48 protein-coding genes (1 of these 48 running past the window's edge) are annotated in these 57671 nt (G+C 72.5%); 38 read left to right on the top strand and 10 right to left on the bottom strand.

Annotation, left to right across the window (positions count from 1 at the left end):
- From recA to dapF, 5 genes are all read left to right on the top strand, one after another.
- Window positions 1-516: the 3' portion of a recombinase RecA gene (gene recA, locus AVP42_RS11735; RefSeq protein WP_067949300.1), read on the top strand. It extends 555 nt beyond the left edge of the window; the window shows 516 of its 1071 coding nt (coding positions 556-1071); its start codon lies beyond the left edge, outside the window; it ends in the stop codon at window positions 514-516.
- 17 nt (window positions 517-533) lie between these two features.
- Window positions 534-1289: a regulatory protein RecX gene (locus AVP42_RS11730; RefSeq protein WP_067949244.1), complete on the top strand. Its 756-nt coding sequence runs from the start codon at window positions 534-536 to the stop codon at window positions 1287-1289.
- Between the two features lie 22 nt (window positions 1290-1311).
- Complete coding sequence (miaB, locus tag AVP42_RS11725) at window positions 1312-2913, top strand: tRNA (N6-isopentenyl adenosine(37)-C2)-methylthiotransferase MiaB (RefSeq protein ID WP_067949242.1); 1602 nt, start codon at window positions 1312-1314, stop codon at window positions 2911-2913.
- A 1-nt stretch (window position 2914) separates the two neighbouring features.
- Window positions 2915-3835 carry a tRNA (adenosine(37)-N6)-dimethylallyltransferase MiaA gene (gene miaA, locus AVP42_RS11720; protein WP_067949241.1) on the top strand — a complete coding sequence of 307 codons (921 nt, stop codon included), beginning with the start codon at window positions 2915-2917 and terminating at the stop codon, window positions 3833-3835.
- An 83-nt stretch (window positions 3836-3918) separates the two neighbouring features.
- Complete coding sequence (dapF, locus tag AVP42_RS11715) at window positions 3919-4803, top strand: diaminopimelate epimerase (RefSeq protein WP_067949239.1); 885 nt, start codon at window positions 3919-3921, stop codon at window positions 4801-4803.
- Window positions 4804-4852: 49 nt separating this feature from the next.
- Here the strand turns inward: dapF and AVP42_RS11710 are convergent, their stop codons facing one another.
- Complete coding sequence (locus AVP42_RS11710) at window positions 4853-5464, bottom strand: class I SAM-dependent methyltransferase (RefSeq protein ID WP_067949237.1); 612 nt, start codon at window positions 5462-5464, stop codon at window positions 4853-4855.
- 41 nt (window positions 5465-5505) lie between these two features.
- On the opposite strand from AVP42_RS11710, the gene hflX reads away from it, so the two are divergent.
- The 3 genes from hflX (at window position 5506) to metE (ending at window position 10646) form a co-directional block, all read left to right on the top strand.
- Entirely contained in the window at window positions 5506-7035 is a 1530-nt protein-coding gene (hflX, locus tag AVP42_RS11705) for a GTPase HflX (RefSeq protein WP_067949235.1), read from the top strand.
- Window positions 7036-7275: 240 nt separating this feature from the next.
- Window positions 7276-8304 carry a methylenetetrahydrofolate reductase gene (locus AVP42_RS11700; RefSeq protein ID WP_369798144.1) on the top strand — a complete coding sequence of 343 codons (1029 nt, stop codon included), beginning with the start codon at window positions 7276-7278 and terminating at the stop codon, window positions 8302-8304.
- The gene (gene metE, locus AVP42_RS11695) at window positions 8301-10646 is read left to right on the top strand and encodes a 5-methyltetrahydropteroyltriglutamate--homocysteine S-methyltransferase (protein ID WP_067949233.1); all 2346 of its coding nucleotides are present in this window, start codon (window positions 8301-8303) and stop codon (window positions 10644-10646) included. The genes AVP42_RS11700 and metE overlap by 4 nt, the downstream gene beginning before the upstream one ends.
- Before the next feature lie 96 nt (window positions 10647-10742).
- Here the strand turns inward: metE and lexA are convergent, their stop codons facing one another.
- Window positions 10743-11435, bottom strand: coding sequence for a transcriptional repressor LexA (lexA, locus tag AVP42_RS11690; RefSeq protein WP_369798143.1), 693 nt, complete (start codon window positions 11433-11435; stop codon window positions 10743-10745).
- A gap of 255 nt (window positions 11436-11690) precedes the next feature.
- Here lexA and AVP42_RS11685 point away from each other — a divergent pair, with 255 nt between their 5' ends.
- The 6 genes from AVP42_RS11685 to AVP42_RS11660 all read left to right on the top strand — a co-directional run bounded on the left by AVP42_RS11685 (window position 11691) and on the right by AVP42_RS11660 (window position 16167).
- A complete protein-coding gene (locus AVP42_RS11685; protein ID WP_082847207.1) occupies window positions 11691-12068 on the top strand; it encodes a LysM peptidoglycan-binding domain-containing protein in 378 nt (125 codons plus the stop codon).
- 68 nt (window positions 12069-12136) lie between these two features.
- On the top strand, window positions 12137-13234 hold the full coding sequence (locus AVP42_RS11680) for a histidinol-phosphate transaminase (protein WP_067949229.1): 1098 nt from the start codon (window positions 12137-12139) through the stop codon (window positions 13232-13234).
- A 44-nt stretch (window positions 13235-13278) separates the two neighbouring features.
- On the top strand, window positions 13279-13893 hold the full coding sequence (gene hisB / locus AVP42_RS11675; RefSeq protein WP_067949228.1) for an imidazoleglycerol-phosphate dehydratase HisB: 615 nt from the start codon (window positions 13279-13281) through the stop codon (window positions 13891-13893).
- Window positions 13890-14528, top strand: coding sequence for an imidazole glycerol phosphate synthase subunit HisH (gene hisH, locus AVP42_RS11670; protein WP_067949226.1), 639 nt, complete (start codon window positions 13890-13892; stop codon window positions 14526-14528). Before hisB ends, hisH begins: the two co-directional genes overlap by 4 nt.
- Before the next feature lie 102 nt (window positions 14529-14630).
- Entirely contained in the window at window positions 14631-15377 is a 747-nt protein-coding gene (priA, locus tag AVP42_RS11665) for a bifunctional 1-(5-phosphoribosyl)-5-((5-phosphoribosylamino)methylideneamino)imidazole-4-carboxamide isomerase/phosphoribosylanthranilate isomerase PriA (protein ID WP_067949224.1), read from the top strand.
- A complete protein-coding gene (locus tag AVP42_RS11660) occupies window positions 15361-16167 on the top strand; it encodes an SseB family protein (RefSeq protein ID WP_067949222.1) in 807 nt (268 codons plus the stop codon). Before priA ends, AVP42_RS11660 begins: the two co-directional genes overlap by 17 nt.
- 429 nt (window positions 16168-16596) lie before the next feature.
- On the opposite strand, the gene AVP42_RS11655 is transcribed toward AVP42_RS11660, so the two are convergent.
- From AVP42_RS11655 to AVP42_RS11635, 5 genes are all read right to left on the bottom strand, one after another.
- Window positions 16597-18261, bottom strand: a complete 1665-nt coding sequence (locus tag AVP42_RS11655; protein WP_067949221.1) for a dynamin family protein — start codon at window positions 18259-18261, stop codon at window positions 16597-16599.
- Entirely contained in the window at window positions 18258-20126 is a 1869-nt protein-coding gene (locus tag AVP42_RS11650; protein ID WP_067949219.1) for a dynamin family protein, read from the bottom strand. Before AVP42_RS11650 ends, AVP42_RS11655 begins: the two co-directional genes overlap by 4 nt.
- A gap of 104 nt (window positions 20127-20230) precedes the next feature.
- Window positions 20231-21385 (bottom strand): IniB N-terminal domain-containing protein, encoded by a 1155-nt coding sequence (locus tag AVP42_RS16725; RefSeq protein WP_067949218.1) that lies wholly within the window; start codon window positions 21383-21385, stop codon window positions 20231-20233.
- Window positions 21386-21613: 228 nt separating this feature from the next.
- Window positions 21614-24025 (bottom strand): helix-turn-helix transcriptional regulator, encoded by a 2412-nt coding sequence (locus AVP42_RS11640; protein ID WP_197467013.1) that lies wholly within the window; start codon window positions 24023-24025, stop codon window positions 21614-21616.
- Between the two features lie 158 nt (window positions 24026-24183).
- The gene (locus AVP42_RS11635; protein ID WP_082847206.1) at window positions 24184-26052 is read right to left on the bottom strand and encodes an Hsp70 family protein; all 1869 of its coding nucleotides are present in this window, start codon (window positions 26050-26052) and stop codon (window positions 24184-24186) included.
- Window positions 26053-26299: 247 nt separating this feature from the next.
- Here AVP42_RS11635 and AVP42_RS11630 point away from each other — a divergent pair, with 247 nt between their 5' ends.
- From AVP42_RS11630 to AVP42_RS11615, 4 genes are all read left to right on the top strand, one after another.
- Window positions 26300-27844 carry an alpha/beta hydrolase gene (locus tag AVP42_RS11630; RefSeq protein ID WP_067949213.1) on the top strand — a complete coding sequence of 515 codons (1545 nt, stop codon included), beginning with the start codon at window positions 26300-26302 and terminating at the stop codon, window positions 27842-27844.
- Window positions 27845-27926: 82 nt separating this feature from the next.
- Window positions 27927-29381, top strand: a complete 1455-nt coding sequence (locus AVP42_RS11625; protein ID WP_082847205.1) for an aminotransferase class V-fold PLP-dependent enzyme — start codon at window positions 27927-27929, stop codon at window positions 29379-29381.
- A gap of 45 nt (window positions 29382-29426) precedes the next feature.
- The gene (locus AVP42_RS11620) at window positions 29427-34076 is read left to right on the top strand and encodes a DEAD/DEAH box helicase (protein WP_067949211.1); all 4650 of its coding nucleotides are present in this window, start codon (window positions 29427-29429) and stop codon (window positions 34074-34076) included.
- A gap of 1 nt (window position 34077) precedes the next feature.
- Window positions 34078-34854, top strand: a complete 777-nt coding sequence (locus AVP42_RS11615; RefSeq protein ID WP_067949209.1) for a DNA-formamidopyrimidine glycosylase family protein — start codon at window positions 34078-34080, stop codon at window positions 34852-34854.
- 13 nt (window positions 34855-34867) lie between these two features.
- Here AVP42_RS11615 and AVP42_RS11610 read toward each other — a convergent pair whose 3' ends face one another.
- Complete coding sequence (locus AVP42_RS11610) at window positions 34868-35260, bottom strand: DUF1844 domain-containing protein (RefSeq protein ID WP_067949207.1); 393 nt, start codon at window positions 35258-35260, stop codon at window positions 34868-34870.
- Window positions 35261-35526: 266 nt separating this feature from the next.
- Here AVP42_RS11610 and infC point away from each other — a divergent pair, with 266 nt between their 5' ends.
- The 18 genes from infC to AVP42_RS11520 all read left to right on the top strand — a co-directional run bounded on the left by infC (window position 35527) and on the right by AVP42_RS11520 (window position 53102).
- The gene (gene infC, locus AVP42_RS11605; protein ID WP_157356816.1) at window positions 35527-36144 is read left to right on the top strand and encodes a translation initiation factor IF-3; all 618 of its coding nucleotides are present in this window, start codon (window positions 35527-35529) and stop codon (window positions 36142-36144) included.
- A 55-nt stretch (window positions 36145-36199) separates the two neighbouring features.
- Window positions 36200-36394, top strand: a complete 195-nt coding sequence (gene rpmI, locus AVP42_RS11600) for a 50S ribosomal protein L35 (protein WP_067949205.1) — start codon at window positions 36200-36202, stop codon at window positions 36392-36394.
- 32 nt (window positions 36395-36426) lie between these two features.
- Window positions 36427-36813: a 50S ribosomal protein L20 gene (gene rplT / locus AVP42_RS11595; RefSeq protein ID WP_067949203.1), complete on the top strand. Its 387-nt coding sequence runs from the start codon at window positions 36427-36429 to the stop codon at window positions 36811-36813.
- Window positions 36814-36963: 150 nt separating this feature from the next.
- Window positions 36964-37767, top strand: a complete 804-nt coding sequence (locus AVP42_RS11590) for an RNA methyltransferase (RefSeq protein ID WP_067949201.1) — start codon at window positions 36964-36966, stop codon at window positions 37765-37767.
- Window positions 37768-37836: 69 nt separating this feature from the next.
- On the top strand, window positions 37837-38625 hold the full coding sequence (locus AVP42_RS11585; RefSeq protein ID WP_067949200.1) for an amino acid ABC transporter ATP-binding protein: 789 nt from the start codon (window positions 37837-37839) through the stop codon (window positions 38623-38625).
- A 58-nt stretch (window positions 38626-38683) separates the two neighbouring features.
- Window positions 38684-39550: a glutamate ABC transporter substrate-binding protein gene (locus AVP42_RS11580; RefSeq protein ID WP_067949290.1), complete on the top strand. Its 867-nt coding sequence runs from the start codon at window positions 38684-38686 to the stop codon at window positions 39548-39550.
- Window positions 39551-39653: 103 nt separating this feature from the next.
- Window positions 39654-40301: an amino acid ABC transporter permease gene (locus AVP42_RS11575; protein ID WP_067949198.1), complete on the top strand. Its 648-nt coding sequence runs from the start codon at window positions 39654-39656 to the stop codon at window positions 40299-40301.
- A complete protein-coding gene (locus AVP42_RS11570) occupies window positions 40298-41203 on the top strand; it encodes an amino acid ABC transporter permease (RefSeq protein WP_067949196.1) in 906 nt (301 codons plus the stop codon). The genes AVP42_RS11575 and AVP42_RS11570 overlap by 4 nt, the downstream gene beginning before the upstream one ends.
- 67 nt (window positions 41204-41270) lie before the next feature.
- Entirely contained in the window at window positions 41271-42311 is a 1041-nt protein-coding gene (gene pheS / locus AVP42_RS11565) for a phenylalanine--tRNA ligase subunit alpha (RefSeq protein WP_067949193.1), read from the top strand.
- Between the two features lie 4 nt (window positions 42312-42315).
- The gene (pheT, locus tag AVP42_RS11560) at window positions 42316-44841 is read left to right on the top strand and encodes a phenylalanine--tRNA ligase subunit beta (protein WP_067949191.1); all 2526 of its coding nucleotides are present in this window, start codon (window positions 42316-42318) and stop codon (window positions 44839-44841) included.
- Window positions 44842-44955: 114 nt separating this feature from the next.
- A complete protein-coding gene (locus AVP42_RS11555) occupies window positions 44956-45369 on the top strand; it encodes a DUF1801 domain-containing protein (protein ID WP_067949189.1) in 414 nt (137 codons plus the stop codon).
- Window positions 45370-45621: 252 nt separating this feature from the next.
- The gene (argC, locus tag AVP42_RS11550) at window positions 45622-46665 is read left to right on the top strand and encodes an N-acetyl-gamma-glutamyl-phosphate reductase (protein WP_067949187.1); all 1044 of its coding nucleotides are present in this window, start codon (window positions 45622-45624) and stop codon (window positions 46663-46665) included.
- On the top strand, window positions 46662-47819 hold the full coding sequence (gene argJ, locus AVP42_RS11545) for a bifunctional glutamate N-acetyltransferase/amino-acid acetyltransferase ArgJ (RefSeq protein WP_067949185.1): 1158 nt from the start codon (window positions 46662-46664) through the stop codon (window positions 47817-47819). The genes argC and argJ overlap by 4 nt, the downstream gene beginning before the upstream one ends.
- A gap of 17 nt (window positions 47820-47836) precedes the next feature.
- Complete coding sequence (argB, locus tag AVP42_RS11540) at window positions 47837-48799, top strand: acetylglutamate kinase (protein ID WP_157356815.1); 963 nt, start codon at window positions 47837-47839, stop codon at window positions 48797-48799.
- Window positions 48796-50001, top strand: coding sequence for an acetylornithine transaminase (locus AVP42_RS11535; protein WP_369798142.1), 1206 nt, complete (start codon window positions 48796-48798; stop codon window positions 49999-50001). Before argB ends, AVP42_RS11535 begins: the two co-directional genes overlap by 4 nt.
- A 34-nt stretch (window positions 50002-50035) precedes the next feature.
- Window positions 50036-50965, top strand: a complete 930-nt coding sequence (argF, locus tag AVP42_RS11530) for an ornithine carbamoyltransferase (RefSeq protein WP_067949181.1) — start codon at window positions 50036-50038, stop codon at window positions 50963-50965.
- 2 nt (window positions 50966-50967) lie between these two features.
- Window positions 50968-52410 carry an argininosuccinate lyase gene (gene argH, locus AVP42_RS11525; protein WP_067949179.1) on the top strand — a complete coding sequence of 481 codons (1443 nt, stop codon included), beginning with the start codon at window positions 50968-50970 and terminating at the stop codon, window positions 52408-52410.
- A gap of 59 nt (window positions 52411-52469) precedes the next feature.
- Window positions 52470-53102: a DNA-3-methyladenine glycosylase gene (locus tag AVP42_RS11520; RefSeq protein ID WP_067949177.1), complete on the top strand. Its 633-nt coding sequence runs from the start codon at window positions 52470-52472 to the stop codon at window positions 53100-53102.
- A 55-nt stretch (window positions 53103-53157) separates the two neighbouring features.
- Here AVP42_RS11520 and AVP42_RS16920 read toward each other — a convergent pair whose 3' ends face one another.
- Both AVP42_RS16920 and AVP42_RS11510 read right to left on the bottom strand, forming a co-directional pair.
- On the bottom strand, window positions 53158-53754 hold the full coding sequence (locus tag AVP42_RS16920; protein ID WP_067949175.1) for a hypothetical protein: 597 nt from the start codon (window positions 53752-53754) through the stop codon (window positions 53158-53160).
- Between the two features lie 60 nt (window positions 53755-53814).
- A complete protein-coding gene (locus tag AVP42_RS11510; protein WP_067949173.1) occupies window positions 53815-54492 on the bottom strand; it encodes a DNA-binding protein in 678 nt (225 codons plus the stop codon).
- 123 nt (window positions 54493-54615) lie between these two features.
- On the opposite strand from AVP42_RS11510, the gene tyrS reads away from it, so the two are divergent.
- Window positions 54616-55917 (top strand): tyrosine--tRNA ligase, encoded by a 1302-nt coding sequence (gene tyrS / locus AVP42_RS11505; RefSeq protein WP_231878611.1) that lies wholly within the window; start codon window positions 54616-54618, stop codon window positions 55915-55917.
- 6 nt (window positions 55918-55923) lie between these two features.
- The gene (locus AVP42_RS11500; protein WP_082847204.1) at window positions 55924-57300 is read left to right on the top strand and encodes a CoA transferase; all 1377 of its coding nucleotides are present in this window, start codon (window positions 55924-55926) and stop codon (window positions 57298-57300) included.
- Window positions 57301-57671 lie beyond the last annotated feature (371 nt).

Genomic DNA, 57671 nt, shown 5'->3' with positions numbered 1-57671 from the left:
ACCAAGACCACGGCGATCTTCATCAACCAGCTCCGCGAGAAGATCGGCGTGTTCTTCGGCAGCCCCGAGACGACCGCGGGTGGAAAGGCGCTGAAGTTCTACGCGTCCGTGCGACTCGACATCCGTCGTATCGAGACCCTGAAGGACGGCACCGAGGCGGTCGGCAACCGGACCCGCGTGAAGGTCGTGAAGAACAAGATGGCCCCGCCGTTCAAGCAGGCCGAGTTCGACATCCTCTACGGCGTCGGCATCTCCCGTGAGGGCAGCCTGATCGATTACGGCGTCGACCAGGCCATCGTCAAGAAGTCGGGCGCGTGGTACACGTACGACGGCGACCAGCTCGGCCAGGGCAAGGAGAACGCGCGCAACTTCCTCCTCCAGAACCCGGACATCGCGGCCGACATCGAGCGCAAGATCCTCGCCAAGCTCGGCATCGGGCAGGCCGCGGGCGGCGCAGCGCCGGTAGCGCCGGTGGCCAACGTCGAGTCGATCGCGTCCAAGCGCAAGGGCGCCTGAGTCCGAGTCCGGGTCGCATGGGCGAGCAACGGAACGAGGGGCTGGCGCCGGTCACGTACCTGCCGTGGGCCGTGCCGTCGTCGGGTGAATCCGACGGCGGCGCGGCCGCGCCCGATCGCGCCGCCGAGGCGGAGGAGCGAGTCGAGCCGGCGGCGGCCCGCATGAGTCCGCGGCATCCGGCCGGGCGCGGTCGCTCCAGTCGAGCGTCGAACGACGAGTCGCGCCCGGTCGAACGCGGCGGGGGCCGCAAGGCCCGGGGTCTGGCCGTCGTGGGCGACGCCGCGCCACCCGAGACCGGGATCGAGCGCGATGAGCGCATCGATCGACTCATCGTGTCGCGCCTGCGCCGGGCCTCGCTGTCGATCGCCGAGGTCCGTGCCACCCTCGCCGAGCACGGTCTCGACGATCACGAGATCGAGGAGTGGATCGAACGCTACGTGCGGCTCGGGTACCTCGACGACCGACGCCTCGCCGAACAGCTGGTGCACAGCCACGGCGTGCGGCGAGGCCGGGGGAGCGGTGCGCTCCTCCATGAGCTCGGTCGGCGGGGCATCGACGGCGAGCTCGCACGCTCGGCGCTCGAGACGCTCGATCCCGACGTCGAGCTCGAGCACGCCACCCTCATCGCCGAGCGACGCGCCCGCCAGCTCGCCGGACTGGATCCCGCGGTCGCGCACCGGCGGCTCACCGCCTTCCTCCTGCGACGCGGCTACGGAAGCGAGGTCGTCCGCGAGGCCGTGCGCGCGGCCCTCGACGGCGACGACGCGGGGTGACGGCTCGTAGACTGGTGCGATCATGAGCACCATCCACGAGGCGACGCGCGCTGCCCACGGCGTGGTCGCGCCCGCCGCGCCGCGCACCTACGAGGTCCGCACCTACGGGTGCCAGATGAACGTGCACGACTCCGAGCGGTTGAGCGGTTCGCTCGAGGCCGCCGGGTACGTCCGCGCCGAGGGCGTCGAGCCGGATGTCGTGGTGATCAACACCTGCGCGGTGCGCGAGAACGCCGACAACAAGCTGTACGGCAACCTCGGGCACCTGGCCGGCGTGAAGCGCCGGCACGAGGGCATGCAGATCGCGGTCGGCGGATGCCTCGCGCAGAAGGACAAGAACGTCATCCTCGAGAAGGCGCCGTGGGTCGACGTGGTGTTCGGCACGCACAACATGGGTTCCCTGCCGAGCCTCCTCGAGCGAGCACGCCACAACGACGAGGCGCAGCTCGAGATCCTCGACGCGCTCGAGGTGTTCCCGTCGACGCTGCCCACCAAGCGCGACTCGACCTACTCCGGCTGGGTGTCGATCTCGGTCGGCTGCAACAACACGTGCACCTTCTGCATCGTCCCCGCCCTCCGCGGCAAGGAGAAGGACCGCCGCCCCGGCGACATCCTCGCCGAGATCCAGGCGCTCGTCGACGACGGCGCGATCGAGGTCACGCTGCTCGGGCAGAACGTGAACTCCTACGGCGTCGAGTTCGGCGACCGCCAGGCCTTCGGCAAGCTCCTCCGCGCCGCCGGCGGCATCGAGGGCCTCGAGCGCATCCGCTTCACGAGCCCGCACCCGGCCGCCTTCACCGACGACGTCATCGATGCGATGGCCGAGACGCCGAACGTCATGCCGCAGCTGCACATGCCGCTCCAGTCCGGCTCCGACCGCATCCTCAAGGCCATGCGGCGCTCGTACCGGTCGGAGAAGTTCCTCGGAATCCTCGACCGCGTCCGGGCCCGGATCCCGAACGCCGCGATCTCGACCGACATCATCGTCGGCTTCCCCGGCGAGACCGAGGAGGACTTCCAGGAGACGCTCCGGGTCGTCGAGGCGGCCCGGTTCGCCTCCGCCTTCACCTTCCAGTACTCCATCCGCCCGGGAACCCCGGCGGCGACGATGGAGGACCAGGTGCCCAAGGAGGTCGTGCAGGAGCGCTACGACCGCCTCATCGCCCTGCAGGAGCAGATCTCGTGGCAGGAGAACCGCACGCTCGTCGGCACCGCGGTGGAGGTCCTCGTCTCGACCGGCGAGGGCAAGAAGGACGCCGAGACGCACCGCCTGAGCGGTCGTGCCGAAGACAGCCGGCTGGTGCACTTCGAGGTCCCCGCCGGATCCGAGCAGCCGCGACCGGGCGACGTCGTGTCCGTCACGATCACGCAGGCCGCGCCGTTCCACCTGCTCGCCGACTCCGTCGACGGCGCCCCGCTGCGGATCCGGCGCACGCGCGCGGGCGACGCGTGGGATCGCGCCCAGGCCGAGAGCTGCGGCGTCCCCGCCGCGAGCGGCGGCGCGGCATCCGCCCCGGGCCGGGTCTCGCTCGGACTGCCGACGCTCCGCGTCGGCCCCGAGCCGCTGACCGCCCCCGGCGTCGGCACCATGCCGATCTACGACCCGACCGACGGCCAGCGCTGACGTGACCCTCATCGCGATCGTCGGCGCCACCGGCACCGGCAAGTCGCGCTTCGCGCTCGACGTGGCCCACGCCGTGGCCGATCGAGGCGGATTCGCCGAGGTCGTCAACGCCGACGCCATGCAGCTCTACCGCGGCATGGACATCGGCACCGCCAAGCTCGGCATCGACGAGCGCGAGGGCGTCCCGCACCACCTCCTCGACGTGCTCGACGTCACCGACGAGGCCTCCGTCGCCGCCTACCAGCCCTCGGCGCGCGCCGCCGTCGACGACATCATCGCGCGCGGCGGCGTGGCCCTCCTCACTGGCGGCTCGGGGCTCTACGTCTCGAGCGTGATCCACGACCTGCGGTTCCCCGGCACGGATGCCGCGATCCGGGCGCGGCTGGAGCGCGAGCTCGACGAGGTCGGGCCGGGGCTGCTGCACCGGCGGCTCCGCGAGCTCGACGCCGAGACCGCGGCATCCGTGGACCCCCAGAACGGCCGCCGCATCGTGCGCGCCCTCGAGGTCATCGAGCTGACGGGCGAACCCAAGGCCGCGCGGCTCCCCGACGAGCCCGTGCCGTGGCGGCCGCACCGGATCGTGCACCTGCGCGCCGAGCGGGCGCGACTCGTGGAGCGCCTCGACGCGCGCGTGCTCGACATGTGGGCCGCGGGCCTCGTCGACGAGGTGCGGTCGCTGATCCTGCTCGGCCTCGAACGCGGGGTCACCGCGCGCAAGGCCATCGGCTACGCGCAGGCCCTGGCCGGGATCCACGGGCGGATGCCGCAGGCCGACGCGATCGCCGAGACGCAGGCGCTCACGCGCACGTACGCCCGCCGGCAGGTGGGCTGGTTCCGGCGCTACGCCGCGGCATCCGTCGTCGACGCCGACGACCGGGCGGCGGTCGCGGCCGAGGTGGCGCGGCAGGCGGCGGGCGACTGAGCCGCATACGGCCGAGGCGGTGGCGCACCGCACGCCCGGCGCGGTCGTCCGAAGCGATGCCCGGGCGTCCCTAGACTGGTGCGATGGCGTTCGATCTCCGCTTCACCAAGGGCCACGGCACGGGAAACGACTTCGTGCTGTTCAGCGACCCCGAGGGCGAGACGGAACTCACGCCCACCCGCATCGCCGCCGTCTGCGACCGCCACTTCGGCGTCGGCGCCGACGGCATCATCCGCGCCGTGCGATCGGACCGCCTGCCCGACGGCGCGGCCGCCCTCGCCGAGGACCCGGCGGCGACCTGGTTCATGGACTACTGGAACGCCGACGGCAGCCCGTCGGAGATGTGCGGCAACGGCATCCGCGTCTTCACCCGCTACCTCGTCGACCAGGGCCTCGTCGAGCTCGGCCCCGACGAGTGGATCACCATCGGCACCCGCGCCGGCGTGCGCCGGGTTCGGGCGCTCGGCAACGGCGGATTCGAGGCCGATCTCGGCACGTGGCGCCTCGACGGCGGCGAGCCGCTCGTCCGCGCCAAGAACCTGCCGGTGGCCCGCCCGGGCCTCGGCATCGACGTGGGCAACCCGCACGTCGTGGTGGCCCTCGCCGACGACAGCGAGCTCGACGGACTCGACCTGGCGTACCTGCCGATCCTCGAGCCGCAGCCGCAGGCCGGCGCGAACGTCGAGTTCGTCGTCCCCGCCGAGCCCCTCGTCGAGGGCGGTCGCGGCCGCATCCGGATGCGCGTCCACGAGCGCGGGTCGGGCGAGACGCTCTCGTGCGGCACCGGCGCGGTCGCGTCGGCGCTCGCCGTGCGGCACTGGGCCGGGAGCGGTGCCCCCGACGAGTGGGTCGTGCAGGTTGCCGGCGGCGTGGTCGGCGTGCGCATGGCGGCCGAGGCCGACGGCGAGCACGTCCTGCTGGCCGGTCCGGCCGAACTCGTCTTCGACGGCGTGCTGAGCCTCGCCTGAACCGGGCGGATGCCGCGGCGGCTCGCCGCCCGCCCGCCCGACGCGACCGTCAGGCGTCGCGCGTGACCGTCAGGATCCGGAAGCCCTTGGACGAGGCGGCCCGCGCCACGGTCCACCCGTCGCCGAACTCCTCGGCCAGCCAGCGCTGCAACGAGTCCGAGCCGAGGTGCTTCTGCACGACCAGCCACGCGGTCGCGCCGACGTCGAGGCGCGGCAGCCACCGCCGGAGCAGCGCGTGCAGCTCGGCCTTGCCGATCCGGATCGGCGGGTTCGACCAGATCGCCGCGAAGCGGACGTCGTCGGGAACATCGTCGGGCATCACGGCGTTGACATTGACGAGGCCGAGACGCCGGGCGTTCCGACGCACGAGGTCGAGCGCCCGCTCGTTGACGTCGACGGCCCACACCGTGGCATCCGGCGACTCGAACCCGAGGGTGATCGCCACCGGCCCCCATCCCGACCCGAGGTCGAGCAGGTGGCCGGATGCCGGAGGCTCGGGCACCTCGTCGAGCAGCACCTGCGTGCCGGCGTCGACGTGGCCCGGACTGAACACGCCGCCCGCGGTGAGCACCTCGACGTCGCGACCGGCGAGGCGGACGGGGATGGTGCGGAGCGAGCCGTCGTCGGCGGGCTTCGACGAGAAGTACTGCTCCTGCGGCATACACGGGAACCTATCGCACGAACGGAAGTAGGCTGGACCAGATGAACGACGCTGCACACGAGACCTCCGACGACGCCGTCGAGCGCGTGCTGCGCAGCGCCGAGACGCGCGCCGGCATCGCACGCTTCGGCGGCGGCGACGCCACCGCCATCCAGCGCGACGGCCTCGACCGGCCGGGCGACGGCGACGGCTACGACGGCGAGCAGTACGACCGCGAGGAGCGCGCGGCGCTCCGCCGCGTGGGCGGCCTCTCGACCGAGCTCGAGGACGTCACCGAGGTCGAGTACCGGCAGCTGCGGCTCGAGAACGTGGTGCTCATCGGCGTCTACGCCCAGGGCTCCCTCGAGGACGCCGAGAACTCGCTGCGCGAACTCTCGGCGCTCGCCGAGACCGCGGGAGCCCGCGTGCTCGACGGCGTGCTGCAGCGCCGCCCGCACCCCGACCCCTCGACCTACCTCGGGCGCGGCAAGACCGAGGAGCTCCGGCACATCGTGGCCGCGCTGGGCGCCGACACGGTCGTCGCCGACACCGAGCTCGCGCCGAGCCAGCGGCGTGCGCTCGAGGACGCGGTCAAGGTGAAGGTGATCGACCGCACGGCCGTGATCCTCGACATCTTCAGTCAGCACGCCAAGAGCCGCGAGGGCAAGGCCCAGGTCGAGCTCGCGCAGCTCGAGTACCTGCTCCCGCGCCTCCGCGGCTGGGGTGAGTCGATGTCGCGGCAGGCCGGCGGCCAGGTCGGCGGCGCCGGTGCGGGCATGGGCTCCCGTGGTCCCGGTGAGACGAAGATCGAGCTCGACCGCCGCCGCATCCACTCGCGCATGGCGCGACTGCGCAAGCAGATCGCGGGCATGAAGCCGGCGCGCGACGCCAAGCGGGCCAACCGCAAGCGCAACGCGGTGCCGTCGGTCGCGATCGCCGGGTACACCAACGCGGGCAAGTCCAGCCTGCTGAACCGCATCACCGGCGCGGGCGTGCTCGTCGAGAACGCCCTGTTCGCCACGCTCGACGCCACCGTGCGTCGCAACACGACGGCCGACGGCCGCGTCTACACGATCGCCGACACGGTCGGCTTCGTGCGGAACCTGCCGCACCAGCTCGTCGAGGCGTTCCGGTCGACCCTCGAGGAGGTCGCGGACGCCGACCTCGTGGTGCACGTCGTCGACGCCGCCCACCCCGACCCGGCGAGCCAGATCGCGACCGTCCGCGACGTCATCGGCGAGGTCGGTGCGCGCGACATCCCCGAGCTCGTGGTCTTCAACAAGGCCGACCTCATCACGCCCGAGGACCGCCTCGTGCTGCAGGGGCTCGAGCCGAACGCCGTGTTCGCCTCCGCGCGAACGGGCGAGGGCGTCGCCGAGGTGCTCGAGGCGATCAGCCGCATGCTGCCCGATCCGGCCGTCGAGGTCGACCTGCTCGTGCCCTACGACCGGGGCGACATCGTGTCCACGCTCCACGAGACCGGCCGCGTGCTCTCGACCGAGTACGTCGAGGACGGCACGCGCATCCGCGCGCTCGCCTCGCCCGAGCAGGCCGCGCAGCTCGCGGAGTTCCGCATGGGCGCGCTCGCGTAGCATCCGCTCACCCGACGGCCCGGTTCGACCATCGCGTCGACCGGGCCGTCGTCGTGTCGGCGGCGATGCGGGGCCGATCGGTCACGCGTCGTAACAACCCGGGCGGATGCCGCGTGCCGGGCGTATCGTCGCACCAGATCGTGGCGAGCGGCCGGATGCCGCCCGCCTGGAGCGACCGCCGAGCCCGGCACCCGCCCGCGAGACCCACCCGCCGTGACGGCCGGTCGGGCGCGGCGTGCCGTGCTTCGACCGACCGGTGCGGCATCCGTCACCTGGAGCACCATGACCGGAACCGGACCCGACGACGGCGACCGTCGGCCTCGGCCGCCGATCTCGTTCGAGCTGTTCCCGCCGCGGACCGACGCCGCCGCGCTCGCGCTCGGCCGCACCATCGACCGGCTCGCCGAGGTCGACCCGGTGTTCATCTCCGTGACGTTCGGAGCCGGCGGGTCGTCCCGCGACCGGTCGCTCACGGTGCTGCGGTACATGCTCGAGCACACCGACGTCGAGCCGATGGCGCACCTCACGTGCGTCGGCTCGAGCCACGCCGAGGCGAACCGGCTCGTGCGCGAGTTCCTCGATGCCGGGGTGACGAGCTTCCTCGCGCTGCGGGGCGACCCGCCCGCGGGCGCCGGACCGGACACGGGTCTCGGCGACCTGCGGAGCGCGGCCGAGCTCGTGCAGCTCATCCACCGGGTGCAGGAGGAGCGTGAGCCGTTCGGTCAGGTCGGGATCCCCGGGATCCCCGGGGCGACCCGCATCCTCGACCGCCCGCGTCCGGAGCGGGTCGCCGTCGCGGCGTTCCCGACCGGGCACCCGCGATCGCGCGGGATCGGGCAGGACGTCGACGTGCTCCTCGCCAAGGAGGTCGCGGGCGCCAACCTCGCGATCACCCAGCTGTTCTGGCACGCCGACGACTACTTCGGCTTCGTCGAGCGCGCCCGCGCCGGCGGCGTGACCATCCCGATCCTGCCGGGCATCATGCCCGTCACCACGCCGGGACGGCTGTCCCGCCTGCAGGAGCTCACGGGCGTGCCCGCGCCGAGCGAGCTCGCGATCCCGCTCGAGATCGAGCCCGACGCCGACGCGCTGTTCGACCTCGGGGTCGACTTCGCCGCCGACCTCGCCCGCGAGGTCCTCGACGGCGGCGCACCCGGTCTGCACCTGTACACCTTCAACCGCCACGAGGCCGTGCTCGCCGTCCTGGACCGGCTCGGCATCCGAACCCCCGCCCACGCGGGCACCGAGAGGAACACGAGAGAACGATGACCGCACCCGCCTTCCCCGCCGGAACCATCCTCGGCTACCCCCGCATCGGGCGGCGCCGCGAGCTCAAGCACGCCGTCGAGGCGTTCTGGGCCGGCCGCATCGACGCCGACGAGCTCGAGCGCACCGCCGCCGGGCTCCGCGCCGCCACGCGCGAGCGACTCGCCGCGCTCGGCCTCGGCCGCACCGACTCGGCGATCCCCGAGAGCTTCTCGTACTACGACCAGGTGCTCGACGCCGCGGTCGCGGTCGGCGCGATCCCCGCGCGCTTCCACCGGCTGCTCGACGCCGACGGGCGCCTCGACCTCGCCGGCTACTTCACCGTCGCGCGCGGCGAGGGCGCCGACGCGCCACTCGAGATGACGAAGTGGTTCGACTCGAACTACCACTACCTCGTGCCCGAGATCGGCCCCGACACGGCGTTCGCGCCCCACGTGGAGGCGCTCGTGGCGCCGGTCCGCGAGGCCCGCGAGGGCGGCTTCGCGACCCGGCCGGTGCTCGTCGGCCCGGTGACCTTCCTGCTCCTGGCCAAGGCGGCGGATGACGCGCCCGAGGGCTTCCGCCCCATCGATCGCCTGGCCGACCTGGTGCCCGTGTACGAGCGGCTCCTCGACGAGCTCGCCCGCGCGGGTGCCGAGTGGGTGCAGCTCGACGAGCCCGCCCTCGTGAGCGAGAGCCTCGACGAACCGCGCGAACGGGTCCTCGAGGCGGTCGGGATCGCCTACGACGCGCTCGGCGCGCGCGACGACCGCCCGGCGATCCTCGTCGCCGCTCCGTACGGGTCGCTCGACGACGCCCTGCCCGCGCTCGCGTCGACCCCGGTCGAGGCGATCGGGTTCGACCTGGTCCGCGGCGACCTGCCGGACCGGCTCGACGCGGTGACCGAGGAGGCGCTCGCCGGGAAGGCCCTGGTCGCGGGCGTCGTCGACGGCCACAACATCTGGCGCGGCGACCTCGAGCGCGCGTTCGAGCGCGCGGAGGCGCTCCGGTCGCGTTCCGGCTCCGTCGCCGTGTCGACGTCGACGTCGCTGCTGCACGTGCCGCACGACGTGGAGGACGAGTCCGCGCTGGACGCCCGCCTCGTGAGCTGGCTCGCGTTCGCCGACCAGAAGGTCGCCCAGGTCGCGGTGCTCGCGCGCGGCCTCGCCGAGGGCCGCGAGGCGATCGCGGCCGAGCTCGACGCGGCATCCGTCGCCCTCGCCGACCGCGCCGCCGCCCCGGGCGTGCGCGTGCCGGCGGTCCGCGACCGCCTCGCCGCCCTCGACGCCGGAGCCTTCGCCCGCGCCGCCTACGAGGCCCGCGTCGCCGCGCAGGAGGACCTCGACCTGCCCGCGCTGCCGACGACGACGATCGGATCGTTCCCGCAGACGGCCGACATCCGTCGCGCCCGCGCCCGGCTCGTGAAGGGCGAGCTGACGGATGCCGCCTACCGCGAGCTCATGCGCGAGGAGATCGCGCGCGTCATCCGCCTGCAGGAGGACCTCGGCCTCGACGTGCTCGTGCACGGCGAGCCGGAGCGCAACGACATGGTGCAGTACTTCGCCGAGCTGCTCGACGGCTTCGCGGTCACGCAGCACGGTTGGGTGCAGTCGTACGGCTCGCGCTGCACGCGCCCGTCGATCCTCTGGGGCGACGTGTCGCGTCCGGCGCCCATGACGGTCGAGTGGTCGGCGTACGCGCAGTCGCTGTCGGGCAAGCCCGTGAAGGGCATGCTCACGGGTCCCGTGACGATCCTCGCGTGGTCGTTCGTCCGCGACGACCAGCCGCTCGGCGACACCGCGCGTCAGGTGGCCCTCGCGCTGCGCGACGAGATCGCCGACCTCGAGGCCGCCGGCATCCGCGTGATCCAGGTCGACGAGCCGGCCCTGCGGGAGCTGCTCCCGCTGAAGCGCGCCGACCAGCCCGCCTACCTCGACTGGTCGGTCGGCTCGTTCCGGCTGGCCACGGGCGGCGCCGCGCCCGCGACGCAGGTGCACACCCACCTCTGCTACTCCGAGTTCGGCGTGGTCATCGACGCGATCCGCGAGCTGGACGCCGACGTGACCTCGATCGAGGCGGCGCGCAGCCGCATGGAGGTCGTCGACGACCTCGCCGCGAGCGGCTTCGACCACGGCGTCGGCCCGGGCGTCTACGACATCCACTCGCCGCGGGTGCCGAGCGTCGAGGAGGTCCGCTCGCTGCTCGAACGCGCCGTCGACGGCGTGCCGGCCGGTCGCCTGTGGGTGAACCCCGACTGCGGGCTCAAGACCCGCGGGTACGACGAGACGGTGGCGTCGCTCGCGAACATCGTCGAGGCCACGCGCGCGGTGCGCGAGGGGGTCGCGGTCGGCGCGACCGCCGGCTGAGCGGAGCAGCGGGGCGGATGCCGCGGCGCGCGCTGCGGCATCCGCCCCTCGCCATGCCCGGTGCCGGGCCGTGACCGACGTCGGAGGGGTCGGAGCTCAGACCGCCCGCAGGACCGCCACGACCTTGCCGAGCACCTCGGCCTGATCGCCGAGGATCGGCTCGAACGCCGTGTTGCGGGGGAGCAGCCAGGTGTGGCCGTCGCGCTGGCGGAAGACCTTGACGGTCGCCTCGCCGTCGAGCATCGCCGCGACGATCTCGCCGTTCTCGGCCGTCGGCTGCGAGCGCACGACGACCCAGTCGCCGTCGCAGATCGCGGCATCGATCATCGAGTCGCCGACGACCTTGAGGATGAACAGCTCACCCTTGCCGACGAGCTGGCGGGGGAGCGGGAACACCTCTTCGACCTGCTGCTCGGCCGTGATCGGCACGCCCGCGGCGATGCGCCCGACGAGCGGCACCATCGTGGCGTCGCCGACCGACGGCGCCTCGGCGACCGTGGGCTGGCGCGACTCGGTGCCCGGGGCGTCGATGAGGATCTCGAGCGCACGCGGACGGTTGGGGTCGCGGCGCAGGTAGCCGGCGAGCTCGAGCTGGTTGAGCTGGTGCGTGACGCTCGAGAGCGACGACAGGCCGACCGCGTCGCCGATCTCGCGCATGCTCGGCGGATAGCCGCGTTCGGCGACCGACCCGCGGATGACCTCGAGGATGGCCAGCTGCTTGGCGCTCAGCCCCTTGCGCCGCCGCGATCGACCGCTCGCGCCCGGTGCCCGGTCGATGTCGATGCTCACGTCGTGGCCTCTCGTCGGGGCCGCCGTGGCCCGGATGTCGGTGGTCGGTGTTCGACTGTCGTCGGACATTCGAAACTGTATCCGCCTGATGCGCTCGCGACAAACATCCGTTCGAGTGTGTCGCGCGATTCGGGGCCGAAACTCCCACCCACGGTCCTTGCAGGTGCGAATGTTCGAAGATATATTCGGAACACAGCTTCGCATCCGGCCCTCCCGGCCGAGGGCCGGATGCGGGCTCTCCCGAGGAGGTGCGGAATGAGTGCAGTGGTCATGGGCCCCACCGGTGGTCCGTCGGTGCCGGCGTTCGGCGCATGCGGCGTGCGCACGCGGCTCCGGCTGACGCGTCGTGGTCGGGTCGTCCTGACCGGGCTCGCCGCCGTGCCGATCGTCATCGCCGTGCTCGTCGGGGCGCTGTCCTCCGGCGGTGCCGTCGCGGGCATCGACGACGGGGTCGCGCCGGTGGCCTTCGAGACGGTCGTCGTCGGGGCGGGCGACACGCTCTGGGGCATCGCCGAGACGGTCGCCCCGTCGGAGGACCCCCGCGAGGTGATCCTCGAGATCATGCGGCTGAACGGCCTGGCGACCGCGGTGGTCCAGCCCGGTCAGGAACTCGCGCTGCCCGTCGTCGACTGAATCCGGGCGCCGCGTCACCCGCGGTCGCACTCGGCATTCCGGGATCGGCGCGCGGATAGCATTGATCGGTGACGAGTCTCGACGACCTGCCCATCCGCGACGACCTGCGCGGCAAGTCCCCGTATGGTGCGCCGCAGAAGCACGTGCCCGTGGCGCTGAACGTCAACGAGAACACCCACCCGATCCCGGAGGACGTCGCCCACGACATCGTCGCCCGGGTCGCCGCCGCGATCATCGGACTCAACCGCTACCCGGACCGCGAGTTCAGTCGCCTCCGAGTCGCACTCGCCGAGTACCTCGGCCACGGCCTCGCGCCCGAGCAGCTCTGGGCGGCGAACGGGTCGAACGAGGTGTTGCAGCACGTCCTGCAGGCGTTCGGCGGCCCCGGGCGCACGGCGCTCGGCTTCGGCCCCACGTATTCGATGTACGGGCTTCTGGCGTCGGGCACCGGCACCGGGTGGATCACCGCCGACCGCGACGCCGACTTCGAGCTCACCCCCGAGACCGCCGTCGCGGCCATCGAGCGCCACGACCCCGACATCGTCCTCCTCTGCTCGCCGAACAACCCCACGGGCACTCCGCTCACCCTCGAGACGATCGAGGCCGTCGCCGACGCGGCGCGCGGCGTGGTCGTCGTCGACGAGGCCTACCAGGAGTTCGCCGATCCCGGGTCGCCGAGCGCGCTGACCCTGCTGCCCGGTCGGCCGCGACTGCTCGTCTCGCGGACGATGAGCAAGGCCTTCGCGTTCGCCGGGGCCCGCGTCGGCTACCTCGCCGCCGACCCCGCCGTCATCGATGCGCTCCGGCTCGTGCGCCTGCCGTACCACCTGTCGGCCCTCACCCAGGCGGCCGCCCTCGGCGCGCTCGCCCACGCCGACGAGATGCTGGCGATGGTCGACGAGATCCGCGCCCAGCGCGATCGCATCACCCGCGAACTCACGGTGCTCGGCTACCGGCCGTACCGCAGCGGCGCGAACTTCGTGCTGTTCGGCGGCGTGGACGACCCGCACGCCGTGTTCGAGGCGCTGCTCGAGCGCGGCATCCTGATCCGCGAGATCGGGCTGCCCGGCTGCCTGCGAGTCACCGCGGGAACCGAGGCGGAGACGACCGCGTTCCTCGAGGCGATGGCGGCGTTCGCGCCGGCTGCATCCGCTTCGACCCCCTGACCACCGCCCGGGCATCGCACGGGCTGCCTGAATAGGATGACCGCATGACCACCGACCGCCCCGCGCGCACCGCGCGCGTGCAGCGCGAGACCAGCGAGTCGAGCATCGACCTCTCGATCGACCTCGACGGCACCGGCCGCAGCGACATCGAGACCACCGTGCCGTTCTACGACCACCTGCTCACGGCGTTCGCGAAGCACTCGCTGACCGACCTCACCGTGCGCGCGAAGGGCGACATCGAGATCGACGTGCACCACACCGTGGAGGACGTTGCCATCGTCCTCGGCACCGCGATCCGGCAGGCGCTCGGCGACAAGCGGGGCATCTCCCGCTACGGCGACGCGCTCGTCCCGCTCGACGAGGCGCTCGCCCAGGCCGTGGTCGACATCTCGGGGCGGCCGTACCTCGTGCACACGGGCGAGCCGGCCGGGTACGAGTTCCACCTCATCGGCGGGCACTTCACCGGCTCGATGGTGCGGCACGTGTTCGAGGCGATCACGTTCAACGCGGGACTCACGGTGCACGTGACGGTGCTGGGCGGGCGCGACCCGCACCACATCGCCGAAGCCGAGTTCAAGGCGTTCGCACGCGCGTTCCGGCAGGCCAAGGCGCACGATCCGCTCGTGAGCGGCATCCCCTCGACGAAGGGCGCGCTGTGAGCCGCACCCCTCGCGTGGCGGTGCTCGACTACGGCTCGGGCAACGTGCACTCGGCCGCGAAGGCCCTCGAGCGCGCGGGTGCGGAGGTGCAGCTCACCGCCGACCGGCGCGCCGTCATGGAGGCCGACGGGCTGCTCGTGCCCGGCGTGGGCGCGTTCGCGGCCGTGATGGACGGGCTCCGGGCCGTCCGGGGCGACGAGCTCATCGACCGGCGCCTCGCCGGCGGTCGCCCGGTGCTCGGCATCTGCGTGGGCATGCAGGTGATGTTCGAGCACGGCGTCGAGCGCGGCGTCGACACCGAGGGGCTCGGCGAATGGCCGGGCACCGTGCGCGAGCTGCCCTCCGAGGTGCTGCCGCACATGGGGTGGAACACGGTCCGACCCGACGAGGGGTCCGTGCTGTTCCGCGGACTCGAGGGCGAGCGCTTCTACTTCGTGCACTCCTACGCCGCGCAGGAGTGGCACCTCGACGTCATGCCGCCGTTCCCGCAGCCGAGGCTGACCTGGGCCGAGCACGGCGGGCGGTTCCTCGCCGCGGTCGAGAACGGCCCGCTGTCGGCCACGCAGTTCCATCCCGAGAAGTCGTCGGATGCCGGCATCCGACTGCTCGCGAACTGGATCGGCTCGTTCGCCTGACGGCGGTGGGCCTTCGGTTCGTCATGACCGGCACGCAGCGGGCTAGGATGCTGTGACTGTGCCGAAGTCGCGATTCTCGCGGCATCCGATTCGAGGACAGTGATGAGTGAGTTCAGCAAGAGCCCCCGCCTGGTACTGCTTCCCGCAGTCGACGTGGCAGGGGGCAAGGCGGTCCGCCTGACGCAGGGCGAGGCGGGCACCGAGACCAGCTACGGCGACCCCGTGGACGCCGCGGCGGACTGGGCCGACCAGGGCGCCGAGTGGATCCACCTCGTCGACCTCGACGCCGCGTTCGGTCGCGGGTCGAACGCCTCGGTCCTGAAGAAGGTGATCAAGCAGGTCCGCGGCGTGAACGTCGAGCTCTCGGGCGGCATCCGCGACGACCGGTCGCTCGAGCACGCGCTCGCGATCGGTGCCAAGCGCATCAACCTCGGCACGGCCGCCCTCGAGAACCCGGAGTGGGCGGCGTCGGTCATCGCGCAGTACGGCGAGGCCATCGCGATCGGCCTCGACGTTCGCGGGCACACGCTCGCGGCGCGCGGCTGGACCAAGGACGGCGGCGACCTCTGGCACGTCATGGATCGCCTCGAGGAGGCGGGCGCGGCGCGCTACGTCGTGACGGATGTCACCAAGGACGGCACGCTGCAGGGGCCGAACCTCGAGCTGCTCCAGCAGATCATGGAGCGCACGCGCCGGCCCGTCATCGCGTCGGGCGGCGTCTCGAGCCTCGACGACATCGCCGCGCTGCGCCAGCTCGTGCCGCAGGGCCTCGAGGGCGCCATCATCGGCAAGGCCCTCTACGCGGGCGCGTTCACGCTGCCCGAGGCGCTGGATGTCGCATCCCACTGACCCTGCCGCCGACTCGGCCGGGCGCCCGTGGGCCGGCCGGTCGTTCCAGTCGAACCCGCATGCGGGCGATGACGGGCGGATGCCGCCGGAACTCGGGGCCGCGCTCGAGCGCTTCCGCTCGGGCGACGGGGGGCAGGCCGACGTGGTCGCCGCGTTCGGCGGCTCGCGCCTGCTGATCCCGCTGCTCGCCGAGCTCGGCGACGGCGGGACCGAGGTCGGCGCCCACGGCCATGCGGTCGACAAGAGCCAGGAGCTCTCGATCGTCACGGTCGAGGGCCCCGACGGTCGGCGCGTCCTTCCCGTGTTCGGGTCCGTCGAGGCGATGTCGCGCTGGAACCCCGGGGCCCGGCCCGTCCCGGCGGACGGCGTGCGCGTCGCGCTGGCGGCCGCCGACGACGGCACCGAGCTCGTCGTGCTCGATCCCGGAAGCCCCACCGAGTTCGTCCTGCGCCGACCCGCGGTCTGGGCGGTCGCGCAGCAGCAGCCGTGGCGACCGCCGTTCGAATCGGCGGACGTTCGCGAGGCGTTCGAGCGCTCGGTGTCCGGGGAACTCGCCGTGGTCGGGGTCGACCTCCTGGCCGGCGACGCGGACGCGCGGCTGCGTGGCCCCGAGCTGGTCGTCAGACTGCGGCTCGTGGCCGGCCTCACGCGCGCCGAGCTCGACGCCGTCACCACGCGGCTCGCGCGCCGATGGGCGGCGGATGACGCGATCGCCACCGGCGTGGATTCGCTCACCGTGCGACTGACGGGCGACGTGGCGGAGCCCCCGTCGCCGGGGAGCCTGCCGTAGGCTGACGACATGACCGACGCCTCCGGGGGGAACGAGCGTCCACCGCAGACCGACGATGCGCGCGGCAGCGCCGACGAGCCGGCTCCGCCCGAGCGGCCGAGCCTCGTCGACGAGCGGCGTCCGCCGGTCATCAAGGCGGTGCCGCCGCCGCGGTCGGTGAAGACCTCGCGCGTCCTGTGGCTCTTCAGCTTCACCCTGTCCGCCGCGACCATGCTGATCGCGTTCCTGTCGCAGGAGTCGATCTCGACCGAGCTCGAGGAGACGATGCTCCGCCTTTCCCCGGGGTACGACGAGGCGGAGGTGTCCACGCTCGTCGACGTCATCTACTGGGTCTGCCTCGCGGGGATCGGCGTGGTCGTCACGGTGGAGGCGATCCTCCTCGCCATGATCCTCAACCGGCGCGGCGGCGCGCGTTGGGGGCAGCTCGTCCTACTCGTGGTGCACGCCGGCGTGGCGCTCGTCGGGAGCGCCTTCCTCACGGTTGCCGAGTTCGGCATCCTCGTCGAGGTGCTGCTCCTCGGCGGGTTCGCGCTGGCCCTGGCCGGGTGGGTCGCCGGGATGTTCCCCGGTGCCGGGCACTGGTTCCGGACTGCGGGCGAGGTGCAGCCGGCGGCGCTCGACTGACGCCGGACCGGCGGCGACCACCAGCGCCTCGCAGCTGCGGGTCACCACGTCGCAGGCCTCGGCCGCGGAACGATCGAGGAGGGGACTGCCGGCGAGGGCGCGCCAGCGCTGCAGCGCCGCCGTCGCCGCTCGGTGCACGTCTTCGCGCGGGGCATCGGGCGGCAGACCCAACCGGTCCTCGACGCTCGTGCCTCCGGCACCGATCAGCCGCTCCGCCTCGGCGGTCTCCGCACGGCCGAGACCGAGCCCCGCCGTGCGCGCCGCCGACAGCAGGGCGAGTTCCCGTAGCTCGTGCGCGTTCGATTCGAGGCGTTCGACCGACCGTTCGATGAGGGATGCCGCAGCCGGCGGACGTTCCTCGAGCAGCGCGCGCAGCGCCGCCAGCGCCGAGCGGACCTTCAGCGCGTCCGACCGCGCCCGGAACTGCCCGCCGACCAGGTGGATGAGGTCGTCCATGCCGGAGCGCCGGTAGAGCTCGTCCGCCAGCGCGGTCGCGTCGTGGTGTCCCGACCGGATGGAGACCGCGGCCATCCTGATGCCGAACATCCCGAAGCGCTGGAGGAGGTTCCGCCGTTCGTCCACGGCCACGTCGATGGGTGCGTCCTCGCGGACGAACCGGTCCACCGACACGAGGATGCGCTCGCGGTCGGTCCGTCCCAGACGCGCCAACCGGCGGAGGGCGTCGAACTCGTGCTCGCGGAGCGTGCGGGCCGACTGGGCCAGCAGTCCGGCGATCGGCACGACGTCGAGCGCGAGCGAACGCAGCGAGCCGTCCGTCCGGTAGCGCTCGGCGATGGAGCGTGCCGACAGGAGCGCATCGATCCGGCCCGCCCCGATCTCGTCGGCGCGGGAGAGGACGGCGATCGCGTTCACCGTGCCCGATCGCGCGACCGCCGGGTCGTGGAAGGCGGACAGGAAGCCGACGTCCGCCGAGTGCATGTGGCGCGTCAGGTAGATGACCGCGTCGGCCTCGGACGGCGTGGCATCCGGGGTGAGGAACGCCGCAGAGCGGGCGGAGATGTCCGAGGAGAGCGACGCGATGCCGGGCGTGTCGATGAGCGTGACGTCTTCGAGGCGGCCGGACGGCCACTCGACGATCACGCGCTCGACCTCGTCGGGCGTCGACGGCTCCAGGTCGATGACGAGCCGCCCGTCGACCCGGCGGACGGGCAGGCTCCGGGTCCCTCCGTCGCGCAGGTGCACCGTGATGCTCGGCGCGGCGCCATGCCGGTACCAGACGATGACCTTGGTGCACTCGCCCGCGTCGGTCGGTGCAATTTCCTCGCCGATCACGGCATTCAGCAGCGTCGACTTGCCCGCCTTGACCATGCCCGCGATGGCAACGCGCAGCGGCTCGTGGAGACGTGCGCGCTGCTCCCGGATGCGGGCGAGCGCGACGGCGTCTCCCGCGCAGTGCTCCGCCGCGAGTTCGAGGAGGTCGTCCGCCTGGTCGAGGAGGCGCGAGCTCACGCCGGGCCACCCCCGGCCGCCGCGGACGACGCGGCGTGCCGCGCGCGGTTCGAGGCTTCGACGCCCTCGATCGACTTCGCCCTGCTCGACAGCGCATCGACCTGCTTGAGATCGGCGCGCAGCTGCTGGATGCGACGGTCCCGGTCGCTCGCGTACATGTTCGCGGCCTTCTGGGCCGCGAGCACCGAGTCCGCGAGGGACCGGTGGTGCTCCTCGGCGATGGCGGTGAAGTGGTCCCTGGTGATGCGCTGCACGAGCCGGAGGCGGTCGCGGAGCTGCTTGCCCACCTGGAAGATGATCTCGTCGACCTGCCGGCGGATGAGGTTCTTCGCCTCGGCGCGGCGACGCTGCAGCCGGTTCTCGACATCCTCCTTGTAGGCCTTGCGTCCGATCACCGCGCCCGCCGCCAGCGAGAGCGGATTGATCAGCGACATGCCCACGATGCTCGTGATGATGCCCACCATGAGCACGCCGCCGTAGGAGCCGCGGAGTCCGATGTAGAACTTCTGCATCGGCCCGAGGCGGCCCGGATCGAGTTCCGACATGTCGTCGACGGCGTCGAGCACCTCGTGCGTGTCGTCCACGTGGATCTGGGGGAGGGTGACCTCTTCCTCGTTGAAGTGGCGCGCCACCTTCGCCGAGAGCCACTGCGCGCGCTCCTGGGTCCACACGAACGTGTCGGTGACCGCCGACGAGACGCGCTGCTCGAACCAGTCCACGAGTTCGTCCCAGACGGGCCCGGGATCGCCCTCGTCGATGGACTCCTCGGCCTCTCTCTGGATGGTGCGCAGCCGATCACGGAGGTCGTGCTCCATGTCGGCGATGAGGTCGGTGGCGCCATCGTTGAGGGTCGTCTGCCAGCGCGAGGAATTGCGGCGCAGCTCATCGGCCCGCGCTTTCGTCGTCTCGAGCTTCGCGACGATCTCCGGCGTCTTCTCCGGGCTCAGCAGGGCGCTCAACTCCGAGTCGATCGACAGCCGCAGGTGCTCGGTCGTCGACACCAGGTCCGCCGCGGCGGATCGACGCTGGAGCAGTTCGGCCTTGCCGACGACGTCGCGCCGCAGGTACGCGATCAGCTCGGTGAACCCGGACTCCGCATTGAGCTCGGCATCCGACCCCTGCAGCGCCGTAAGTCGCAGGTTCGAGGAGATCGGGAAGATCGGGATGTCCGGGTCGATCGAGGCCAAGTGCCCGCGGTCGAGCTCCTCCACCTGGCGCCACTGCGGATACAGGTCGATCTTCGTGAGCACGCACGCGACGTTCGGCGAGATGCGCATGGCGTGGCGGAGGAACTGGATCTCCGGCTCGGTGAACTCCTGCGAGGCGTCCGAGACGAACAGCATGGCGTGCGCCGAGGGCAGCGTCGCGAGCGTCGTGATCGCGTGGGCCGAGTTGAGCCCGCCGACGCCGGGGGAGTCGATGAGCGTGAGCCCGCTCTTCAGGAGCTTGCGCGGGAGCACGACCTCGGCCGCGGCGACATCCGTCTCGGTGCCCCGGCCCCCGCGCTCGGACACGTACCTCGCCAGCTCGGTGATCGGGATCTCGGTGCGCTGAGAGCGTCCGTCGGCCTCGAGCGTGCCGCCGATCGCGCCGGTCGACAGAACCGAGGCCGACGCGCGCTCGCCGTAGCGGATGGTGGTGGGCACGGCGGTCGCGATGTCGTCGTCGACCGGACAGACCGGGGCGTTCACGAGGGCGTTGATCAACTGGCTCTTGCCCTGCTTGAACTCGCCCACGACCATGACCCGGATGTTCGGGTCGCGGAGTCGTTCGCGGGTCTGCTCCAGACGTCGGCGCAGGTCGGGCCGGTCTCCGGTTCCAGCGAGGGCGATGCCCCGGTCCACGAGTTCGATGAGCTGCTGCACCGTTGCACTTCCCGTTCGACGATCGTTGGTTCAGCTGGCTGACGGGGAATTCGGCCCGGCGCGAAGGTACTCGCGCCGGACCGAATCACCGGTTCAGATATTCGTCACAGAGCGACGTCCTCGACATTGACGTCGACATCGGTCAGGTCGCCGGGGCCGACCTCGAGGTTGTTGTCGTTGAACGAGTCCTCGACCTCGACCTCGACCTCGGTCGAGTTGTCGGTGTTGCCGATCTCGTTGTCGTTGAACGAGTCCTCGACCTCGACCTCGACCGAGTTGTCGGTGTTGCCGATCTCGTTGTCGTTGAACGAGTCCTCGACCTCGACCGAGTTGTCCGTGTTGCCGATCTCGTTGTCGTTGAACGAGTCCTCGATGTCGACCTCGACCGAGTTGTCGATCGAGTTGTCGACCGAGTTGTCCTCGTTGAAGGAGTCCTCGATGTCCACATCGATGTCCGTCGAGTTGTCCTGGAAGGAGTCCTCGATCTCGACCGAGTTGTCGACCGAGTTGTCGGTGTTGAAGGAGTCCTCGATCTCGACGTCGAGCTCGTTCTCGGTGTTGAACGAGTCCACCGCGATGTTGGTCGTCGAGTTGTCGACCGAGTTGTCGGAGTTGTCGTTGAACGAGTCCTCGATCTCGATCTCGGTCTCCTCGTTGAAGGAGTCCTCGATGTCGACGTCGATGTCGGTGTTGTACGCGTCGACGACGGCGTTGCCGCTGGCGGCGATGGCGCCGTCACCGGAAGCGGTGGTCGAGTTGTTCTCCACGTTGTTCTCGACGGCGACCAGGCTGTCGTTCGCCCACACGTTGGTGTTCACCGACTGGTCGTTGATCACGTCGCGGTCGTCGATGTAGGAGTAGTTGTTCACGACGCTCATGATCTTCTGGACGGCCGAGTAGTAGTCGTCGCCGCCGCCGTGGTGGTGGCCGCCGCCGCCGTGGTGGCCACCGCCGCCGCTTCCGCCGCCCCAGCTTCCGCCGCCGCCGCCGCTTCCGCCGCCCCAGCCGCCGCCGCCGCCCCAGGCTCCGCCGGAGGCGCCGCTGTCGATGCTGTTGCCGCCGGTGTTGTACTCCCGGTTGCCGACCGGCGAGAAGTCGAGCGCGACGGGCAGGACTGCGTCGACGTCAGCCGCGCAGATGCCGTTCAGGCCGGCGTTGGTCAGCGCGCTGTCCGGGTCGGCCCGGAACTCCGATGCGGCCTCCGGGTCGCGCAGCAGGCCCATCAGGAAGTCCAGCAGCGCGGTCGTGATGTTCGACATGATCGATCTCCTCCATACGTTGAGATGGCGATGACCGACATCCGCGTCGGCCCCCCGCCAATAAGCTTGGTCGCGGTGCAGTCCGCGGGCATCGGGGGAGATCCCCGCTCTTCCGGTCGGTCCGATGGGGGATTAGGGGATGGGGCCGGGGGGCGTTAGGGGATTCGTGGAAGGTTGCGCCCGGGGAGCCCGGGCCGGGCCCGCGGCACCCGTCCGACCGGCGGGGATTCACCGGGAGTCGTCGCTCTCGAGGGCCGCCCGGAGTTTCGCGATGAGGTCCGAGCGGTTGGTGGCGCCGAGGCGTCGCCGGATGCGGGCGATGTGGTGCTCGGCAGTGCGCGGCGAGATGAAGATGGCCTGGCCGATCTCCGCGTAGGTCTTGCCCTCCAGGACGAGTCGCGCGACCTCGCTCTCGCGGGCGCTCAGGCGGCTGTCGTCACGCGAGACGAACGGCGCCGCACCGGCCTCCGCATCGATGCGATCGACTGACGATGCCAGCCCGGCCGACTTCACCTCATCGGGGTGCAGGCTCCGCGCGAGGGCGAGGAGACGGAGCGAATCCTGGTGTTCGGCCGCGCGACCCGCGGCGTGGCCGGCCATGCGCGAGGCATCCCACGGATAGCCGGCGGCCTCGAGAATCCGCGCCGCACGTTCGACGGTCTCGACGACCACCTGGCCGGCCAGTGCCGCAGCCCACACGCGTGCGGCATGCCCGAGGCGCTGCGCCGTGCGGTCTCCGACCCGTGCCTCGAGCGCATCGGCGTGGCGTCGCACCGCGGCGGGATCGTTCCGCAGCAGGCCCGACTCGATCTCCGTCCAGTGCAGGCCGGTCGTGAGCGGTGCGGCGTCGCCGATGCGGTCGAGCAGTTCCCAGGCCGCGGCGAGATGCGGGGCGACCAGGTGGGGCTCGCCCAGGCGGGCCGCCGCGACGACGAGTTCGGCGAGTGCCGGCAGGGTCATGACATCCGGCTGCATGCCGGCGATGGCGTGGCGCGCGGCCTCCCAGGCGCGCACCAGGTCCGGGATGTCGCCTTGGTGCCGTGCGAGGCCCACCCGGACGGCGCTGGCGAGCAACTCGTCGCGGAGCCCCGTCGGGCGCGTGGTGGCATCCGCCCTCGCGGCGGCGAGGTGCTCGCGCGCGTGGAGCGGTCGATCGGCGCGGAGTGCGACGAGGGAACGCATGAGCTGGAGGCGCGCTGAGAAGGCCGGACCGCCCTGGCCCGCGGCGATCGCCGATGAGAGCACCTCGTCGGCGATGCGGAGCTCGCCGGTGGAGAGCGCGACCTGCGCGGCGAGCACCGCTGGGACCTCCGGCAGCGGGATCGCTGCGCCGGCCTCCGACATGACGCTCGACGCCGTGAGCAGGGTTCCGAGAGCTCGGTCGGCGTCGCCGTCGAGCATCTGGAGGAAGCCGTCCGCCATGAGGTCGACCGCCATGTGCGATGACGTCGGGTACGCGATGCGCCGCCCGTCCGCCCGGAGCGCCCTCGCGCGGGCGGGCTCGCCGGTCGCGGCGAGGGCGAACACCGCGAGCGGCGCCAGGGCGCACTCCTCGCCGGCGAGGCGCTCGTACGCGTCGGCGCTGCGGCGGAGGAGGCCCTGTCGGGCCCAGACGGCGGCGGCCACCGCTACGCCGCGGCAGACGTCGGCAGCGTCAGGACGGGCGAGGAATCGGTCGACGAGTCGCTCGGCGTCGCGGACGTCTCCTGCTGCCCACGCGGCGTGGGCGCGACGGGCCTCCAGGGCGACGCGGTCGGCTCCCGCGTCGACCGCCGCGCGGTAGCGCAGGACAGCGCGGGTCGCGTCGACCGCGAGCAGCTCGTCACCGGCGCGTTCCAGCGCCGATGCGATCCGAGGATCGCGGAACCCCTGTTCGGCCAGCGACATCGCCGGTTCGTCGAGGGGCATCCCCGCCGACTCGAGGGCGTCGACGAGTTCTCGACGCAGGGACCACGCCTCGTCGGGCATCGCGGCACGGACCACGGCCGTACGGACGACGGCCGCGAGTCGCCCGTCGGGGTGCGCCAAGCCTGCGGCGCGGATGGCCTGCATGAGCGAGAGGGTGTCCGTGTCCGCGAAGCGCGGTGCCGTCGCGAGTGCCGGTCCGGATGCCGAGAACCCGACCGCGAGGGCGAGCGCGAACTGACGGGTCCGCCGGTCCAAGGCGTCGAGCTCGTCGGTGATGCGCGTGAGCATGGTCGAGGGAAGTCGGTCGGCGTCGAGGTCCCAGTCGTCGTCGCGAAGGGCGTACAGGGCGAGGTCCACGAGTCGCGGGTTGCCGCCGGTCGACTCGACGATGCAGGAGGCGAGGTCGTCGTCCGGCACGACGCCGAGCACCTCGCCCGCGCGTGCGCTCACTCCGGCGTCCGACAGCGGATGCAGCGTAACGGTCGTGTGCCGACGCCCGGCGCCGTCGAGGGCCTCCACGGCCGGAGCCCCGGGCGACGGGCGGAACGCCACGACGAGGTGCGCGAGATCGTCGGCGATGATCCGCTCGATCGTCATGACCTCGCGCGGCGACAGTTGTTCAGCGTCGTCGACGAGCACGACGACGGGACGGGACGCATCGCCGCCGGACTGCGACGGGACATCGGCATCGCGCACCACCCTCGCCCCGCCGGAAAGCAGCTCCTCCGACATCCGTTCAAGGAGGGTGGACTTGCCGGAGCCCCCGGGCCCGCTGATCCCCGCCAGCACGCGCCCGGAGCCGTGCAGGATGCGCCGGACCAGCGCGTCGCCATCGGACCAACCGATGATGCGCGACGGGTGGGGATCGTGGGAACGGTGCGCGGTAGGACTCATGGGGTCGCCGGAGGCTCCGTGGGCTCGGACGTCACGGTCGGTTCTGGTTCGGGCGCGGGCTCGGGGCTCGGCTCGGGTGACGGGTCCGGCACGGGGTCGGGTTCGGGCGACGGGTCCGGTGCGGGGTCGGGTTCGGGCGACGGGTCCGGTGCGGGGTCGGGTTCCGGTACGGGTGCGGGATCGGGCGATGGTTGGGGATCCGGCGTCGGCGAGGGATCCGTCGTGGGGGACGGCGACGAGTCGGAGCCGGTCGTCGGCGGGGACGACGAGCCACCCGGCGATGATCCCGAAGCGGTCGTGTCGCCGCCAGGCGTCGCCTTGGTTCCGGTCGATCCGGATGGCGCCTCGGATCCGCCGGTCGACGACTTGCCCGGCTTCAGCGGGCCGGTCGACTGCTCGAGCTCCGACTCGTCGGCCCGGGTGAACGGGTCGTCCGCGGGGGGCCGGGCGGTCGATCCGGCCTGCCCCGTCGCGCCGTCGCCCGCCACGTATCGCCCCGCGGCGTAGGTACCGGAGGCCTCGAGTTCGGCCGCGCCGTCGGCGGCCTCGCCCTGCTCCCCGCCCGCACCGAGCGGCGTGATCGGGACGAGGATGCCGAGCAGTGCCGCGGCCGCACCCGCCAGCAGCGTGGTGCGGAGCCCCATGGAGAGCCCAGGAGTGTCCGGCGTCCTCCGCAACCAAGCGGGGAGCGCTCGCCGTCGGTCCTCGGCCGGGTCTGCGGGGACCTCGTCCCCGACGGGCTCGGGCGTGGCAGAGGTCGCCCCGTCGTCAGGCGCGGACTCGAGGTGTCGCGCCGCCGCGATTGCGGCGCCGTGGCTGATGGACGCCTTCGGATCGGCGTCGATGGCGACCGGCAGGCCGAGTTCGGACGAGATGAGCTGGGTCACGGCCGGGATGCGGGACGACCCGCCGATGAGCAGGACGGCGTCGAGGTCGTCGAGCTCGAGCCCGGCTGCGTCGATCGTCTCGCGGAGCGTCTCGACCGTCCGCCGCAGGTCCGGCTCGATCATCTGCTCGAACTCGCTCCGGACGAGCCGTACGCGGGCGTGCCCGCTGGGAAGCGCCACCGGCACGGACGTCTCCGCGTCGAACGAGAGCGCCTCCTTCGCCTCGGTGCACTCCCGGCGCACGCGCGCCAGGGCGACCGCTGCTTCGGCCGAATCCTCCTCGAGGTCGCCGAACGCATCCTCTGCCGACGTCCGGACGTGGTCGAACACGAGCTGGTCGAAGTCCGTTCCGCCGAGCCGGTCGATGCCTCGGGGGGCGCCGACGAGTTCGAGCCCGTCCTCCCCGCTGCGTCGCAGGAGCGCGACGTCGAACGTCCCGCCGCCGAGGTCGTAGACGGCGATCACGCGGCCGTCGTCCAGGTGGTGCTCGGAGAGGTACTTGAGTCCGGCGGCCTCCGGCTCGCTCACCAGGTCGGCGTGGCCGAGGCCCGCGGCCTCGAGCGCGCCGCGGATCGACTCGATGCGGTGCGCGCCCCATGCCGCCGGGTGCGAGATCGTGATGGAGGTGGGCGGCTCGCCCTCCTGCTCCTCGGCGCGCTCGACCACCCATCCGGCCAGCAGCGCGAAGAGTTCCTCGGGTGCGACGGCGAGGTCCCCGACGATCAAGGGCGTCTCGTCGCCGATGCGGCGTTTGAAGCCGCGCACGACCCGGTCGGGCGCATCGATGGCGCGCCGCTCGGCAGGCTCGCCGACGACCACGGCGCCGTCCTGCGCGAGGTACGCGACGGTCGGCATGGCGGCCTTCCGGCTGCCGAGCTCGAGCGCCGTGCCGACGAGCGCACCGCCGGTTCCCCGCCGGGTGATGCCGGCGGCGGTGTAGGTCGTTCCGATGTCGATTCCGAGCGCGTACGAGTTCAAGGACTCTTACCCCCCCTGCGCGACACCGGCGTGGAGCCGTACGAGTCCGTGCCGCGACGGGTCGATTGTCCTCCTCGACCCGAACCGCGGCAACAGGGGTACAGGCCCCGATTCGGGGGACATTCGCGTCGTTCACCGGCCGGATCCGCGTCAGACCGCGGATCCGTCCGGGGGACACCGGGTCGTGGCGCGGATCACCCCAGTACGGGGGTGGGCGGATCGGGGGATTCCGTGGATACTGGCCGCCATGGGTCGGGCACCGAGGGGGGTCGTGCTCGCGGTCGCCGCAGCGGCATCCGTCGGCATCGCCATGAGCGGCACGGGCTGCGGGCTGTCGACGTTCTTCCCGGTCGTCGACGAGTCCACGCCGACCGGCGAGAAGGTGGATGCCGCGCTCGAGCCCTTCTACGGCCAGGTGCTGCGGTGGGAGGACTGCGGCGACTTCCAGTGCGCCACGGCCGTCGCGCCCCTGGACTGGGACGCGCCCACCGCGGGCGAGATCGAGCTCGCGCTCATCCGCCAGCCCGCGCGCGGGGAGCGCATCGGGTCACTGCTGATGAACCCCGGCGGCCCCGGCGTCTCGGGGTACGACGCGGTCGCGACCTCGCTCGACGTGGCCGTCACCGATGCGCTGCAGGACCGCTACGACATCGTCGGGTTCGACCCGCGCGGGGTCGGCCGGTCCACGGCGGTGGACTGCCTTGCGCCGAAGGAACTCGACCAGCTCCTCTACGCGCCGGCTCGCGGCGTCCGCGGCACCAACGACTGGCTCACCTCGCAGAACGAACTCACCCACCGCTTCGGCCAGGCGTGCCTGCGCAACACCGGCGACCTCCTCGCGAACGTCGACACCGCGAGCTCCGCACGAGACCTCGACATGCTTCGCGCCGCGCTCGGGGAGGAGCAGCTCGCCTACCTGGGCTACTCGTACGGGGCGTACCTCGGCACCGTGTACGCCGGCCTGTTCCCCGAGAAGGTGGGCCGCCTCGTACTCGACGGCCCGATCGACCCCTCGCTCACTCGGGCCGCGATCACGCTCGCCCAGGCCGTCGGCTTCGAGACGGCGCTGCGCTCGTACCTCGCGGCGTGCATCCCGGCCGCCTCCTGCCCGTTCCAGGGCACCGCCGACGACGCGCTGCAGGTCGTCCGCGAGATCCTCGACGCGGTCGCGAGGAACCCGATCCCGTCCACCGACGGGCGCGTACTCAGCGTCGACTCGCTGCTCATCGCGATCGCCGCACCGCTGTACCTGAAGGAGACCTGGCCGGTGCTCGACACGGTCTTCACGACGGTCGTCGCAGGGCAGGCGGAGGTCGCGCTCTCCGTCGTCGACGGGTACTACGGCCGGAACCCGGACGGCGACTACTCCGGCAACCTCCCCGAGGCCATCCGCGCCGTGAACTGCCTGGACCACACCGCCCAGAACAACGTCGAGGTGATGAAGGAGGAGGCGCGACAGCTCAGCAAGTCGGCGCCGCACCTGGGCGTGTACTTCGCGTTCGGCGACGTCTCGTGCCTGTCCTGGCCGTTCCAGTCCGACCTCGAACGCGTCGCGATCGCCGCACCGGGCGCCGCGCCGATCCTCGTCCTCGGCACGACCGGCGACCCGTCCACCCCGCACGCCTGGGCGGTCGCCGTGGCGTCGCAGCTCGAGAGCGGCGTCCTGGTCACGCGAACCGGCGAGGGGCACACGGCGTTCAACAAGGGCGACACGTGCGTGGATGCCGCGGTCGAACAGTACCTCGTCGACGGCGTCGTCCCGCCTGCCGACGTCACCTGCCCCGCGGCCTGAGCCCGGCCCGGACCGGCGTTGACTCGCGCGGCGACCGGGAGCATGATCGGGGTGCGCGGTATGCGCGGAATCCAGGTGGACCATGCCCGATCGACTCGACGAGACCTCCGCGACTGCCCGGACGACGCCGTCCGACGGAGCGGGCGGAGCGGCGCACCGGCCGTACGACGAGGCGCTCCTCGCCCGCGCGCACCGACGCGCGGCCGACTGGCTCGACGGGCTCGCCGAGCGGCCGATCCCTCCGCGGGCGACGGTCGACGAGATCGGCGACGCCCTCGGACGCGACCTCCCCGAGCACGGGGAACCGGCCGCGGAGGTCATCGAACGCCTCGCCGATCGGATCGAGCCGGGCCTCATGGCGATGGGCTCGCCGCGATTCTTCGGGTGGGTCATCGGCGGCACGCAGCCCGTGGCGCTCGCGGCGGACTGGCTCGTCTCGACCTGGGACCAGAACAACGGCCTCCGCAACGTCACGCCCGGCACCGCCGCCGTCGAGGAGATCGCCGCGGCCTGGGTCCTCGAGCTGCTCGGCCTCCCCGCGGAGAGCGAGGTCGGCTTCGCGACGGGTGCGACCACGGCGCAGTTCGCGTGCCTCGCCGCGGCGCGCGACGAGGTGCTCCGGCGCGCCGGTTGGGACGTCGCGCGCGACGGGCTCGCGGGAGGTCCGCGCGTCCGCTTCGTGGTCGGCGCCGAACGCCACGGCACGATCGACCTCGCGGGCCGGTACCTCGGTCTCGGCTCGCCGATCGAGGCGGCCGCCGACGAGCAGGGTCGCATCCGGCCGGACGCGCTCCGCGAGGTGCTCGCCTCGGGGGAGGGACCGGCGATCGTGTGCCTCCAGGCGGGCAACATCCACTCCGGCGCGTTCGACCCGTTCGCCGAGGCGTGCCGCGTCGCCCACGAGGCGGGCGCGTGGGTGCACGTCGACGGGGCGTTCGGCCTCTGGGCTGCGGCATCCCCCCGGCTGCGCCCGCTTACCGAGGGGCTCGCCGACGCCGACTCGTGGTCGACCGACGCGCACAAGACGCTCAACGTCCCGTACGACTGCGGCATCGCGATGGTGCGAGACGGCGCCGCGATGCGGCACGCGCTGACCATGCACGCGAGCTACCTGCAGGCCACGACCGAGGGCGCCGACCCGCACGAGAAGGTCGCGGAACTGTCGCGGCGGGCGCGCGGCGTTCCGACGTGGGCGGTGCTGCGCCACCTCGGTCGCGAGGGCGTCGCCGACCTCATCGACCGACTGGCCGGCTCCGCCCGGATCATCGCCGAGGGCGTCGCGCGGCTCCCGGGCGTCTCGGTGCTGAACGAGGTGGCGTTCACCCAGGTCTGCATCGCCCTCGAGGACGACGCGGCGACGCAGGCGCTCAGCGCGCGACTGCTCCTGGACGGCGAGGTCCTCGCGATGACCTCCCGGTGGCACGACCGTGCTGTGGTCCGCTTCTCGGTCAGCAACTGGGGCACGGATGCCGCGCAGGCGCGCCGCACGGTCGCGGCCGTGGAGCGCGCGCTCGCCGAGGTGCGCGCGTCGGGCTGAGCGCAACCCGGCGACGGTGTCGGTGGCATCCGCTTGAATGGTGGGATGACCGGCGCACTCGACGAGTTCGCGCCTGCGACGCGGGCGTGGTTCACCGAGTCGTTCCGCGAGCCCACGGCCGTGCAGGATGCGGCGTGGCGGGCGATCGCCCGCGGCGAGCACGCGCTCGTCGTGGCGCCCACCGGGTCGGGCAAGACGCTCGCGGCGTTCCTCTCGGCCATCGACCGACTCCACCACGCCCCGCTGCCGGCGGTCGACGCGGCGACCGGCGAGGTGACGGATGCCGCGCCCCGCGCCACGCGCGTCGTCTACGTGTCGCCGCTCAAGGCCCTCGGCGTCGACGTCGAGCGCAACCTGCGCGCCCCGCTCGTCGGCATCGCGCGCACCGCCGCCGCGATGGGCGTCGACGTGCCCGAGGTGACCGTGGGGGTCCGGTCGGGCGACACCTCGCCGGCCGATCGGCGGGCCCTCGTGAAGCGTCCGCCCGACATCCTCATCACGACGCCCGAGTCGTTGTTCCTGATGCTCACCTCGCAGGCGCGCGAGACGCTCGCCGGCGTCGATACGGTCATCATCGACGAGATCCACGCGCTCGCCGGCAGCAAGCGCGGCGCCCACCTCGCCCTGTCGCTCGAGCGCCTCGACGAGCTGCTCGCCAGGCCGGTGCAGCGCATCGGCCTGTCGGCGACGGTCCGGCCGCACGACGAGGTGGCGCGCTTCCTCTCGGGCACCAGGCCCGTGTCGATCGTCGCGCCGCCGTCGGGCAAGCGGTTCGACCTGCGCGTGACCGTGCCCGTCGACGACCTCGCCGACCTCTCCGGCGACCAGGGCGGCTCGGTGTGGCCGCACGTCGAGGAGGCGATCCTCGACGAGGTGCTCGCGCATCGCTCGACCATCGTGTTCGCGAACTCCCGCCGACTCGCGGAGCGGCTGACGGCCCGGCTCAACGAACTCTGGGCCGAGCGCACGGCGCCGCCCGAGGGCGAGGGCGACGACGGGGCGGCCGGCGACGGGCTCGTCGGTGCCGAGGTCCCAGTGGCATCCGTCGCCGTGGCCTCGACCGGCGCGGCCGCGTCGCCCGGCCCGGCCGCGGCGACGCCGCGGCGCCCGCCGGCCGAGCTCGTGGGCTCATCCGGGCTCACAGCCGGCGCCGAACCGGTCATCGCCCGTTCGCACCACGGCTCGGTCAGCAAGGAGGAGCGCGCGCTCGTCGAGGCGGATCTCAAGGGCGGTCGCCTGAAGTGCGTGGTGGCCACGTCGAGCCTCGAACTCGGGATCGACATGGGCGCGGTCGACCTGGTGATGCAGGTCGAGTCGCCGCCGTCGGTCGCGAGCGGCCTGCAGCGGATCGGCCGAGCCGGCCACCAGGTGGGCGAGGTCTCCAAGGGACTCATGTTCCCCAAGCACCGGGCCGACCTCCTGCACTCCGCCGTCGTCGCCGAGCGCATGGTCGCGGGCGGCATCGAACCGCTCCGCATCCCGGCGAACCCGCTCGACGTGCTCGCCCAGCAGACCGTCGCCGCGGTGGCCGTCGACGAGTGGGAGGTCGAGCACTGGTTCGACGTGGTCCGACGCGCGGCGCCGTTCCACGCCCTCCCGCGTTCCGTGTTCGACGCGACGCTCGACCTGCTGGCCGGCCGGTACCCGTCCGACCGGTTCGGCGAATTGCGGCCGCGCATCGTCTGGGATCGCGACGCGGGTACCATCACGGGCCGCCGTGGCGCGCAACGTCTGGCCGTCACCTCGGGCGGCACCATCCCCGATCGCGGGCTGTTCGGCGTCTTCATGATCGGCGACGCCGGTCCGGGGCGCCGGGTTGGCGAGCTCGACGAGGAGATGGTCTACGAGTCGCGCGTGGGCGACGTGTTCGCGCTCGGCGCCACGAGCTGGCGCATCCAGGAGATCACGCACGACCGCGTGCTCGTCTCGCCCGCGTTCGGCGAACCGGGCCGCCTGCCGTTCTGGAAGGGCGACGGCATCGGCCGTCCCGCCGAGCTCGGCGAGGCGATCGGCGGGTTCATCGGCGAACTCGCCGGCGCCGACGCGTCCGCGGCGCTCGAGCGGTGCGCCGCCGCGGGTCTCGACGAGCGGGCGGGCGCCAACCTCGTCCGCTTCATCGCCGATCAGCGAGAGGCGACGCGGGTCGTGCCCGACGATCAGAGCCTCGTCGTCGAGCGCTTCCGCGACGAGCTCGGCGACTGGCGCATCGTCCTGCATTCGCCCTATGGCATGCGCGTGCACGCCCCGTGGGCGCTCGCGGTGGATGCGCGGGTGCAGGAGCGGTTCGGCCTCGAGTCGCACGCCGTCGCGAGCGATGACGGCATCGTGCTCCGCCTGCCCGACACGGCCGACGAGCCCCCGGGCAGCGAGCTGTTCGAGTTCGAGCCGGCCGAGCTCGCGCAACTGGCGACCGAACGGGTGGGCGACTCCGCGCTGTTCGCGTCGCGGTTCCGCGAGTGCGCGGCCCGGGCGCTCCTGCTGCCCCGGCAGAACCCCGGCAAGCGGTCGCCGCTCTGGCAGCAGCGGCAGAAGGCGTCGCAGCTGCTCGAGGTCGCGCGCGACTTCCCCGACTTCCCGATCGTCCTCGAGGCGGTGCGGGAGTGCCTGCAGGACGTCTACGACCTGCCCGCGCTCACGGCCATCGCCGAGCGCATCCGGGCGCGCCGCATCCGCTTCGTCGACGTCGCCACCGAGACCGCGAGCCCGTTCGCCGCGAGCCTCCTCTTCGGCTACGTGGGCGCATTCATGTACGAGGGCGACGCGCCGCTCGCCGAGCGGCGCGCCGCGGCGCTGTCCCTCGACCCCGGCCTCCTCGCCGAGCTGCTCGGCACCGTCGAGCTGCGCGAGCTCCTCGACCCGGCCGTGGTCGAAGATACCGAGCGGATGCTGCAGCGGCGGCATCCCGACCGGCTCGCCAAGGGCGAGGAGGGCGTGGCCGACCTGCTTCGCGAGCTCGGGCCCATCACCGTCGCCGAGATCGCCGAGCGCGTCGACGAGCAGACGGATGCCGCGGCATCCGTCGATGCGCTCGTCACCGCCCGGCGCGCCGCGCGGGTCCGCTTCGGCGGCGGCGACTGGGTCGTCGCGGTCGAGGACCTCAGCCGGCTCCGCGACGCCCTCGGCGTGCCGATCCCGCCCGGGCTGCCCGAGGTGTTCGGCGAGGCGGTGCCCGACCCGCTGGGCGACCTCGTCAGCCGCTACGCGCGCACGCACGGGCCGTTCACGACCGCCGCGGTCGCCGAGCGGTTCGGCATCGGCGTCGCGATCGCGCAGGCCGCGCTCGCGCGCCTCGCCGGCGATCGCCGCATCGTCGAGGGCGCCTTCCTGCCCCACGGCTCCGGCACCGAGTGGTGCGACGCCGAGGTGCTCCGACGAGTCCGTCGACGCTCGCTCGCCGCGCTCCGAGAGGAGGTCGAGCCCGTCGCGCCGCGGGAGTTCGCGCGGTTCCTGCCCGACTGGCAGCACGTCGGCGGGCGACTGCGTGGCGTCGACGGCGTCGCAGCGGTCATCGAGCAGCTCGAGGGCGTGCGCATCCCGGCATCCGCCTGGGAGACGTTCGTCCTGCCCGCCCGGGTGGGTGACTACCGTCCCGACATGCTCGACGAACTCACGGCGAGCGGCGAGGTGCTCTGGGTGGGGCAGGGCTCGCTGTCCGGCGACGACGGATGGGTCAGCCTGCACCTGGCCGACACCGTCAAGCTCACCATGCCGGCCCCCGCCGACCAGCCGCTCGACGCGATCGAGACCGAGCTGCTCGCGGTGCTCGGCGGGGGCGGGGCGTACTTCTTCCGGCAGCTCGTCGACGCGGTCGGCGGCACCGACGACGCGGCGGTGCTCGACGCGCTGTGGCGACTCGTGTGGGCCGGACTCGTCACCAACGACACCTTCGCACCGGTCCGCGGCCTGCTCACCGGCGGCGGAGCGCACAAGACCAAGGCCTCGGCGCCGCGTGCGCGCCTGCGCGGGCGCTCCCTCTCGCGGAGGGCGCTCGCGTCGGCCGCGGCCGCCGCGGAGGGCGCGCGCACGCCGCGATCGGCGCCGCCCCGCGCCGCGGGCCGCTGGTCGGTGCTGCCGATGGCCAGCGACGCCGCCACGCCGCGCGCGCACGCGCTCGGCGAGACGCTGCTCGAGCGGTACGGCGTCGTGACCCGCGGCTCGGTCGTCGCGGAGGACCACCTCGGCGGGTTCGCGCTCGCCTACCGCACACTCGCGGGCTTCGAGGAGACGGGGCGAGTGCGTCGCGGCTACTTCATCGACGGGCAGGGCGGCGCCCAGTTCGCGACGAGCGCCGCAGTCGACCGGCTCCGGCAGGCGCCCACGGGCGGTGCGGTCGTGCTCGCCGCGACCGATCCGGCCAACCCGTTCGGCGCGGCCCTCGACTGGCCCGAGCCCACCACGGAGATCACGCACCGCCCGGCGCGAAAGGGCGGCGCGCTCGTCGCGGTCGTCGACGGCGAGGCGGTGTTCTACCTCGAACGCGGCGGGCGGACGGCCCTGGTCTTCACCGACGACGCCGAGGCGCTCGGCGCGGGCGCGACCGCGCTCGCCGAGGCCCTCGGCCGGGCTCGTGGCGCCCGGTTCCGCGTCGAGTCGGTGAACGGCGCGGGCGTGCACGGCTCCGTGCTCGACCCGCCGCTGCGCGCGGCCGGGTTCCGCGAGACCCCGCAGGGGCTCCGGTTCGAGGCGAGGGGTTGAGATGCCCGAGGGCGACACCGTGTTCCGCGCGGCGAAGCGGCTCGACGACGCGCTCGCCGGCCGCGTGGTGACGCGGACCGACCTGCGCGTGCCCGCCTTCGCCACGGTCGACCTCGCGGGTGAGGTCGTGCACTCCGTCGGGAGCCGCGGCAAGCACCTGCTCATGCGCATCGGCGACGCCGTGCTGCACACGCACCTCAAGATGGAGGGGGAGTGGCGACTGCTCCGCCCCGGGCAGAAGTGGCCGCGCCCGGCGCACCGCGCCCGCGCGATCGTCGAGACCGCCGAGGCCACCGCCATCGGCTTCGACCTCGGTCTCGTCGAGCTGTTCCCGGCGGACGAGGAGGCCGATCGCATGGGCTACCTCGGGCCGGACCTGCTGGGTGCCGACTGGGATGCGACCGAGGCGGCGCGGCGACTCGCCTCGACGCCCGAGGTGCCCGCCGTGGTCGCGCTCGCCGACCAGCGCAACCTCGCCGGGCTCGGCAACGTGCTCGTCAACGAGGTGTGCTTCCTCCGCGGCATCCGCCCCGACCGCCCGATCGGCGAGGTCGACCTCGCACCGACGCTCGACCTCGCGCGCAGGGTGATCTTCGCCAACCGGGAGCGGCTGGAACGCACCACGACGGGCGACACCCGACCGGGACGCCGGCTGTGGGTCTACGGTCGAGAGGGCGAGCCGTGCCGGCGGTGCGGCACGCGCATCGTGCACGGCCGTTTCGGACGCAACGACGTCGAGCTTCGCGAGACGTACTGGTGTCCGCACTGCCAGCCGTGACCGGCTGAGCGGGTCAGGTGACCGGGCCGGTCCACTTCTCGCCCGGGCCCTGGCCGATCGGGTCGGGGATGGTCGAGGCCTCGCGGAACGCCAGCTGGAGCGAGCGCAGACCGTCGCGCAGCGACCGAGCGTGCATGTCGCTGATCTCCGGCGCCCCGGCGGTGATGAGCCCCGCGAGCGAGTTGATGAGCTTGCGCGCCTCGTCGAGGTCGGTCTGCGACTCGGGGTCGTCGGCGAGCCCGACCTTGACGGCCGCCGCGCTCATGAGGTGCACCGCCGCGGTCGTGATGACCTCGACCGCGGGCACCTCGGCGATGTCGCGCGTCGCGTCGGCGACGGCCTCGACGTGCTCGTCGGCGGGGGCGTGCTCGGACGCACGTGTGGGCTCGGGCGAAGTGTCGCTCACCGGGGGATTCCTCTGCTAGACTACTGCGGGCTCCGGGGCCAGTCCCCGGTACGAAAGTGGAGAGACTCCCACCCGCGCATACCGCTTCATCAAGGTTACCGGGTCGTTCGCACTCCGCTTCCCCGCTCCGGCGGGGGAGTAGCAAGGGTGCCGCATGGGCCCGCGGATTCGATTCCGCGGGAGTCATCGCGTGGATTTCCGCTCTCGTCGTCGGGCGGCATCCGTCTCCCGATGAGCTGGAACCAGTTCGAGTAGAGGAGACACGCATCAGCGATCCGCGTACCAATGACCGTATCCGCGTCCCCGAGGTCCGCCTCGTGGGCCCTGGCGGAGAGCAGGTCGGCGTCGTGAAGATCGAGGTGGCACTGCGGCTCGCGCAGGAGGCCGACCTCGATCTCGTCGAGGTCGCGCCGAACTCCCGTCCGCCGGTCGTCAAGATCATGGACTACGGCAAGTACAAGTACGAGGCTGCGCAGAAGGCCAAGGAGGCTCGGCGCAACCAGGCGAACACGATCCTCAAGGAGGTCCGGTTCCGCCTCAAGATCGACAAGCACGACTACGAGACCAAGATGAAGCGCGCCGTCGGCTTCCTGAAGGCCGGCGACAAGGTGAAGGCCATGATCCTGTTCCGTGGTCGCGAGCAGTCGCGTCCCGAGATGGGCGTCCGCCTCCTGCAGCGCTTCGCGGAAGACGTGGCCGAGTACGGCACCGTCGAGCACAACCCCACGATCGACGGCCGCAACATGGTGATGGTCATCGCTCCCCTGAAGAACAAGTCCGAGGCCAAGGCCGAGGCGAACGCACAGCGTGCTGCGGCGAAGCAGCGCCCCTCGGCCGAGTCCGAGGGCGACGAGCCGCAGTCGGCCGAGGCCACCGAGGCCTAGGCCAGTACGACGTCCGTCATCCCCGAGTGGCGGCAGAACCAAGGAGAAACACGAGATGCCGAAGCAGAAGACCCACTCCGGGTCCAAGAAGCGCTTCAAGGTCACCGGCAGCGGCAAGATCAAGAAGCAGCAGGCCGGTATGCGTCACAACCTCGAGGGCAAGTCCTCGGTGCGCACCCGCCGTCTGAACCAGGACAAGGTCGCCTCGGCGCCCGACACCAAGGTCATCAAGAAGCTGCTCGGTCGCTGAGCGACGAGACCCGATAAGGAAGTAACAGAGCAATGGCAAGAGTGAAGCGCGCAGTCAATGCGCACAAGAAGCGTCGGGTCATCCTCGAGCGCGCCGAGGGCTACCGCGGTCAGCGGTCGCGCCTCTACCGCAAGGCGAAGGAGCAGGTCACCCACTCGCTCGTCTACTCGTACAACGACCGTCGTGCGAAGAAGGGCGACTTCCGTCGCCTCTGGATCCAGCGGATCAACGCCGCTGCGCGCCAGAACGGCATGACCTACAACCGCCTCATCCAGGGCCTCGGCCTCGCCGGCATCGAGGTCGACCGTCGCATCCTCGCCGACCTCGCGGTCAACGAGCCCGCGACGTTCGCCGCCCTCGTCGAGAGCGCCAAGCAGGCCCTCCCGAGCGACGTGAACGCCCCGAAGAACGCGGCCTAGGCCTCGTCCTCCGGTTGCAACGGCCCGGCATCCCCTGCGGATGCCGGGCCGTTCGCCGTCTGCGGGCGGATGCCGCGGGCTCGACTCGCGCACGCGGCCCCGCTCGGCGGGGCGGCCGTCGGCCGGGCCCGCGGTCCGTAGACTTGCCGCATGCTCGAGAACCCCAGGTCGCCGCGAGTGCGGGCCGTCGCGAAGCTCGCGAAGAAGCCCGCACGCGTCGAGACGGGCATGTTCCTCCTCGAGGGGCCGCAGGCGGTCGCCGAGGCACTGACGTTCCGCCCGCAACTCGTGGTCGAGCTCTACGCCACGCCGACGGCGCTCGAGCGGTACAGCGACATCGGCGACACCGCCATCGATGCGGGCGTCGACGTCGAGTACGTCTCCGAAGAGGTGCTGAACGCGATGGCGGACACCGTCACGCCGCAGGGCTTCGTGGCCGTGTGCCATCAGTTCCCGACCGCGGTGAAGGACGTGTTCGCGTCGAAGCCGACGCTCGTCGCGATCCTCGAGGAGGTCCGCGACCCCGGCAACGCCGGCACGATCGTCCGGGCAGCGGATGCCGCGGGCGCCGACGCCGTCGTCTTCACCGGCCGCGCGGTCGACCTCTACAACCCCAAGGTGGTCCGGTCCTCGACGGGGTCGATCTTCCACCTGCCCGTGGCGGTCGGCGCGGAGCTCGAGGACGTGCTCGCGCGGGCGCGGGAAGCGGGGCTCACCGTCCTGGCGGCCGACGTCAAGGGTGACGACCTCCTGTCGGCCCGCCGTGAGGGCCTGCTCGAGCGACCGACGGCGTGGCTGTTCGGCAACGAGGCCCGGGGGCTGCCCGACGACAAGCTCGCGCTCGCCGACCGCGTCGTGACGGTTCCGATCTACGGTCACGCGGAGTCGATGAACCTCGCGACCGCGGCATCCGTCTGCCTCTACGAGAGCGCGTTCGCGCAGCGCGACCGGTAGGTCACGAATCGGTAAACCCGCGGGCGCGCGGGTGGCCGCGTGATGCCCGCGGGCCCTAGTTTGAGGGGTATGCCTCCGGCCGACACCGCACCTCGAACGTCGAACATCTCGGTCCGCCGCGGCGAACCGCTCGTGGTGATCGAGCATGTCGACAAGCACTTCGGCGAGCTCCACGTCCTGAACGACATCAACACCGTGGTGAATCGCGGTGAGGTCGTGGTGGTGATCGGTCCGTCGGGGTCCGGCAAGTCCACGCTGTGCCGCGCGATCAACCGGCTCGAGACCATCGACTCCGGCACGATCACGATCGACGGCGACCTGCTGCCCGAGGAGGGCGCCGGCCTCGCGAAGCTCCGCGCCGACGTCGGCATGGTCTTCCAGTCCTTCAACCTCTTCGCGCACAAGACCGTGCTCGAGAACGTCACGCTCGCACCGATCAAGGTGCGCCGGATCCCCCGCAAGGAAGCGGAGGCGAAGGCGATGGAGCTGCTCGAGCGCGTCGGCGTCGCGAACCAGGCGCAGAAGATGCCCGCGCAGCTGTCCGGCGGCCAGCAGCAGCGCGTCGCCATCGCGCGATCGCTCGCGATGAACCCCAAGCTGATCCTGCTCGACGAGCCGACGAGCGCGCTCGACCCGGAGATGATCAACGAGGTCTTGGACGTCATGGTCGGCCTCGCCGAGCAGGGCATGACGATGATCGTCGTCACCCACGAGATGGGGTTCGCCCGCAAGGCGGCTGACCGCGTCCTGTTCATGGCCGACGGGCGCATCGTCGAGGAGGCGACCCCGGCCGAGTTCTTCGACCACCCGAAGACCGATCGCGCGAAGGACTTCCTCTCGAAGATCCTCGAGCATTGAGCCTCTGCGGCCACGAGCTGCGGGGAACCCGAACGAACCACGAGAGATGAGGCACGACATGAGACGCAGCAGAATCGCACTCGTCGCGGCGGCCGCCGCGAGCGCACTCCTGTTCAGCGGCTGCGCCGGCGACGGCGGAGACGACGCGGCGGAGCCGACGGTCGAGGAGGCCCCCGAGTTCGAGGAGGGCACGACCATGGCCGAGCTCGCCGACGCGGGTTCGATCACGATCGGCACCAAGTTCGACCAGCCCCTGTTCGGCCTCGTCGGCCCCGACGGCGTGCCCGTCGGCTTCGACGTCGAGATCGGCAAGATCATCGCGGGCAAGCTCGGAATCTCGCCGGAGAACATCGAGTGGGTCGAGACCGTCTCGGCCAACCGCGAGCCGTTCATCGAGAACGGCGAGGTCGACATCGTCATCGCGACGTACACGATCAACGACGACCGCAAGCAGGTCGTCGACTTCGCCGGCCCGTACTTCCTCGCCGGCCAGTCCATCCTCGTGCTCGAGAGCAACGAGGACATCCAGAGCGAAGAGGACCTGGTGGGTCAGCCGGTCTGCTCGGTGAGCGGATCGACCCCCGCGGCGAACCTGCGCGACCTGGGTGCCGAGGTGTTCGAGACCGACACGTACAGCAACTGCCTCGAGCCGCTGCGCAGCGGTCAGGTCGTCGCCGTCTCGACCGACAACGTCATCCTCGCCGGCCTGGTCGACCAGAACCCGGGCGAGTTCAAGGTCGTCGGCGACCCCTTCACGGAGGAGCCGTACGGCATCGGCCTGCAGAAGGGCGATGACGACTTCCGCAACTTCATCAACGACGTGCTGGAGGAGTCGTACGACGACGGCACGTACGAGGAGGCCTGGAACTCCACCGCCGGAGCCGTCCTCGAGTTCCGCGATCCGCCGGCCGTCGACCGGTACTGATCCGTCGTGCGGGGTCCGGCGCCAGGTGCAGCCGGACCCCGCCACGACCGCCTGACCGCCCGGAGCGGCCGTCGGGCGCCCGTCCACTGAGAGAAGGAGGAGCGTGGACGCCGTCATCGAGAACCTCCCCGCGTACTTCAGGGGCTTCGGCATGACGCTGCTGCTCCTCGGCGTCTCGGGGATCGCCGCGCTGATCATCGGCACGGTGATCGCGGCGATGCGAATCTCGCCGGTTCCGTCGCTTCGCTGGTTCGCCACCGGCTACACCGACCTGGTGCGCAACACCCCGCTCACCCTCGTCCTGTTCTTCACGGCGATCGTGCTGCCCCTGCTCGGTTCGCGGCTGGACTACGTGACGGCGGCGATCATCGGGCTCTCCGTCTACACGTCGCCCTTCATCGCGGAGGCCCTGCGCTCGGGCATCAACGGCGTCCCGGTCGGCCAGGCCGAGGCGGCACGGAGCGTCGGGTTCGGGTTCGCGCAGACGGTCGGCCTCATCGTCCTGCCCCAGGCGTTCCGGATGACGGTGCCGCCCCTGATCAACGTCTTCATCGCGCTGACCAAGAACACGTCGGTCGCGGGCGGCTTCTTCGTCGTCGACCTCTTCGCCACCGGCCGCATCCTCGCGAATGCGCGGGGCGACGCGGTGATTCCGATCCTCCTCGGCGTCGCGACCTTCTACCTGCTCATCACCGTGCCGCTCGGGCTGCTCGCGGCGCGCCTCGAACGCCGTTGGGTGGTGCAGCGATGACCGGATCGTCCGTCCTCTTCGACGCTCCGGGCCCCGTCGCCCGCCGTCGGTCCCTGATCAGCTCCGTCATCGGTGCTGCGGTGATCCTCGCCGGGCTCGCGTGGGTCGTGCTGACGCTCGCCGCGCCGAAGGGCAATCTGCCGGGGTACTTCGACCCGACGCGCTGGGAGCCGCTCGCCGAGCCGATCGTGTGGCAGCGCATCCTGACCGTCGGGGTCTGGGGCACGCTGAGCGCTGCACTGACCGCCTCGGTGCTCGCGATCATCCTCGGGATCGTCTTCTCGTTGCTTCGCAGCGCGCAGACCGCATGGATCAGGATTCCCACCGCGGTGGTGCTCGAGTTCGTCCGCGGCATGCCCGTGCTGCTCATGATGCTGTTCATCCTGCTCGTGCTGAACACGGGCACATTCTGGGCGGTGGTGGCCGCGCTCACGCTCTACAACGGGGCGCTCATCGGCGAGGCGCTCCGTGCAGGACTGGCGTCACTGCCGCGGGGCCAGCGCGAAGCGGGCCTCAGCCTCGGGATGCGGCCGATGCAGTCCAAGATGCTGATCGAGTTCCCGCAGGCGTTCCGGCAGATGCTGCCGATCATCATCGCCCAGCTGGTGGTGCTCCTGAAGGACACCTCGCTCGGTTACATCGTGGGGTACGTCGAGCTGCTGCGCGTGACCATGAACCAGCTCGCGACGTTCTACGGCAACTACTACCTCTTCTCGTTCTTCGTCGTGGCGCTCGTGCTCTACCTCACGATGAACCTCCTCCTGTCGTGGTTCGCGCGGTGGGTCGCGCGTCGCACCGCGAGCAAGACGGGTCGTCCCGCGCCGGACCCCGACCAGGAGGATCAGGAGCTGCTGCGGGCGAAGGCGGTCGCCGAGTCCCAGCAGGGCGGGCAGGGCACGTAGGCGTCGCCGTTCGAGCGCGTCTCCGGCGGGACACGACATCGGCGGGCCACGACTAGACTCGTTCTTCGTGTCCGAGCCCCTCCAGATCACCGAAGCCGCGGTCGACGCGGCCGTCGACGCGGCCCTCGCCGCCATCGCGGCGGCCGGCGATTCCGCCGCGCTGAAGGCCGTCCGCGCCGAGCACACCGGCGAGAAGTCCACGCTCGCGCGCCTCAACGCGTCGCTGCGCAGCGTGCCGAACGACCAGAAGGCCGCACTCGGCAAGCTGGTCGGCTCCGCCCGAGGCCGCGTCAACCAGGCCTTCGCCGCTCGCGAGGCCGAGATCGTCGCCGCCGAGGCCGAGGCGCAGCTCGCCGCCGAGGCGGTCGACGTCACGGCACTGCCGTCGCGCTTCACGCCCGGTGCGCGCCATCCGCTCACCCTGCTGCAGGACCGCGTGTGCGACGTGTTCACCGGCATGGGCTGGGAGATCGCGGAAGGCCCCGAGCTCGAGAGCGAGTGGTTCAACTTCGACGCGCTGAACTTCGACGCCGACCACCCGGCGCGCGCGATGCAGGACACCTTCTTCGTCGACCCGCCCGAGTCGCACCTCGTGCTGCGCACCCACACGAGCCCCGTGCAGGTGCGCTCGATGCTCGAGCGGGAGGTGCCGATCTACGTGCTCGCGCCGGGCCGGGTGTACCGCACCGACGAGTTCGATGCGACCCACCTGCCCGTCTTCATGCAGTTCGAGGGCCTCGCCGTCGACAAGGGCCTCACGATGGCGCACCTGCGCGGCACGCTCGACCACTTCGTGAAGTCGATCTTCGGCGACGACGCCAAGGTGCGCCTGCGCCCGAGCTTCTTCCCGTTCACCGAGCCGTCGGCCGAGCTCGACTTCTGGCACCCGACCTTCAAGGGCGGCGCCCGCTGGATCGAGTGGGGCGGCTGCGGCATGGTGCACCCCAACGTGCTCCGCGCGGCCGGCATCGACCCCGAGGAGTACACGGGCTTCGCCTTCGGCATGGGCATCGAGCGCGGGCTCATGCTCCGCAACGGCGTCCAGGACATGCGCGACATGGCCGAGGGCGACATCCGCTTCTCGCAGCAGTTCGGAATGGTGGTCTAGAGATATGCGAGTGCCGCTCAGCTGGCTCGCCGAGTACGTCGACCTGCCCCCGGGCACCTCCCTCGAGGAGGTGCACGCGGCGCTCGTGCGCGTGGGGCTCGAGGAGGAGGACGTGCACACGTTCGACCTCCAGGGCCCGATCGTGGTGGGCGAGGTCCTCGAGTTCGTCGAGGAACCGCAGTCCAACGGCAAGACCATCCGGTGGTGCCAGGTGCGCGTGGCACCCGACGGCGAGCCGGCGGCCGACGGCGGCGACGCCGTGCACGGCATCGTCTGCGGGGCCCGGAACTTCTTCGTCGGCGACAAGGTCGTCGTGACCCTGCCCGGGTCCGTGCTGCCGGGACCCTTCCCGATCGCGGCCCGCAAGACCTACGGCCACGTCTCGGACGGCATGATCGCCTCGGCGCGCGAGCTCGGCCTCGGCGAGGACCACGACGGCATCCTGCGCCTGTCGACGCTCGGCATCGACGCGCCCGTCGGCACCGACGCCATCGCGCTGCTCGGCCTCGACGACGCGGCGGTCGAGATCAACGTGACGCCCGACCGCGGCTACGCGTTCTCGATCCGCGGCGTGGCGCGCGAGTACGCGCACGCGACGGGTGCGGTCTTCCGCGACCCGGCCGAGCAGGTGGCGGCAGCGGATGGCGCGGCCGACGCGTTCCCGGTCGAGATCCGCGACGACGCGCCCATCCGCGGCCGCGTCGGCGCGAGCGTCTTCGCGACGCGCATCGTGCGCGGCATCGACGCGACCCGACCGACGCCGGCATGGATGGTGGCGCGGCTCAAGCTCGCCGGCATCCGCTCGCTGTCGCTGCCGGTCGACATCACCAACTACGTGATGCTCGAGCTCGGCCAGCCCATCCACGGCTACGACCTCGACGCGCTGCAGGGCGGCATCGTCGTGCGTCGCGCGCAGCCGGGGGAGACGCTCGAGACGCTCGACGGGAAGGTCCGCACGCTCGACCCCGAGGACCTGCTCATCACGGACGACCGGGGCGCCATCGGGCTCGCGGGCGTCATGGGCGGCGCCGACACGGAGATCGGCGACGAGACCCGCAACGTCCTCATCGAGGCGGCGAACTTCGACCCGGTGTCCATCGCCCGCACCGCCCGCCGGCACAAGCTGCCGAGCGAGGCGTCCAAGCGCTTCGAGCGCGGCGTCGACCCGGCGATCGCGGGGGCGGCGGCGGCGCGGGTCGCCCAGCTCCTCGTCGACCTCGCCGGTGGCACCGCCGACGAGGCGGGGTCGCTCATCCACGCGGCACCCGAGCGCGAGGCGATCCTGCTGCCCGACGGCTACGTCACCCGGCTCATCGGCGTCGAGTACACCGAGGCGGAGGTGCACGACGCCCTCGCCGAGATCGGCGGTCGCGTCTCCCGCGTCGACGGCGGCTTCGCCGTGGTACCGCCGAGCTGGCGTCCCGACCTCACCGCGAAGGCCGACCTGGCCGAGGAGGTCGCGCGCCTGCTCGGCTACGACCGCATCCCGTCGGTGCTGCCGGTCGCCCCGCCCGGGCGCGGCCTCACGCGGTCGCAGCGGGTGCGCCGGACGGTCGCGGACGCCCTCGCCGCCGCGGGAGCGACCGAGGTGCTCGCCTTCCCCTTCGTGACGGAGGCCGAGAACGCGCAATTCGGCTCGACGGACGGCTCGGCCGTGGCGAGCATGAAGCTCGCGAACGCGCTCGACGCCTCGACGCCGTTCCTGCGCCGCTCGCTGCTGCCCGGCCTCATCGGGGTCGCCCGCCGCAACCTCTCGCGCGGGCTCACCGACCTCGACGTGTTCGAACTCGGACTCGTCTTCCTCCCCGAGGAGGATCGCGAGTACGGCGTCGCCGACCTCCCGATCGGCTGGGAGCGTCCGGCCGACGACGTCCTGAGCGGGCTCGACGCCGGCATCCCGGCGCAGCCGCGGCACCTCGCCGTGCTCCTCACCGGCGACCGGTCCCCGAAGCAGCCCGGCCGACCGGCCGAGCCGGCCGGCATCGCCGACGCGCTCGACGCGGTGCGCCGCGTCGCCCACGCCGCCGGCGCCCGGGTCGAGTTCGCCCAGGGCGCGCACCACGCGCTCCACCCCGGACGCACCGCCGAGGTCCGGGTGGCCGGGCAGGTCGTCGGCTACGCCGGTGAGCTGCACCCGGCGCTCGCCGCCGAGGCCGACCTTCCGCGCGTCGTCGCCGTCGCCGAGGTCGACCTGGACGCGATCATCGCGCTCACCGACCCGGCCGTCGAAGCCCGGACGATCGGCACGCTGCCGGCCGCGACGCAGGACCTCTCGCTCGTGGTGGACGCCGAGGTGCCCGCCGCCGCGGTGGCCGACGCCGTGCGCGAGGGCGCCGGTGAGCTGCTCGAGGAGCTGCGCCTCGTCGACGACTACCGCGGCACCGGGGTGCCCGAGGGAGCCAAGAGCCTCACCTTCGCCCTCCGCTTCCGCGCCGTCGACCGCACGCTGACGGCCGCGGAGGCCAGCGACGCCAAGCTCGCGGGCGCGGCGGTCGCCGCCGAGCGCACGGGTGCGGCGATCCGCGAGTAGCGGCATCCGACGACCCACGCGACGGGGCGTCACGGCGGTAGCGCCGGGCGCCCCGTCGCCGTCGATGCGGGACGAGGGGGTGCCGCGACGCCGACCGCGGCGGTACCGTGGGGCATGGCCGAAGCGAAGACCCAGCCGACCGGCGCATCGGTGTCCGAGTTCCTCGCCGCCGTCGAACCCGCCGGGCGCCGCGACGACGGCTTCGAGCTGCGCGAGCTCTTCGATCGGGTCACCGACACCGACGCGGTGATGTGGGGGCCCTCGATCGTCGGCTACGGCCTGCACCACTACCGCTACGCGTCGGGTCGCGAAGGCGACTGGCCGGTCGTCGGGTTCTCGCCGCGGAAGGCGTCGATCTCGCTCTACGGGCTCCAGACGCCCGGCGCCGAGGAGCTCATCGATCGCCTCGGCAAGGTCAAGGTCGGCGCGGGCTGCCTCTGGATCGGCCGCCTGGACACGATCGACCGCCACGTGCTGGAGTCCCTCGTGGATCGGGCGTGGGTGCGCACGCGCGGCGACGACCTCTGAGCGGCGAGCCGGGGCGCGACGACCGGCATCCGAGGTCATCCGGTTTGCGAGGGCCGCGGACCGGTCGGTATGGTCGCTGCATGTCCACCGGTCGCCTCGTCACCCGCGCACGCCTCGGGCGTGCCGCTGCGGTGCGCGGTCGACGGCGAGGCGAGCGCCGAATCCAGGCGACCCCCGCGACGGGCTGATCCCGCCGTCCCGGGCGTCGCCGGAGCCGTCTCACCCGACCGATCAGCCCATAAGGTGGAATCCATGACGTATACCGTCGCCGTCTCCGGCGCGTCCGGCTACGCGGGCGGCGAGCTGCTGCGCCTGCTCGCCGACCATCCCCAGTTCGACGTGCGCACGGTCACGGCGCACTCCAACGCCGGCCAGCCGCTCACGGCGGTGCAGCCGCACCTGCGCAGCTACACGCACCTCACCCTGAAGGAGACGTCGGCCGAGACGCTCGGCGGGCACGACGTCGTCTTCCTCGCACTGCCGCACGGCGCGTCCGGCGCGATCGCGGCGCAGCTGTCCGACGAGACGCTCGTCATCGACTGCGGTGCCGACCACCGCCTGGAGGAGCAGTCCGACTGGGCCGCGTTCTACGGCGGCGACTTCCACGGCGCGTGGGCGTACGGCGTGCCGGAACTGCCGCGGCTGTCGGGCACGCAGCGCACGCGCCTGGCGAAGACGCGCCGCATCGCGGCCCCGGGCTGCAACGCCTCGACCGTGTCGCTCTCGCTCGCCCCCGGCATCCGTGCGGGCGTCATCGAGGATCGCGACATCGTCGCCGTGCTCGCGGTCGGGCCGTCCGGCGCCGGGCGTGCGCTGAAGGCGCACCTGCTGGGGTCCGAGATCCTCGGCTCGGCGAACCCGTACGCCGTGGGCGGCACCCATCGCCACCTCCCCGAGATCCGGCAGGCGCTGCGCTGGGCGGGCGCCGCCGAGCCGACGCTGTCGTTCACCCCGGTGATCGTGCCCATGTCGCGGGGCATCCTCGCGACGTCGACCGCGCGCATCGTGCCGGGCACGGATCCCGCCACGGTGCGGGCGGCGTGGGAGGACGCGTACGCCGGCGAAGCGTTCGTGCAGGTCCTGCCGGCCGGGCAGTTCCCGCGCACGGCCGACGTCGTCGGGGCGAACACGGCGCTCATGGGCCTCGCCGTCGACGAGGCGGCGGGCCGGGTCGTAGTCGTCACCGCCGTCGACAACCTCGTGAAGGGCACCGCGGGCGCCGCGATCCAGTCGGCGAACATCGCGCTCGGCCTCGCCGAGACGACTGGCCTGCCCGTGAACGGGGTCGCGCCGTGACGGTCACCGCGCCGGCGGGCTTCGAGGCGGCGGGCATCGCCGCGGGCATCAAGCGCACGGGCGCGCTCGACCTCGCACTCGTGGTCAACCGGGGTCCGAAGCAGCACGCGGCCGCCGTGTTCACCTCGAACCGCGCCAAGGCGAACCCGATCCTGTGGTCCGAGCAGGTCATCGCCGACGGCACCGTCGCCGCGGTCGTCCTGAACTCCGGCGGCGCGAACTGCTTCACCGGGCCCGAGGGGTTCCAGGTCACGCATCGCACGGCCGAGGCCGCGGCATCCGCCCTGCACGTCTCGGCGGGCGACGTGCTCGTCTGCTCGACCGGGCTCATCGGCGACCAGCTCGACGGCGAGGTGCTCGAGGAGGGCGTGCTGTCGGCCGCGAACCGGCTCGCGGCCGACGCCGCGGCGGGCGCCGATGCGGCCCGTGCGATCATGACCACCGATTCCCGCCCGAAGACGGTCGAGCTCCAGGTCGACGGATGGCGCATCGGGGGCATGGCGAAGGGCGCGGGCATGCTCGCGCCGGGCCTCGCGACCATGCTCGTCGTGCTCACGACCGACGCCGAGGTGCCGTCGCCGCAGCTGGATGCCGCGCTGCGCCAGGCCACGCGGGTGACCTTCGACCGCCTCGACTCCGACGGCTGCATGTCGACGAACGACCAGGTCACGCTGCTGGCCTCGGGGGCGTCGGGCGTCGTCCCCGACCCCGAGACGTTCGCCGAGGCGCTCACGACCGCGTGCCGCGACCTCGCGCTGCAGCTGCAGGCCGATGCCGAGGGCGCGAGCCACGACATCGCCATCGAGGTCCGCGGCGCGGTCACCGAGGAGGACGCGGTCGAGGTCGGCCGGTCCGTCGCGCGCAACAACCTGTTCAAGGCCGCGATCTTCGGGAACGACCCGAACTGGGGCCGCGTGCTCGCCGCGATCGGCACGACGCGGGCGCCGTTCGATCCCTACCTCGTCGACGTCACCATGAACGGGGTCCGGGTCTGCCACGCCGGTCGTCCCGACCGGCCGCGCGACGCCGTCGACCTCACGCCGCGCGCGACGCACGTGCTCGTCGAGCTGCACGCCGGCGAGGCCTCCGCGACGATCTGGACGAACGACCTCACCCACGACTACGTGCACGAGAACAGCGCGTACTCGAGTTGAGCATGAGCGAGGAGCAGATGAACCCCGACGGCGACGCCCGAGCGGATGCCGCTGCCGCCGCCCGCAAGGCCGAGACCCTGATCGAGTCGCTGCCGTGGTTGAAGCGCTTCCACGGCGAGATCATCGTCGTGAAGTTCGGCGGCAACGCGATGGTGAGTCCCGAGCTGCAGCGCGCCTTCGCGGAGGACATGGTCTACCTGCGGTACGCGGGCATCCGGCCGGTCGTCGTGCACGGCGGCGGCCCGCAGATCTCGTCGATGCTCGAACGGCTCGGCATCCCGAGCGAGTTCCGCGGCGGCTACCGCGTCACCACCCCGGAGACGATGGACGTCGTGCGGATGGTGCTGTCGGGCCAGGTCAACCGCGAGCTCGTGAGCCTCATCAACGAGCACGGGCCGCTGGCCGCGGGCCTCTCGGGCGAGGATGCCGGCCTCTTCCGGGGCCGCCGCCGCGGCGCGGTCGTCGACGGCGAGGAGGTCGACCTGGGACTCGTCGGCGACGTCGTCGAGGTCGACCCGGAGGGCGTGCTGGCCCAGCTCGAGGCCCGGCGCATCCCCGTCGTCTCCTCGATCGCCCCGGATCTCGACCAGCCGGGCCTGTCGCTGAACGTCAACGCCGACTCGGCCGCGGCGTCGCTCGCGGTCGCGCTCGGCGCGGCGAAGCTCGTGATCCTCACCGACGTGGCCGGGCTGTACCGCGATTGGCCCAACCGCGACTCGCTCGTCTCCGAGATCACGGCGCCCGAGCTCGAGGCGCTGCTCCCCTCGCTCGAGTCGGGCATGATCCCGAAGATGGCCGCGTGCCTCGAGGCGGTCGAGGGCGGCGTGCCGAAGGCGGCGATCATCGACGGCCGCGTCCCGCACTCGATCCTGCTCGAGATCTTCACGCAGCAGGGCATCGGCACCGAGGTGGTCGCGGCGACGGATGCCGCGGCATCCGCTGCCGGCACGACGACGGATGCCACGGGGGCACGCTCGTGAGCGCGGCGACGGAGCACTGGCGCGACCGCTTCGGCCGTCGCATGATGCGCACGCTCGGGATGCCGCTGGCCAAGCTCGAGCGCGGCGAGGGCTGCTGGGTCGAGGACGACGAGGGCAACCGCTACCTCGACTTCCTCGCCGGGATCGCGGTGAACTCGCTCGGCCACGCCCACCCGGTGTTCGTCGAGGCGGTGTCGCGGCAGGCCGCGACGCTCGCGCACGTGTCGAACTACTTCGCCACCGCGCCCGCGCTCGAACTCGCCGACCGGCTCGTCCGGCTGAGCGGCGCGGGGGAGTCCGGCCGGGTCTGGTTCGGCAACTCCGGCGCGGAGGCCAACGAGGCCGCGTTCAAGCTGGCACGGCTGAATAACTCCGGCGGGGCCCGGACGCGCGTCCTCGCGCTCGTCGACGCCTTCCACGGCCGCACGATGGGCTCGCTGGCGCTGACCGGCAAGCCCGCCATGCGCGACGGCTTCGAGCCGCTCCCCGGGGGCGTCCAGCACCTGCCGTCGACGATCGGTGCGCTCGAGGCCGAGATGGACGAGTCGGTCGCGGCCCTGATCCTCGAGCCGATCAAGGGCGAGGCGGGCGTGCTCGACCTGCCCGACGGCTACCTGCAGGCGGCTCGCGACCTGACCCGCCGGCACGGGGCGCTCCTCATCATCGACGAGGTGCAGACCGGTGCCGGTCGCACCGGAGCCTGGTTCGCGTTCCAGCACGCGGGCATCGTGCCCGATGCGATCACCGTCGCCAAGGGCATCGGCGGCGGCATCCCGATCGGAGCGCTCGTCACGTTCGGCGACGCCTCCGAGCTGTACTCGAAGGGACAGCACGGGTCGACGTTCGGCGGGAACCCGCTCGCGACCGCCGTCGCGGGCGCCGTGCTCGACGAGATCGAACGCGCCGACCTCGTCGGCAACGCGGCCCGCCGCGGCGCCGAACTGCGCGAGCGCGTGCTCGCCATGGGATCGCCGCTCGTCGGGGGCGTGCGCGGCCGCGGACTGCTCCTCGGCATCGCGCTGACCGAACCGGTCGCCCCGGCCCTGTCGGCGGCGGCACTCGAGGCCGGACTCATCGTCAACGCCGCCAACGACTCCACCGTCCGCCTCGCGCCGCCGCTCATCGTCGGCGACGGCGAACTCGACGAATTCGAGGCGCGCTTCGCCCGGGCCCTCGCCACGGTGTCCGAACCGCGCCGCTGACCACCTGCGCCGAGGCGCACGAACGGAAGACCACATGACGCGACACTTCCTCCGCGACGACGACATCACGCCCGCCGAGCAGTCCGAGATCCTCGATCTCGCCGCGCGCCTCAAGGCCGACCGCTGGTCAGAGCAGCCGCTGGCCGGGCCGCAGACGGTCGCGGTCATCTTCGACAAGTCCTCCACGCGCACGCGCGTCTCGTTCGCGGTCGGCATCGCCGACCTCGGCGGCTCGCCGCTGGTCATCTCGACGGCGTCCAGCCAGCTCGGCGGGAAGGAGACGCCGTCCGACACCGCCCGCGTGCTTGAGCGGATGGTGTCGGCGATCGTCTGGCGCACGTATGCGCAGGCCGGCCTCGACGAGATGGCCGCCGGCACCACGGTGCCGGTCGTCAACGCGCTCTCCGACGACTTCCACCCGTGCCAGCTCCTCGCGGACCTCCTCACCATCCGGGAGCACAAGGGCCGGCTCGACGGCCTCACCGTCGCCTTCCTCGGCGACGGCGCCTCCAACATGGCGCAGTCGTACGTCCTCGCCGGGGCGACCGCGGGCATGCACGTGCGCGTCGCGTCGCCCGAGGAGTTCGCGCCCGCGGCATCCGTCGTCGCCGACGCCGACCGCATCGCCGCCGGCACCGGCGGCTCGGTGACGCTGTACACCGACCCGGCCGAGGCCGCCGCCGGGGCCGACGTCGTCGTGACCGACACCTGGGTCTCGATGGGCAAGGAGGACGAGAAGGCGCACCGCGTCGCGACCTTCGGCCGCTACCGGGTCGATCGCGAACTGATGTCGCTCGCCAAGCCCGACGCGGTCTTCATGCACTGCCTGCCCGCCGACCGCGGCTACGAGGTCACCGCCGACGTCATCGACGGGCCGCAGTCGATCATCTGGGATGAGGCGGAGAACCGGCTGCACGCGCAGAAGGCGCTGCTCGTCTGGCTCCTCGCCAGGAAGGACGCGTGAGCATGGCCGACGCGCACGGCACGCACGGCACCAACGAGGGATCGCTCTGGGGCGCCCGCTTCGCCGCAGGACCGTCGCCCGAACTGCAGCGGCTGTCGAAGTCCACGCACTTCGACTGGCAGCTCGCGCCCTACGACCTCGCCGGCTCGCGCGCCCACGCCCGGGCGCTGGCCGCCGCGGGCTACCTCGACCCCGGCGAGCTCGACCGCATGCTCGCCGGACTCGACGCGCTCGAGGCCCGCTTCCTCGCGGGCGAGCTCGTCGCCGCCGACTCCGACGAGGACGTGCACGGCGCGCTCGAAGCCGCGCTCATCGCCGAAGTCGGCCCCGAGCTCGGCGGCAAGCTCCGCGCCGGTCGCAGCCGCAACGACCAGATCGCGACCCTCGTGCGCCTCTACCTGAAGGACCACGCCGCGACCATCGGTCGGCAGCTCGTGCACCTCATCGACGCGCTCGCCGCCCAGGCCGACGCCCACCGCACGGCGATCATGCCCGGCCGCACCCACCTGCAGCACGCGCAGCCCGTGCTCCTCGCGCACCACCTCCTGGCGCACGGCTGGGCGCTGTCGCGCGACCTCGAGCGCCTCATCGACTGGCTGAAGCGCGCCGACGTCTCGCCCTACGGCGGCGGCGCGCTCGCCGGGTCGACGCTCGGGCTCGATGCGGCATCCGTCGCCCGCGATCTCGGACTCGCCGCACCGGCCGAGAACTCCATCGACGGCACGGCGAGCCGCGATGTCGTGGCCGAGTTCGCGTTCGTCGCCGCGATGATCGGCATCGACCTGTCGCGCATCTCCGAGGAGGTCATCCTCTGGAACACGCGCGAGTTCGGCTTCGTGACCCTCGACGACGCGTACTCGACCGGGTCGTCGATCATGCCGCAGAAGAAGAACCCCGACATCGCCGAGCTCGCGCGTGGCAAGTCCGGCCGACTCATCGGCAACCTCACCGGCCTGCTCGCGACGCTCAAGGCCCTGCCGCTCGCCTACAACCGCGACCTGCAGGAGGACAAGGAGCCCGTGTTCGACTCGGTCGAGACGCTCGAGGTCCTGCTGCCGGCGTTCACGGGCATGGTCGAGACGCTCACGTTCCACACCGACCGGATGGCCGAGCTGGCCCCGGCCGGCTTCTCGCTGGCGACGGATGTCGCGGAGTGGCTCGTGCAGCGCCACGTGCCGTTCCGCGACGCGCACGAGATCACCGGCGCCCTCGTGCGGTACGCCGAGCAGCACGGGCTCGAACTGCACGAGGTCGACGACGCGGGCCTGGCGGCGGTCTCGCCGCATCTGACGCCGGAGGTCCGCCAGGTGCTGACGATCGAGGGCTCCGTGGCGAGCCGCGACGGTGTCGGCGGCACCGCGCCGGTCCGCGTCGACGCGCAGTTCGCCGCGCTCGCCGATCGGGTGCGTCACCTCGTGCAGGCCCTGCCGGGCGGCGACGCCTGATCGTGTCGCCGGAGCGATCGGGCGCGGGTGCGGGTGAGGGCTCGGGCTCGGGTGAGCGGATGTCGGCGCCGGCCGGCGCCGACCACCTCGTGCGACCCGACCGGGAGTGGTTCGCCCGCGACTCCGTCGAGCTCGCCCCGCTGCTGCTCGGTGCGGTGCTCGCGCACGAGTCGGACGAGGGGCGCGTCGCCGTCCGGCTCGCCGAGGTGGAGGCCTACCGGGGCGTCGGCGAGGATCCCGGGTCGCACGGGTTCCGCGGCATGACCGCGCGCAATGCGGTGATGTTCGGCGAGGGCGGGCACCTCTACGCGTACTTCACCTACGGGATGCACGTGTGCATCAACATCGTCGCAGGATGGGCCGGGCGGTCCGCCGGCGTACTGCTGCGCGGCGGCACGATCGTCGAGGGCGTCGATCTCGCGCGCGCTCGTCGCGGGCGCTCGACCGACCGTGATCTCGCTCGCGGCCCGGCACGTCTGGCGCAGGCCCTCGGCGTGCCCCTGGCCCGGAACGGTGCCGACCTGCTCGCACCGCCGTTCGAGTTGCGCGTGCCGGCGGCGGCGCTGCCGCACGAGACCGGCCCGCGGACGGGCATCAGCGGCGCCGGGGGAGCGGTCGACTACCCGTGGCGGTTCTGGCTCCCCGGTGACCCCGGAGTCTCGGTGTACCGGCGCCATCCGCGGTCGCACTGACCTCGGACGCCGTTCGCCCGCCGACGATCGGGTCGTCGCTCAGCGGTCGCGGCGCTCAGCGGGTCGCCAGATGCACGGCGAGCGCTGCCGCGCACGCCCAGATGAGGCTCGCGAAGGTGCCGATGATGAACCGCTCGCGCGCCTCCGGTGCCTCGAGCTCGGTGAACCGGCCGACGCCCTTGACCGCCACCACGATGGCCAGTCCCTCGGGGAAGCCGGCGATGATCGAGCCGGCCGCGCCGAGGCGCTCGAGCACGCCGATCGTGAGGCCTCCGCGGAGCACCTCGCGGCGGGGCGCGGCAACGCCCGCGACGGCCGGCTGATCCGACTTCACCGCGACGAGGATGCCGCCGTGCGCGCCGGGCGGCGCGCTCGAACCCATGGCCAGCTGCAGCGCAGTGGCGGCTGCCGGGCTGCCGCCGAACACGGCGACGACCATGCCGAGCAGTGCGACGAGGGGCGCCGCGACGGTCGGGACCGGATCGGGCGCGGTTGCGGCGGCGACGATCGAGACGACGACCGCGCCGGCGGCGGGCCAGAGGAGGATCGGCCGCGGCCGGAGGTACGCGAGCACGGACAGCACGCCGGCGCCGGCGAGCGCCGCGATGATCACGGCCCAGCCGAGCGCCGACATCGCCTCGACGAGGTTCACGGGTCCTCCTCCTGGGCCGTCCGGGTCCGGACGGGATGGGTCGACGGCCGCCCGACGAGCCTAGCGAGCCGGTCCGTCATGGCGGACCTCCGCGAGCGGAGCGTCGCCGTCGCCGTCACCGTCGGCTTCGGCGCCGCGGCGGTCGAGCTCGGCGAGCAGGCGGACGAGCGCGGGCAGCGCGTCGCCGTCGGCGTTCCACTGCGCGGCCCGGAGGCGTTGGCTGACCGCGGCATCCGAGATGCCGAGGAGCCGCGCGGCGTCCTTCTGCGTGCGGCCGTCGCGGACCAGGTCGACCGCCTCCCAGCCCTGCGGCGTCCGCCGGTCGCGGAGGAGGAGCAGGAGCCGGACGAGCGCTTCGACCTGGGCGGCGTCGAGCGTGCCGGGTCGATCGTCGGCGGCACGCAGCGCGAAGCGCGCGTCCGCCCGCTTGGCCGCATCGACCGCTTCGCGCGCGGCGATGAAGGCGGGGCCGGCGGCCTTGCGCACGGCGTCGGGCAGCGGCTCGCGGACGTCGCCGACTCCCAGGCCGATGCTCCACCGCTCGGCTCGGTGCAGGGCGAGGACGAGGTCGAGCGCCGTGCCGGGATCGGCCGTGATCGCCTGCACCTCGTCACCGGCGGTCTGGTCGACGGGGAGGGCGAGGCGGTCGCCGTATTCGGCCTGGAGCTCCTCCTGCATCGCCGCCGAGCGGTCGATGTCGGCTCGGCTGCCGATCTGGTCTGCGGTGATGACGAACATGACACCTCCTCCACCGAAGGTAGCAGACTTCAACGGATCCGATCAAGGATGCAGACTTCACCGCGCGGAGTGAAGCCCAGGGCCTTCGTGGGCGAAGAGAGCCGCGCTGCTACCCTTGCAGTCGTGTCCGACCCCGCCATCCTCGCCGAGCAGCAGAACGACCCGACGTTCGACGATGTGTGGGAGGAGCTGCGCTGGCGCGGACTGGTCCACGTGTCCACCGACGAGGCGGCGCTCAAGGAGCTGCTGGCCGGCGACCCGATCACCTACTACTGCGGCTTCGACCCGACCGCGCCCAGCCTGCACCTCGGCAACCTGGTGCAGATCCTGACGCTCCGACGCCTCCAGCTCGCGGGGCACAAGCCGCTCGGCCTCGTCGGCGGCTCCACGGGACTCATCGGCGATCCGCGTCCCACGGCCGAGCGCACGCTCAACACCAAGGAGACCGTGGCCGAGTGGGTCGAACGGCTCCGGGCGCAGGTGAGCCGGTTCCTCTCGGCGGAGGGAGAGAATGCGGTCCGCATGGTGAACAACCTGGACTGGACCGCCGACCTCTCCGCGATCGACTTCCTCCGCGACATCGGCAAGCACTACCGCGTCGGCACGATGCTGAAGAAGGATGCCGTCGCCTCGCGCCTCAACTCCGAGGCGGGCATCAGCTACACGGAGTTCAGCTACCAGATCCTCCAGGGCTACGACTTCCTCGAGCTCTACCGCCAGTACGGCTGCGTGCTGCAGACGGGCGGGAGCGACCAGTGGGGCAACCTCACGAGCGGCACCGACCTGATCCATCGCGTCGAGGGCGTCCACGTCCACGCCATCGGCACGCCGCTCATCACGAACTCCGACGGCACCAAGTTCGGCAAGAGCGAGGGCAACGCCATCTGGCTCGACGCCGACATGTGCAGCCCCTACCGCTTCTACCAGTTCTGGCTCAACACCGACGACGCCGACGTGATCTCGCGGCTCAAGGTGTTCACGTTCCTCACGCGCGAACGCATCGAGGAACTCGCAGAGAAGGTCGCGACTGAGCCGTTCCGTCGCGAGGCCCAGCGCGTGCTCGCGCACGAGGTGACGACGCTCGTGCATGGGGCGGATGCCACGGCGGCCGTGGTCGCCGCGTCCCAGGCGCTGTTCGGCCAGGGCGATCTCGCTGCGCTCGACCGCGACACGCTCGAGGCCGCGCTCCGGGAGTTGCCGCACGTCGAGGCCGAGCCCGGCGCCTCCGTCGCGCAGCTCCTCGTCGACACCGGGCTCGTGTCGAGCCTCAGCGAGGGCCGGCGCGCGATCGCGCAGGGCGGCGTCTCGCTCGACAACGCGCGCATCGACGACGATGCCGCCACCATCGCCGACCGCGTCGCGTCCGGCGGCATGGCGGTGCTCCGTCGCGGCAAGAAGACCCTCGCGGGCGTCTTCGTCCGGTAGGCGGCCATGACGCGAGAAGCCGCCGATCGCCTTCTCGCACGGGTGTGGTCCGAGCTCGGCCGCGACGAGGGCGAACTGGCGCTGCTCGCGCCCTTGCCCGACGCGCCGCTCCCCGCGCGGCTCGACGTGTCGGCCCTCGCCGTGGCCTCCGCCGCCGCCGCCAGTCTCGCCGGATGGGCGCACGCCGCCACGCCGGGATCCATCCGGCTCGACGGGGACCGGATCGCCGGCGCCTTCCAGAGCGAGCGGGTGGCGCGGTTCGACGGCGTCGCGCCCGAAGTCTGGTCACCGCTCTCCGGGTTCCGACGTGCGCGCGACGGCTGGGTGCGCACGCATGGCAACTACCCGCACCATGCGGCCGCACTGCGCCGCGTCCTCGGGTTGTCGAACGCGGATGCCGCGGTGCCGGCGCTGGTCGACGCGGCCGTCGCCGAGCGCGGGGCCCGCGAGCTCGCCGCCGAGGTGACCGAGGCGGGCGGCATGTGCGTCGTCGTCGAGCCCGAGGATCCGGCCGCGGACGCGCGCCTGGCGTCCGGGCCGCTGATCGAGCTCGTCCAGCTCGGCGACGCGCCCGTTCGGCCACCGACCGGATCGGAGGCCGGCCCGCTGCCCCTCGCGGGGATCCGGGTCCTCGACCTCACGCGCGTGATCGCGGGACCGGTCGCGACGCGCACGCTCGCGCTGCTCGGTGCCCAGGTGCTCCGCATCGACCCGCCCGAGCCCGCCGAGCTCGGCTGGCAGCACCTCGAGGGCGGGCCCGGCAAGCGGACGGCGCTCCTCGACGCGCGCACGGCCGACGGCGCGGCGCGACTCGACGCACTCGTCGCCGGAGCCGACGTGGTCGTGCTCGGGTACCGGCCGAACTCCTTGGCCGGGATCGGCCTCGACCCGGCGAGCCTCGCCGCGCGCCATCCGGGTCTCGTGGTCGGACAGCTCTCGGCCTGGGGTCACGAGGGCGACGCGGCACGCCGAGGCGGGTTCGACAGCCTGGTCCAGGCGGCGAGCGGCATCGCCCTGATCGAGGGCACGGACGGCGCCCCCGGCTCCCTGCCCGCCCAGGCACTGGACCACGCGTCCGGGTACCTGCTCGCCGCGGCGATCTGCTCGCTGCTCGACCGCCGCCGGCTCGAGGGCGGCAGCCTCCTCGCGCGACTCTCGCTCCGCCGGACCGCGGCCGAGCTGCTGCGCCTTCCGCGACGGACCGACTCGGCCGGCCCGCGGTCACTCGACGACGCCGCCCGCGAGGCCCTCGCCGTCGACCTCGCTGGGCCGGCCGGCACCCAGCGGATCGCGGTGCCCGCGATCGCCTCCCCGGCGGGGCCGATGGAGTGGGGGAGCCCACCGCATGCGTGGGGCTCGGATGCCCCGGAATGGGCGGAATGACGGGCGACACGCCCGGGATGCAGGGCCGAGTTGCAGCAGCCCCGGGAGATACGTAAAGTATTCATTCGTTGCCCCACAGGAGCGAGAGAAGCGAGAGAGCTTCTCCTCCTCAAGCGGCACGAACAATCCCGAACCTGATGACGACTCGATCGTCCGGGTTCGAAGCGTCCGGAACGGTCCCCAGTGGATCACCGGATGGAGAACAGAACAGCCCCGGCTGATCGGTCCGCGTCGAGCGACCGTGACCCGGGTGCGTCCGTTCCTTGAGAACTCAACAGCGTGCACTATGTTCAATGCCAATTTTTTGAACCCCGTGTTCTCCTGCTTCGGTGGGGGGACGGGTTTCCTTTGATTGATGGACAATTTGATTT

Origin of the sequence: Agromyces sp. NDB4Y10 (genome assembly GCF_001620055.1) — a bacterium.
GTDB lineage: Bacteria > Actinomycetota > Actinomycetes > Actinomycetales > Microbacteriaceae > Agromyces > Agromyces indicus.
Note: the sequence above shows the minus strand (reverse complement) of the source record. Positions and strands in the feature narration are given on the sequence as shown.

Coding starts and splice junctions, on each gene's coding strand:
- AVP42_RS11730 (WP_067949244.1), top strand. CDS start 534: ATGGGCGAGCAACGGAACGAGGGGCTGGCGCCGGTCACGTACCTGCCG.
- AVP42_RS11620 (WP_067949211.1), top strand. CDS start 29,427: ATGACCGGCGCACTCGACGAGTTCGCGCCTGCGACGCGGGCGTGGTTC.
- AVP42_RS11520 (WP_067949177.1), top strand. CDS start 52,470: ATGTCGGCGCCGGCCGGCGCCGACCACCTCGTGCGACCCGACCGGGAG.
- rpmI (WP_067949205.1), top strand. CDS start 36,200: ATGCCGAAGCAGAAGACCCACTCCGGGTCCAAGAAGCGCTTCAAGGTC.
- AVP42_RS11570 (WP_067949196.1), top strand. CDS start 40,298: ATGACCGGATCGTCCGTCCTCTTCGACGCTCCGGGCCCCGTCGCCCGC.
- AVP42_RS11580 (WP_067949290.1), top strand. CDS start 38,684: ATGAGACGCAGCAGAATCGCACTCGTCGCGGCGGCCGCCGCGAGCGCA.
- hflX (WP_067949235.1), top strand. CDS start 5,506: ATGAACGACGCTGCACACGAGACCTCCGACGACGCCGTCGAGCGCGTG.
- miaB (WP_067949242.1), top strand. CDS start 1,312: ATGAGCACCATCCACGAGGCGACGCGCGCTGCCCACGGCGTGGTCGCG.
- AVP42_RS11660 (WP_067949222.1), top strand. CDS start 15,361: ATGTCGCATCCCACTGACCCTGCCGCCGACTCGGCCGGGCGCCCGTGG.
- hisB (WP_067949228.1), top strand. CDS start 13,279: ATGACCACCGACCGCCCCGCGCGCACCGCGCGCGTGCAGCGCGAGACC.
- argC (WP_067949187.1), top strand. CDS start 45,622: ATGACGTATACCGTCGCCGTCTCCGGCGCGTCCGGCTACGCGGGCGGC.
- AVP42_RS11710 (WP_067949237.1), bottom strand. CDS start 5,464: ATGCCGCAGGAGCAGTACTTCTCGTCGAAGCCCGCCGACGACGGCTCG.
- argB (WP_157356815.1), top strand. CDS start 47,837: ATGAACCCCGACGGCGACGCCCGAGCGGATGCCGCTGCCGCCGCCCGC.
- AVP42_RS16725 (WP_067949218.1), bottom strand. CDS start 21,385: ATGTCGAACATCACGACCGCGCTGCTGGACTTCCTGATGGGCCTGCTG.
- argH (WP_067949179.1), top strand. CDS start 50,968: ATGGCCGACGCGCACGGCACGCACGGCACCAACGAGGGATCGCTCTGG.
- AVP42_RS11640 (WP_197467013.1), bottom strand. CDS start 24,025: ATGTCGGAGGAGCTGCTTTCCGGCGGGGCGAGGGTGGTGCGCGATGCC.
- AVP42_RS11500 (WP_082847204.1), top strand. CDS start 55,924: ATGACGCGAGAAGCCGCCGATCGCCTTCTCGCACGGGTGTGGTCCGAG.
- AVP42_RS11685 (WP_082847207.1), top strand. CDS start 11,691: ATGAGTGCAGTGGTCATGGGCCCCACCGGTGGTCCGTCGGTGCCGGCG.
- AVP42_RS11615 (WP_067949209.1), top strand. CDS start 34,078: ATGCCCGAGGGCGACACCGTGTTCCGCGCGGCGAAGCGGCTCGACGAC.
- AVP42_RS11510 (WP_067949173.1), bottom strand. CDS start 54,492: ATGTTCGTCATCACCGCAGACCAGATCGGCAGCCGAGCCGACATCGAC.
- rplT (WP_067949203.1), top strand. CDS start 36,427: ATGGCAAGAGTGAAGCGCGCAGTCAATGCGCACAAGAAGCGTCGGGTC.
- AVP42_RS11555 (WP_067949189.1), top strand. CDS start 44,956: ATGGCCGAAGCGAAGACCCAGCCGACCGGCGCATCGGTGTCCGAGTTC.
- AVP42_RS11630 (WP_067949213.1), top strand. CDS start 26,300: ATGGGTCGGGCACCGAGGGGGGTCGTGCTCGCGGTCGCCGCAGCGGCA.
- AVP42_RS11590 (WP_067949201.1), top strand. CDS start 36,964: ATGCTCGAGAACCCCAGGTCGCCGCGAGTGCGGGCCGTCGCGAAGCTC.
- AVP42_RS11625 (WP_082847205.1), top strand. CDS start 27,927: ATGCCCGATCGACTCGACGAGACCTCCGCGACTGCCCGGACGACGCCG.
- metE (WP_067949233.1), top strand. CDS start 8,301: ATGACCGCACCCGCCTTCCCCGCCGGAACCATCCTCGGCTACCCCCGC.
- AVP42_RS11585 (WP_067949200.1), top strand. CDS start 37,837: ATGCCTCCGGCCGACACCGCACCTCGAACGTCGAACATCTCGGTCCGC.
- priA (WP_067949224.1), top strand. CDS start 14,631: ATGAGTGAGTTCAGCAAGAGCCCCCGCCTGGTACTGCTTCCCGCAGTC.
- dapF (WP_067949239.1), top strand. CDS start 3,919: ATGGCGTTCGATCTCCGCTTCACCAAGGGCCACGGCACGGGAAACGAC.
- pheT (WP_067949191.1), top strand. CDS start 42,316: ATGCGAGTGCCGCTCAGCTGGCTCGCCGAGTACGTCGACCTGCCCCCG.
- argF (WP_067949181.1), top strand. CDS start 50,036: ATGACGCGACACTTCCTCCGCGACGACGACATCACGCCCGCCGAGCAG.